This window comes from Paenibacillus turicensis (assembly GCF_017873435.1).
GTDB classification, from domain to species: domain Bacteria; phylum Bacillota; class Bacilli; order Paenibacillales; family Paenibacillaceae; genus Fontibacillus; species Fontibacillus turicensis.
Genome location: NZ_JAGGKG010000011.1, coordinates 1 through 57,671, shown reverse-complemented (window position 1 = coordinate 57,671; position 57,671 = coordinate 1). Strand labels below are relative to the sequence as shown.

General features: G+C 38.3%; 59 protein-coding genes and 1 riboswitch (1 of these 60 running past the window's edge). Of the genes, 42 read left to right on the top strand and 17 right to left on the bottom strand.

Annotation, left to right across the window (positions count from 1 at the left end; genetic code table 11):
* Positions 1 to 1,099, top strand: the 3' portion of a protein-coding gene (locus tag J2Z32_RS12605) for a M56 family metallopeptidase (RefSeq protein ID WP_210089523.1). Its footprint begins 401 nt before the window's first position; only the last 1,099 of its 1,500 coding nucleotides appear in the window; the start codon falls outside the window, past its left edge; the stop codon is at positions 1,097 to 1,099.
* Positions 1,100 to 1,186: 87 nt separating this feature from the next.
* A complete protein-coding gene (locus J2Z32_RS12600) occupies positions 1,187 to 1,795 on the top strand; it encodes a TlpA family protein disulfide reductase (protein WP_210089522.1) in 609 nt (202 codons plus the stop codon).
* A 106-nt stretch (positions 1,796 to 1,901) separates the two neighbouring features.
* Here the strand turns inward: J2Z32_RS12600 and cimA are convergent, their stop codons facing one another.
* Entirely contained in the window at positions 1,902 to 3,521 is a 1,620-nt protein-coding gene (gene cimA, locus J2Z32_RS12595; protein WP_210089521.1) for a citramalate synthase, read from the bottom strand.
* A gap of 227 nt (positions 3,522 to 3,748) precedes the next feature.
* On the opposite strand from cimA, the gene J2Z32_RS12590 reads away from it, so the two are divergent.
* From J2Z32_RS12590 to J2Z32_RS12580, 3 genes are all read left to right on the top strand, one after another.
* Complete coding sequence (locus J2Z32_RS12590; protein ID WP_210089520.1) at positions 3,749 to 5,035, top strand: DNA polymerase IV; 1,287 nt, start codon at positions 3,749 to 3,751, stop codon at positions 5,033 to 5,035.
* A 123-nt stretch (positions 5,036 to 5,158) separates the two neighbouring features.
* Positions 5,159 to 5,401 carry a ferredoxin gene (locus J2Z32_RS12585; protein ID WP_210089519.1) on the top strand — a complete coding sequence of 81 codons (243 nt, stop codon included), beginning with the start codon at positions 5,159 to 5,161 and terminating at the stop codon, positions 5,399 to 5,401.
* A gap of 170 nt (positions 5,402 to 5,571) precedes the next feature.
* Complete coding sequence (locus J2Z32_RS12580) at positions 5,572 to 7,047, top strand: L,D-transpeptidase family protein (protein WP_210089518.1); 1,476 nt, start codon at positions 5,572 to 5,574, stop codon at positions 7,045 to 7,047.
* Positions 7,048 to 7,067: 20 nt separating this feature from the next.
* Here J2Z32_RS12580 and J2Z32_RS22565 read toward each other — a convergent pair whose 3' ends face one another.
* Positions 7,068 to 7,202, bottom strand: coding sequence for a hypothetical protein (locus tag J2Z32_RS22565; RefSeq protein WP_280921143.1), 135 nt, complete (start codon positions 7,200 to 7,202; stop codon positions 7,068 to 7,070).
* A 221-nt stretch (positions 7,203 to 7,423) separates the two neighbouring features.
* On the opposite strand from J2Z32_RS22565, the gene J2Z32_RS12575 reads away from it, so the two are divergent.
* The 3 genes from J2Z32_RS12575 to J2Z32_RS12565 are packed head-to-tail and all read left to right on the top strand — an operon-like array spanning position 7,424 to position 9,802.
* Positions 7,424 to 8,527, top strand: coding sequence for a quinone-dependent dihydroorotate dehydrogenase (locus J2Z32_RS12575; protein WP_210089598.1), 1,104 nt, complete (start codon positions 7,424 to 7,426; stop codon positions 8,525 to 8,527).
* A 29-nt stretch (positions 8,528 to 8,556) separates the two neighbouring features.
* Positions 8,557 to 9,372 carry a GTP diphosphokinase gene (yjbM, locus tag J2Z32_RS12570; protein ID WP_210089597.1) on the top strand — a complete coding sequence of 272 codons (816 nt, stop codon included), beginning with the start codon at positions 8,557 to 8,559 and terminating at the stop codon, positions 9,370 to 9,372.
* Complete coding sequence (locus J2Z32_RS12565) at positions 9,362 to 9,802, top strand: DUF309 domain-containing protein (protein WP_210089517.1); 441 nt, start codon at positions 9,362 to 9,364, stop codon at positions 9,800 to 9,802. Before yjbM ends, J2Z32_RS12565 begins: the two co-directional genes overlap by 11 nt.
* A gap of 47 nt (positions 9,803 to 9,849) precedes the next feature.
* Here the strand turns inward: J2Z32_RS12565 and J2Z32_RS12560 are convergent, their stop codons facing one another.
* A complete protein-coding gene (locus J2Z32_RS12560) occupies positions 9,850 to 10,665 on the bottom strand; it encodes a TerC family protein (RefSeq protein ID WP_425343000.1) in 816 nt (271 codons plus the stop codon).
* 374 nt (positions 10,666 to 11,039) lie between these two features.
* Between J2Z32_RS12560 and J2Z32_RS12555 the strand changes: the two genes are divergently transcribed.
* From J2Z32_RS12555 to J2Z32_RS12545, 3 genes are read left to right on the top strand one after another with little or no spacing between them, the layout of a single operon-like run.
* Positions 11,040 to 12,578 carry an RsmF rRNA methyltransferase first C-terminal domain-containing protein gene (locus J2Z32_RS12555; RefSeq protein ID WP_210089515.1) on the top strand — a complete coding sequence of 513 codons (1,539 nt, stop codon included), beginning with the start codon at positions 11,040 to 11,042 and terminating at the stop codon, positions 12,576 to 12,578.
* Position 12,579: 1 nt separating this feature from the next.
* Entirely contained in the window at positions 12,580 to 13,329 is a 750-nt protein-coding gene (locus tag J2Z32_RS12550; RefSeq protein WP_210089596.1) for a pseudouridine synthase, read from the top strand.
* Positions 13,330 to 13,363: 34 nt separating this feature from the next.
* Complete coding sequence (locus J2Z32_RS12545; RefSeq protein WP_210089514.1) at positions 13,364 to 14,164, top strand: Cof-type HAD-IIB family hydrolase; 801 nt, start codon at positions 13,364 to 13,366, stop codon at positions 14,162 to 14,164.
* A gap of 121 nt (positions 14,165 to 14,285) precedes the next feature.
* Here J2Z32_RS12545 and J2Z32_RS12540 read toward each other — a convergent pair whose 3' ends face one another.
* The 3 genes from J2Z32_RS12540 to J2Z32_RS12530 all read right to left on the bottom strand — a co-directional run bounded on the left by J2Z32_RS12540 (position 14,286) and on the right by J2Z32_RS12530 (position 16,553).
* Positions 14,286 to 14,762, bottom strand: coding sequence for a hypothetical protein (locus tag J2Z32_RS12540; protein WP_210089513.1), 477 nt, complete (start codon positions 14,760 to 14,762; stop codon positions 14,286 to 14,288).
* Positions 14,763 to 14,912: 150 nt separating this feature from the next.
* Positions 14,913 to 15,005, bottom strand: coding sequence for a YjcZ family sporulation protein (locus J2Z32_RS12535; RefSeq protein ID WP_210089512.1), 93 nt, complete (start codon positions 15,003 to 15,005; stop codon positions 14,913 to 14,915).
* A 162-nt stretch (positions 15,006 to 15,167) separates the two neighbouring features.
* Positions 15,168 to 16,553 (bottom strand): RsmF rRNA methyltransferase first C-terminal domain-containing protein, encoded by a 1,386-nt coding sequence (locus tag J2Z32_RS12530; RefSeq protein WP_210089511.1) that lies wholly within the window; start codon positions 16,551 to 16,553, stop codon positions 15,168 to 15,170.
* 148 nt (positions 16,554 to 16,701) lie between these two features.
* On the opposite strand from J2Z32_RS12530, the gene J2Z32_RS12525 reads away from it, so the two are divergent.
* Positions 16,702 to 17,823 carry a glycosyltransferase family 4 protein gene (locus J2Z32_RS12525; RefSeq protein WP_210089510.1) on the top strand — a complete coding sequence of 374 codons (1,122 nt, stop codon included), beginning with the start codon at positions 16,702 to 16,704 and terminating at the stop codon, positions 17,821 to 17,823.
* 23 nt (positions 17,824 to 17,846) lie between these two features.
* Here J2Z32_RS12525 and J2Z32_RS12520 read toward each other — a convergent pair whose 3' ends face one another.
* On the bottom strand, positions 17,847 to 18,905 hold the full coding sequence (locus J2Z32_RS12520; protein WP_210089509.1) for a YkvI family membrane protein: 1,059 nt from the start codon (positions 18,903 to 18,905) through the stop codon (positions 17,847 to 17,849).
* A 231-nt stretch (positions 18,906 to 19,136) separates the two neighbouring features.
* Between J2Z32_RS12520 and J2Z32_RS12515 the strand changes: the two genes are divergently transcribed.
* The 4 genes from J2Z32_RS12515 to J2Z32_RS12500 all read left to right on the top strand — a co-directional run bounded on the left by J2Z32_RS12515 (position 19,137) and on the right by J2Z32_RS12500 (position 21,057).
* Positions 19,137 to 19,760, top strand: a complete 624-nt coding sequence (locus tag J2Z32_RS12515) for a DedA family protein (RefSeq protein ID WP_210089508.1) — start codon at positions 19,137 to 19,139, stop codon at positions 19,758 to 19,760.
* 18 nt (positions 19,761 to 19,778) lie between these two features.
* A complete protein-coding gene (locus J2Z32_RS12510; protein WP_210089507.1) occupies positions 19,779 to 20,348 on the top strand; it encodes a xanthine phosphoribosyltransferase in 570 nt (189 codons plus the stop codon).
* An 89-nt stretch (positions 20,349 to 20,437) separates the two neighbouring features.
* Positions 20,438 to 20,773: a hypothetical protein gene (locus J2Z32_RS12505; RefSeq protein ID WP_210089506.1), complete on the top strand. Its 336-nt coding sequence runs from the start codon at positions 20,438 to 20,440 to the stop codon at positions 20,771 to 20,773.
* A gap of 68 nt (positions 20,774 to 20,841) precedes the next feature.
* Entirely contained in the window at positions 20,842 to 21,057 is a 216-nt protein-coding gene (locus J2Z32_RS12500) for a hypothetical protein (RefSeq protein WP_210089505.1), read from the top strand.
* 65 nt (positions 21,058 to 21,122) lie between these two features.
* On the opposite strand, the gene J2Z32_RS12495 is transcribed toward J2Z32_RS12500, so the two are convergent.
* Both J2Z32_RS12495 and J2Z32_RS12490 read right to left on the bottom strand, forming a co-directional pair.
* On the bottom strand, positions 21,123 to 22,019 hold the full coding sequence (locus J2Z32_RS12495) for a methyl-accepting chemotaxis protein (RefSeq protein ID WP_245251427.1): 897 nt from the start codon (positions 22,017 to 22,019) through the stop codon (positions 21,123 to 21,125).
* A gap of 198 nt (positions 22,020 to 22,217) precedes the next feature.
* Positions 22,218 to 23,087: a cation diffusion facilitator family transporter gene (locus J2Z32_RS12490; protein ID WP_342453957.1), complete on the bottom strand. Its 870-nt coding sequence runs from the start codon at positions 23,085 to 23,087 to the stop codon at positions 22,218 to 22,220.
* A gap of 235 nt (positions 23,088 to 23,322) precedes the next feature.
* Here J2Z32_RS12490 and J2Z32_RS12485 point away from each other — a divergent pair, with 235 nt between their 5' ends.
* The 9 genes from J2Z32_RS12485 (at position 23,323) to J2Z32_RS12445 (ending at position 33,045) form a co-directional block, all read left to right on the top strand.
* Positions 23,323 to 25,179 (top strand): LTA synthase family protein, encoded by a 1,857-nt coding sequence (locus J2Z32_RS12485; protein WP_245251433.1) that lies wholly within the window; start codon positions 23,323 to 23,325, stop codon positions 25,177 to 25,179.
* A gap of 28 nt (positions 25,180 to 25,207) precedes the next feature.
* The gene (locus J2Z32_RS12480) at positions 25,208 to 25,681 is read left to right on the top strand and encodes a DUF6097 family protein (protein WP_210089501.1); all 474 of its coding nucleotides are present in this window, start codon (positions 25,208 to 25,210) and stop codon (positions 25,679 to 25,681) included.
* 259 nt (positions 25,682 to 25,940) lie between these two features.
* A complete protein-coding gene (locus J2Z32_RS12475) occupies positions 25,941 to 27,161 on the top strand; it encodes a GTP-binding protein (protein ID WP_210089500.1) in 1,221 nt (406 codons plus the stop codon).
* Positions 27,162 to 27,185: 24 nt separating this feature from the next.
* Positions 27,186 to 27,455: a 30S ribosomal protein S14 gene (gene rpsN / locus J2Z32_RS12470; protein ID WP_210089499.1), complete on the top strand. Its 270-nt coding sequence runs from the start codon at positions 27,186 to 27,188 to the stop codon at positions 27,453 to 27,455.
* Positions 27,456 to 27,516: 61 nt separating this feature from the next.
* Positions 27,517 to 27,637: riboswitch (guanidine-I (ykkC/yxkD leader) on the top strand.
* A gap of 155 nt (positions 27,638 to 27,792) precedes the next feature.
* Positions 27,793 to 28,134 (top strand): DMT family transporter, encoded by a 342-nt coding sequence (locus tag J2Z32_RS12465; protein ID WP_210089498.1) that lies wholly within the window; start codon positions 27,793 to 27,795, stop codon positions 28,132 to 28,134.
* Positions 28,131 to 28,445: a DMT family transporter gene (locus tag J2Z32_RS12460; RefSeq protein WP_210089497.1), complete on the top strand. Its 315-nt coding sequence runs from the start codon at positions 28,131 to 28,133 to the stop codon at positions 28,443 to 28,445. The genes J2Z32_RS12465 and J2Z32_RS12460 overlap by 4 nt, the downstream gene beginning before the upstream one ends.
* 134 nt (positions 28,446 to 28,579) lie before the next feature.
* Positions 28,580 to 29,119 carry an NADPH-dependent FMN reductase gene (locus J2Z32_RS12455; protein ID WP_210089496.1) on the top strand — a complete coding sequence of 180 codons (540 nt, stop codon included), beginning with the start codon at positions 28,580 to 28,582 and terminating at the stop codon, positions 29,117 to 29,119.
* 231 nt (positions 29,120 to 29,350) lie between these two features.
* Positions 29,351 to 31,804, top strand: a complete 2,454-nt coding sequence (locus tag J2Z32_RS12450; protein ID WP_210089495.1) for a heavy metal translocating P-type ATPase — start codon at positions 29,351 to 29,353, stop codon at positions 31,802 to 31,804.
* Positions 31,805 to 32,253: 449 nt separating this feature from the next.
* On the top strand, positions 32,254 to 33,045 hold the full coding sequence (locus J2Z32_RS12445; RefSeq protein WP_245251425.1) for a class I SAM-dependent methyltransferase: 792 nt from the start codon (positions 32,254 to 32,256) through the stop codon (positions 33,043 to 33,045).
* A 300-nt stretch (positions 33,046 to 33,345) separates the two neighbouring features.
* On the opposite strand, the gene J2Z32_RS12440 is transcribed toward J2Z32_RS12445, so the two are convergent.
* Positions 33,346 to 35,388: a CotH kinase family protein gene (locus tag J2Z32_RS12440; protein ID WP_210089494.1), complete on the bottom strand. Its 2,043-nt coding sequence runs from the start codon at positions 35,386 to 35,388 to the stop codon at positions 33,346 to 33,348.
* Positions 35,389 to 35,605: 217 nt separating this feature from the next.
* Between J2Z32_RS12440 and J2Z32_RS12435 the strand changes: the two genes are divergently transcribed.
* From J2Z32_RS12435 to J2Z32_RS12410, 6 genes are all read left to right on the top strand, one after another.
* A complete protein-coding gene (locus tag J2Z32_RS12435) occupies positions 35,606 to 36,526 on the top strand; it encodes a helix-turn-helix transcriptional regulator (RefSeq protein ID WP_210089493.1) in 921 nt (306 codons plus the stop codon).
* 92 nt (positions 36,527 to 36,618) lie between these two features.
* Positions 36,619 to 37,365, top strand: a complete 747-nt coding sequence (locus tag J2Z32_RS12430; protein ID WP_210089492.1) for a zinc ribbon domain-containing protein — start codon at positions 36,619 to 36,621, stop codon at positions 37,363 to 37,365.
* A 127-nt stretch (positions 37,366 to 37,492) separates the two neighbouring features.
* Positions 37,493 to 38,200, top strand: coding sequence for a winged helix-turn-helix domain-containing protein (locus tag J2Z32_RS12425; RefSeq protein WP_280921142.1), 708 nt, complete (start codon positions 37,493 to 37,495; stop codon positions 38,198 to 38,200).
* A complete protein-coding gene (locus tag J2Z32_RS12420; RefSeq protein WP_210089491.1) occupies positions 38,197 to 39,237 on the top strand; it encodes a sensor histidine kinase in 1,041 nt (346 codons plus the stop codon). Before J2Z32_RS12425 ends, J2Z32_RS12420 begins: the two co-directional genes overlap by 4 nt.
* A 98-nt stretch (positions 39,238 to 39,335) precedes the next feature.
* Positions 39,336 to 40,100: an ABC transporter ATP-binding protein gene (locus J2Z32_RS12415; RefSeq protein ID WP_210089490.1), complete on the top strand. Its 765-nt coding sequence runs from the start codon at positions 39,336 to 39,338 to the stop codon at positions 40,098 to 40,100.
* Positions 40,087 to 42,024 carry an FtsX-like permease family protein gene (locus J2Z32_RS12410; RefSeq protein ID WP_210089489.1) on the top strand — a complete coding sequence of 646 codons (1,938 nt, stop codon included), beginning with the start codon at positions 40,087 to 40,089 and terminating at the stop codon, positions 42,022 to 42,024. Before J2Z32_RS12415 ends, J2Z32_RS12410 begins: the two co-directional genes overlap by 14 nt.
* 235 nt (positions 42,025 to 42,259) lie before the next feature.
* Here the strand turns inward: J2Z32_RS12410 and J2Z32_RS12405 are convergent, their stop codons facing one another.
* Entirely contained in the window at positions 42,260 to 43,627 is a 1,368-nt protein-coding gene (locus J2Z32_RS12405; RefSeq protein WP_210089488.1) for a helix-turn-helix domain-containing protein, read from the bottom strand.
* Positions 43,628 to 44,086: 459 nt separating this feature from the next.
* Between J2Z32_RS12405 and J2Z32_RS12400 the strand changes: the two genes are divergently transcribed.
* Complete coding sequence (locus J2Z32_RS12400; protein ID WP_210089487.1) at positions 44,087 to 45,175, top strand: L-rhamnose/proton symporter RhaT; 1,089 nt, start codon at positions 44,087 to 44,089, stop codon at positions 45,173 to 45,175.
* A gap of 147 nt (positions 45,176 to 45,322) precedes the next feature.
* Here J2Z32_RS12400 and J2Z32_RS12395 read toward each other — a convergent pair whose 3' ends face one another.
* Entirely contained in the window at positions 45,323 to 45,901 is a 579-nt protein-coding gene (locus J2Z32_RS12395; protein WP_210089486.1) for a TetR/AcrR family transcriptional regulator, read from the bottom strand.
* A gap of 278 nt (positions 45,902 to 46,179) precedes the next feature.
* Here J2Z32_RS12395 and J2Z32_RS12390 point away from each other — a divergent pair, with 278 nt between their 5' ends.
* The 3 genes from J2Z32_RS12390 to cas6 all read left to right on the top strand — a co-directional run bounded on the left by J2Z32_RS12390 (position 46,180) and on the right by cas6 (position 49,877).
* Positions 46,180 to 47,874, top strand: coding sequence for an oleate hydratase (locus J2Z32_RS12390; protein WP_210089485.1), 1,695 nt, complete (start codon positions 46,180 to 46,182; stop codon positions 47,872 to 47,874).
* A 154-nt stretch (positions 47,875 to 48,028) separates the two neighbouring features.
* Positions 48,029 to 48,553 carry a general stress protein gene (locus J2Z32_RS12385; protein ID WP_210089484.1) on the top strand — a complete coding sequence of 175 codons (525 nt, stop codon included), beginning with the start codon at positions 48,029 to 48,031 and terminating at the stop codon, positions 48,551 to 48,553.
* Between the two features lie 445 nt (positions 48,554 to 48,998).
* Positions 48,999 to 49,877 (top strand): CRISPR system precrRNA processing endoribonuclease RAMP protein Cas6, encoded by an 879-nt coding sequence (cas6, locus tag J2Z32_RS12380; protein WP_245251423.1) that lies wholly within the window; start codon positions 48,999 to 49,001, stop codon positions 49,875 to 49,877.
* A gap of 321 nt (positions 49,878 to 50,198) precedes the next feature.
* Here the strand turns inward: cas6 and J2Z32_RS12375 are convergent, their stop codons facing one another.
* The gene (locus J2Z32_RS12375; RefSeq protein ID WP_210089483.1) at positions 50,199 to 51,992 is read right to left on the bottom strand and encodes a DUF4365 domain-containing protein; all 1,794 of its coding nucleotides are present in this window, start codon (positions 51,990 to 51,992) and stop codon (positions 50,199 to 50,201) included.
* A gap of 166 nt (positions 51,993 to 52,158) precedes the next feature.
* On the opposite strand from J2Z32_RS12375, the gene J2Z32_RS12370 reads away from it, so the two are divergent.
* The 6 genes from J2Z32_RS12370 to J2Z32_RS12350 all read left to right on the top strand — a co-directional run bounded on the left by J2Z32_RS12370 (position 52,159) and on the right by J2Z32_RS12350 (position 54,203).
* Entirely contained in the window at positions 52,159 to 52,371 is a 213-nt protein-coding gene (locus J2Z32_RS12370; RefSeq protein WP_210089482.1) for a hypothetical protein, read from the top strand.
* 2 nt (positions 52,372 to 52,373) lie between these two features.
* Positions 52,374 to 52,652 (top strand): hypothetical protein, encoded by a 279-nt coding sequence (locus tag J2Z32_RS12365; protein ID WP_210089481.1) that lies wholly within the window; start codon positions 52,374 to 52,376, stop codon positions 52,650 to 52,652.
* Between the two features lie 11 nt (positions 52,653 to 52,663).
* The gene (locus J2Z32_RS22400) at positions 52,664 to 53,140 is read left to right on the top strand and encodes a peptidoglycan recognition protein family protein (RefSeq protein WP_245251420.1); all 477 of its coding nucleotides are present in this window, start codon (positions 52,664 to 52,666) and stop codon (positions 53,138 to 53,140) included.
* Positions 53,092 to 53,550, top strand: coding sequence for a hypothetical protein (locus tag J2Z32_RS22395; RefSeq protein ID WP_245251437.1), 459 nt, complete (start codon positions 53,092 to 53,094; stop codon positions 53,548 to 53,550). Before J2Z32_RS22400 ends, J2Z32_RS22395 begins: the two co-directional genes overlap by 49 nt.
* A gap of 51 nt (positions 53,551 to 53,601) precedes the next feature.
* A complete protein-coding gene (locus J2Z32_RS12355; RefSeq protein ID WP_210089480.1) occupies positions 53,602 to 53,826 on the top strand; it encodes a hypothetical protein in 225 nt (74 codons plus the stop codon).
* A gap of 203 nt (positions 53,827 to 54,029) precedes the next feature.
* Positions 54,030 to 54,203, top strand: a complete 174-nt coding sequence (locus J2Z32_RS12350) for a stalk domain-containing protein (RefSeq protein WP_210089479.1) — start codon at positions 54,030 to 54,032, stop codon at positions 54,201 to 54,203.
* On the opposite strand, the gene J2Z32_RS12345 is transcribed toward J2Z32_RS12350, so the two are convergent.
* The 3 genes from J2Z32_RS12345 to J2Z32_RS12335 all read right to left on the bottom strand — a co-directional run bounded on the left by J2Z32_RS12345 (position 54,196) and on the right by J2Z32_RS12335 (position 56,896).
* Positions 54,196 to 54,744, bottom strand: a complete 549-nt coding sequence (locus J2Z32_RS12345; RefSeq protein ID WP_210089478.1) for a hypothetical protein — start codon at positions 54,742 to 54,744, stop codon at positions 54,196 to 54,198. The genes J2Z32_RS12350 and J2Z32_RS12345 overlap by 8 nt on opposite strands.
* Positions 54,719 to 55,639, bottom strand: coding sequence for a hypothetical protein (locus J2Z32_RS12340; RefSeq protein WP_210089477.1), 921 nt, complete (start codon positions 55,637 to 55,639; stop codon positions 54,719 to 54,721). Before J2Z32_RS12340 ends, J2Z32_RS12345 begins: the two co-directional genes overlap by 26 nt.
* A gap of 198 nt (positions 55,640 to 55,837) precedes the next feature.
* Positions 55,838 to 56,896, bottom strand: coding sequence for a fibronectin type III domain-containing protein (locus J2Z32_RS12335; RefSeq protein ID WP_210089476.1), 1,059 nt, complete (start codon positions 56,894 to 56,896; stop codon positions 55,838 to 55,840).
* Positions 56,897 to 57,128: 232 nt separating this feature from the next.
* Between J2Z32_RS12335 and J2Z32_RS12330 the strand changes: the two genes are divergently transcribed.
* Positions 57,129 to 57,461: a hypothetical protein gene (locus J2Z32_RS12330; protein WP_210089475.1), complete on the top strand. Its 333-nt coding sequence runs from the start codon at positions 57,129 to 57,131 to the stop codon at positions 57,459 to 57,461.
* A gap of 11 nt (positions 57,462 to 57,472) precedes the next feature.
* On the opposite strand, the gene J2Z32_RS12325 is transcribed toward J2Z32_RS12330, so the two are convergent.
* On the bottom strand, positions 57,473 to 57,671 hold a 199-nt coding region (locus J2Z32_RS12325; protein WP_210089474.1), incomplete at its 5' end, for a hypothetical protein.

Here is a 57,671-nt window from a genome sequence, read left to right as displayed (position 1 = left end):
CATATGGCTTATGGGTTTTAGTGTTGGTTTGATGAGAATGTGGCGACAACAACGTAAAAGTAAGAGAGTTTATGGTGGGGGAGTCATATGCCAGCATGGCGTAACACTGGAGTTGTTATTAGCTTGTAAACAACAGCTTCGATTAAAAAGGAATGTGAAGTTAAAGGTTTCTGGCACACTGTCTCCTGTTTTAATGGGGTGGCTTAAACCAACTATTTTGTTACCCTATGATTATTTGGATTTATATTCGATGGAGGAATTACGTTATATTTTGTTACATGAGCTCGAGCATGTAAAGCACAAAGATGTAATAAGACATCTTGTTTCGTGTTGGATTGAAATTGTATTTTGGTTTCAACCGTTGATCATGTGGGGAATGAGGCAATTAAGGAAAGACATTGAATTAAGTTGTGATGCTAGGGTGCTAAAGCAACTGAAGACGCAGGAGTGTAGTCATTACGGTCTGCTCCTTATTAAACAAGGACAATACAATGATAAGATGTACCATACATATGAGGCTGGGGTGTACTGGCGTCCTAAACAATCACAGCTAGCAGAGCGGGTAGAAGAGATTAGTAAACAGCTACACCAATCAAGTAAATATAATAAACGTAAAGGGATACGAAATGGTGTTTTCATTATCATTATGGCTCTATTGCTTTTGCCTATAAGTCCAACCTATGCAAATGTTAAACAATATTTTGATGCGACACCAACCTGTTATGTTTTTTGGCTCGAAAACGGGATCAATCCTAAAGCGTTGTCATCGATTGAAACGATGTCCTCACAAATAGCTGGCTTATCTGGTGATGATGATCACATTAAGCTACTAGTTAAACAAAACGTGGAATACAATTGGTTTATTAAGGGGTTAGTAGAGCTATGGCCAATTGCGATGCTACAGGCACAACAGCCAACAGTAATAGCTACACAAAACACGTTAAACCAGCTTGAACATAAAAGGCTTACACATGGACAAGTTGTATTTATGGTTCAGCATCATTATACAACGACAAAGCTTTCTAGCTTTGCAGGTGGGCAAATAAAAGTCGTTAACGTATCAGATTTAAAAGTACAAAAACAGGTAACGGTTTATTAGTGTGAATACTTTACTTCCATTTTGATCATAATTTTCAAATACGGGTATCTTGATAATTTGAAAATGAAATAAAGGAATGGTGCATAAATGAGAAGTAAACAAATCAGGAGCATATCCTCTTTTTTTATAAAGGTGGTTACTGTTTCAACTGTTTTCGTATTAATTTGTAGTCTAGGACTTAACGTTAGCTTGCCATGGGTCAAGGAACAACGTGCATATGCGGCTGACACTAATGTAGTCAAGGTGGGAGAAGCGGTACCAGCTTTTTCATTACAAGGGATAGATGGAAAACAATATAAAATTGGCGGCAAAGCGAAGCAAGGAAATGAAGGAGATGTTGCGCAAAAGCCGGTTTGGATTCATTTTTGGGCTTCATGGTGTGGACCGTGTCAATCTGAGGCACCAGATATTGAGGAGCTTACAGCAAAATATAAAGATAAGCTTGATGCGTATGGAATTAATGCAACCATGTATGATAACGAACAGGATGTTAAAGCATTTGTGGAGAAATATAAGCTTACGTTTCCTGTTTTGAAGGATGAGCAAGGGGATATTTTTAAATTGTTCCGTGGAGCGGCATTACCTACGCACGTTTTTATTGACGGAAATGGGATTGTAAAGGAAATTAAGATCGGTTCACTATCAAAGGAACAGCTACAGGCTAAGCTTGATACGATCGTTAACGATATCAAATAAAGTATATAGGGCGGAGTGGCAATAAATAAGCCTAACTCGTTATCCTTAGGGATATTTGAGTTAGGCTTTATCTTTTTAATCATTTACTTATTTACATGTTAGCCTTCTAATGATTAATAAGCCCTTGACTTACCGAGGAAACATCTTCTAGATTTTCACGTTTTGTTTGTCCAAGTAGGGCATAACGTAAGCTATCCACCAACGCTTCCCAACTGGCTTCAATAACGTTACTAGACACACCCACTGTATTCCATGAGGTAACGAAGTCCCTCGATTCAATTAGGACTCGTACTTTAGAAGCGGTAGCATCTTTATCATCTAATACACGTACTTTATAATCGGATAGATGAATGTCCTTAAGCCCAGGATAATACGTAATTAGCGCTTTGCGAAGCGCATTATCTAATGCGTTAACAGGTCCATTTCCTTCCGCAGCGGTGTACAGGCTATTTCCATCAATTTTTAGCTTTACAAAGGCTTCGGAGACAACAGGGTTGCCAGCCACCTTTTCCACAAGCATTTTAAACGATTCAAATGTAAATAGCTCTTTTAGCTCTCCATTTGCTTCACGAATTAGTAGCTCTAGGGAGGCGTCAGCACCTTCAAATTGATAACCTTGGTGCTCTAAATTTTTAATGTTTTTAATGAGATTTTGTGTGCCTTCTTGATCTTGGGATAACTCAATACCTAGCTGCTGAGCTTTGGACAAAATGTTGCTTTGCCCCGCTAGATCAGACACTAATATACGCTGTTTATTTCCGACGGTTTCAGGCTCAACATGTTCATACGTTCTAGCATCTCGTAAAATGGCGGAGACATGGATGCCTCCTTTATGGGCAAATGCAGCGTTTCCAACATACGGCTGGTTGATAGGCAACGATACATTGGCAACTTCGCTAATATATCTAGCTGTATTTGTAAGCTGAGCTAGCTGTTGTTCAGGAATAACCTCATAACCAAGCTTAAGCTGAAGGTTCGGTATGACAGAACATAAGTTGGTGTTTCCACAACGTTCGCCGTAGCCATTCATCGTGCCTTGAATTTGCTCCGCACCAGCACGAACTGCACTAATCGCATTTGCTACCGCCAATTCACAATCGTTGTGGGTATGGATGCTTAATTTTGCAGTTGTTGCTTGCCCTTTGAGGATGGCTGTAATGTCGTAAACCTCATGTGGCATTGTTCCACCATTGGTATCACACATCACAATATGACTTGCACCTGCTGCCTCTGCGGTTTTCATAACTGCGAGTGCGTATTCAGGATTACGTTTGTAGCCATCAAAAAAGTGTTCTGCATCAAACAAAACCTCAAGTCCATGTTGCTTCAAATAGGCGATAGAATCATGAATCATGGCTAGGTTTTCTTCGAGAGTCGTTTGGAGTGCTGTATGCACATGGAAATCCCACGCTTTGCCTACTAACGATGAAGCCTGAGCCCCTGACTGGATGATGCTGCTCAGATTAGAGTCTAGCTCCGCTTTACTATTTTTGCGTCTTGTATTTCCAAAGGCTGTAATCTTGGCAGACAGACCAAGTTCCTTTACTCGCTTGAAGAATTCAATATCCTTATTGTTGCTCCCAGGAATGCCACCTTCAATATAATGTACACCCAACTGATCTAGCTTCAGTGCAATTTTCAGCTTATCATCAGCTGACAAGCTGATTCCTTCACCTTGGGTTCCATCGCGTAGCGTTGTATCAAAGATGGATAATGCCGTTGACATGGTAGAAGAATCCCCCTTTTGGATGCATTATTATATAAATTTTTATTATTATATCATTTTGACGCTGTAATGTAACACAATCTTTTTTTAATCTTAAATTTAATCCCTATAAATTCTATATGATGTATGGTATTGCTTGCATAGAACCAAACATGTATTCTTATAAGAGGTTACTTTAAGGAGATATTTTCAGGGTTATAAATGAACTGAAAGGTGAGGGACCGGCGTTGAAAAAGGTAGAAGACTATTATCCGACTCGTGGCAGGGTGATACTTCATATTGATATGAATGCTTTTTATTGTTCTGTACACGAGGCCGAGGACCCAACTCAATATAAAGGGAAGCCAACCGCAGTTGCTGGTAGTGTGGAGCTACGTAGAGGTGTCATTGTTACTTGTTCATATACTGCCCGTAGCAAAGGTGTAGCGACAGGAATGACCGTAAGTCAAGGACTGCAAAAGTGTCCAGAGCTGATGGTCATTCAGCCTAATTTTCATTTATATCGTAAATATTCTAGAGCATTTATGGACATCGCTTATAGCTATACGCCACTTTTGCAAGCAATGTCGATTGATGAATGCTTTTTGGACATTACAGGTTCTAAGCAGTTTGGTACTCCCCTCGATATCGCAACTGAAATTCAAAAGCGTGTAGCCACAGAGCTACATTTACCTTGCTCCATCGGCATTGCCCCTAATAAACTACTGGCAAAAATGGCATCGGATATGAAAAAGCCAAATGGAATTACCGTCCTGAGGTTAAGAGATGTACCCAAATTACTATGGCATCGACCTTGTCGTGACTTGTTTGGGATTGGACGGAAAACCGCTGAGAAGTTGACGAAAATGTCTATTTTCACGATTGGTCAGCTTGCCGCAGCCGAAGAAAAGCTCTTAACAGAGCGATTTGGCATCAATGGGATCTGGATGAAGCGCGCGGCAAACGGTTTAGATGACTCACCTGTCATTGAGGAACGTGAAAAAAATAAATCAATTGGTCACACCACAACATTACCCCATAATATTTCACAGCTTGATGACATTAAGCGGGTACTGTTAAATGTTGCGGATCAAGTGGCACGTCGCTTACGCAGACAAAATTTAATGGCAGGTACAGTGCAAATTACAGTAAGAACGCCTGAAATGGTGACGTACACAAGATCACAAACCTTACCACATGTCACAGAAATGACAAAAGATATTTATACAGAAGCTTGTCGCTTGTATGAACGTCATTTTAATGACGATAAGCCGGTTAGATTGTTAGGCATTACTGTTCAAAATTTAGTGCCTAAGGATGAAGTTGCATTACAGCTAGACCTGTTTGACTACGCGAAGCAACCGCAGAAAGAGCAGTTGCTACAAACAATGGACAAGCTACGAGATAAATTCGGAGAGGATGCAATTATGACAGCAGGGATGCTTGGTGATGACCCTTCCGCTTTAATTCGTAACTATAAGGTGAGAGGTACATCGCTGCAACGAGATTTCCTTTTGAAAGAGGAAGAGGATTGATAATAATTATCAGTTGTAATTTTTTGGCATTTGGATTGAAATTGGTCTTTATTTATATTATATTGGGAAAGTACTTGTTTAATATTTAACACGGTTATACCGTTTAATTCAGGAGGAAGAGTAATGGCTAAATATACTTGGGTTGAAAAAGATACTTGCATCGCTTGTGGTGCATGTGGAGCAACGGCACCCGATATTTATGATTATGATGACGAAGGTTTGGCAGAAGTCATCTACAATAATGATGGTAACAAAGGGAACGTTGAAATTCCGGAAGACATGTATGAGGATTTGGAAGATGCATGTGACGGTTGTCCAACAGATTCCATTAAAATTGCGGACGAGCCATTTAACATGGAAGGCTAAGGCTTCTCCATTTTGAGCATAAACAAAGTCAATTTCTGCTTTTTGCGGGAGTTGGCTTTTTTTATTTTTAGTAAAACATTTAGAATGCACCTGTAAAATACCGATATATTAGGAGGGAATGGAAAATGATCGCATTGATTTCATCATTTTTAAATTTTTTGGAGGCATAGATGAAAAACTCAAATTATCTTAAAAAATATGTCGAGGAGCATCCTAAAAATAAAATGTCTTGGTATTTGCTTGGCAAGGAATACGAGGCATCCGGTCAAATAGGTAAAGCGCATTATTGCTATATGAAGGCAGGGGAGGTGTATGAAGCATTTGAATCTACCTCGATTCGTTCTGAGGTGTTAGATGATTATAAGGAAGGTATAGTTGAACAAACTAAACGCAAGGAATCCCAAAGTAAGCTCATTCGGAAGATCGGTTTGCTTTTATTATTTATTTTATTATTGTGGATGCCTTTTGCACATGCCCCAGGAAGTGACATTGTCATGTCAGACTGGGTGGACCAAGGTCAGTTAAGTCAGGATGGTGATTTAGCTGCAGATGTAACATTTTCAGAACAAGAAGAGACAGTGCAACCTACCAAACCTCAAGTATTGATAGAAGGTCCGCTATTTACCGCAAGAGGGTATACGGGAACCGCAAGTCAAAGGATGCAGTTCATTGGTAATTTATTAGATACAAGTGTGGATGGTCCAGAAGCTATTCATGTTTTGGGCATGGGGAAATCAGGGGATTATTGGGTTTGGTCAAAAAATATGCCTGTCGTATACGGAATCGAACAAGATAAGGAAACAGGGGTTACAACACTTCAATCGTATGATGAGCGCTACTGTAAATGCGATGTGCCAAATACAACCAAGCTACAAAAGCAAGCCAAAAAATGGATCAATCGTCAGGAGTCTTTAGCGGTATTAACGACTGCGATTATTTCGTATAAGGAGAGCAAGGGAGAATATCCGACTGATCTATCTGCTTTAACGCAGCCGTTCCCTGACAACTGGTTAGCCGGATCCGATGCGGTGATGGAGCAGGAGTTTGAACCGCTACTACATAAAATAATTGCTGTCGAGCAGAAGGGGAATGGGCAACAAGCACAGGCGGGCAAGGCTGAAAATCACCAAACATCAGCGCAAAGAAACGTTAGCACTCTGTCACAGGACCGACAGTTTGAGCCTGGGAATGGTCCTTATTTTACAAGACCTCTAGAAATTATCGTTGATAAAAAGCTACATCAATTAATGGTTGTGAGTGGTCAGGTTGTGCTCAGAAGCTACAAGGTTGGATTAGGTGGCGCAAAAACACCTGAAGGACAATTTCAAATTAGTGATAAGGTCATAAATCCAAATGGGCGAAGTGATGGAGAGTTTGGCAGTCGGGGAATGCAGTTATCTGACACCAATTATGCGATTCATGGTACAAACGAGCCTTCGAGCATGGGGAAGGACTTATCGTTAGGTTGTGTGCGTATGCTAAAAGAGGATATAGAGGAATTGTTTGATCTTGCCCCAAAAGGGACGAAGGTGACAATAACATCACAATCCTTAGCTTCTTTGCAAAATGTACCCGAGGATCGTTTTGTTCTTAGTAAGAGGCAAGATCAGACTAATCCTAACAAAGTATATCGTTGGTTAAACTAAATTAATTAAAGATCAAAAATTTAACTAAAGATCAAAAGCAGAGCAAATAAAATAACAAGAACACTAAAGATGGAGCTTACCCAAATAATTGCTTTTTTATTGACTTGTGTTTTTTTATGCTGTGAAATCGTAGGTGGAACTCGTTTTACGGACATAATGATGTGCTCCTCCCATTATTAAAGTTGTTATTTAAATAGGTTAAAGTAAAAGTTCTATATGTGCTGTATAAATTCCTTCTCATTCCTTCTATAATAACAACTGGATAATTGACCTAGTTTTTTGCACAATATTGCAGGTTGAACTTTTCTTTTAGTGCATAAAACGCTAAACTAAGAAGAAGAGTCAGCAAGTAGAGAAGAACGGAGTGAATGAAAGCGTGTTGTATCGTCATATTGGTAAACCTATATTTTTTAAATTAAGTCCTGAGACTGCACACCATCTTGTCATTGATGGTCTACATACAGCATCTAAAGTTCCTGGTGTTACTTCTTTACTGAAGGGAATGTATGGCGTTCCGCACACCGATGATATGGCTAGTGATTTATTTGGGATTCATTTTCCTTCCCCAATTGGTCTGGCTGCTGGTTTAGATAAAAATGCTGAAGCTGTAGCAGGCTTTTCCGCCATTGGATTTGGATTTATGGAGGTTGGAACGGTGACACCTAAGGGTCAACCAGGCAATGAGCTTCCACGTTTATTCCGTCTACCACCAGATGAAGCATTAATTAATCGCATGGGCTTTAACAATTTAGGCGCAGATAAAATGGCAGAGACCTTAGGCAAACTAAAACATAGAAGTATTCCGGTTGCAATAAACATTGGGAAAAACAAAGTGACACCTAATGAAGAGGCGCATTTAGACTATGCAAAGTGTGTATCAACGTTATATGATCATGCTGATTTTTTTGTGGTGAATATTAGTTCGCCCAATACACCGGATTTACGCAAGCTACAGCATGGTGATGAGTTGTCTCATCTATTAAGAGTAGTGAAGCAAGAAATTGCTACCCAAGCTACTAAACGTAATACAAAACCTAAAGCAGTACTAGTAAAAATAGCACCAGATATGACGGATGAGGAGCTAAGCTACACCATTCAGGTCATCAATCAAAGTGGTGTGTCAGGGGTTATCGCTACGAATACAACGATCTCACGTGAGGGGCTTAACCATCCATCAGCACAGGAGATGGGTGGACTGAGTGGAAAACCGCTAAAAGAAAGGTCTACTCAAATAATTTCATCCATATATAAGCAAACGGCGGGTAAATTACCGATTATCGGCTCAGGTGGGATATTTACTGCAGAGGATGCTTATGAAAAAATTCGTGCGGGTGCAAGCTTAGTTGAAATCTATACCGCTTTAATTTATGAAGGACCCGAAGTAAATCGTAAGCTTCATCGTGAATTGAGAAAATTATTACAAAGAGATGGCTTTTCTCATATTTCAGAAGCGGTGGGTGCAGACCACCATACTTTGTAGGGCTGTAATAGATAGGGGGCTTAAATATGTTGGACAATCGAGATTGGGATACGTTTTTGTTACCATATGAGCAGGCAGTGGAGGAGCTCAAGGTCAAGCTCAAAACGATGCGTTCCGAGCTTAAAAAACGTGAAGAGTATGCACCAATTGAATTTGTGACAGGGAGAGTTAAAAAAATCTCCAGCATTTTAGATAAAGCAAAACGTTTAGATGTACCCATGGATAAAATTGAAGAGGGCATTGAGGATATTGCAGGGATACGGATTATGTGCCAGTTCGTGGAGGATATTCGTAGAGTAGCAGAGTATATTCGTTTACGCAAGGATTTATCTGTTTTATATGAAAAAGATTATATTACCAATTACAAGGAAAGTGGCTACCGTAGCTTCCATATGATTATTGAGTACCCTGTGCAGACTGCATTTGGGCAAAAAAAGGTGCTTGCAGAAATTCAAATTCGTACCCTTGCGATGAATTTTTGGGCAACGATTGAACACTCATTAAATTATAAGTATCGGGAGAGCTTGCCTGGTGAAATGAGAGAGCGTTTAAAAAAAGCAGGCGAAGCCGCTTATGTGTTAGATAATGAGATGTCTAGCATACGTCAAGAAATTTTAGAAGCTCAAAAAAGCTTTGAAGATGATGCTAATGTGGTTTCCCATGTATTATCTGCGATTCATAAGTTGTACTTCCACCACCTCGTATCTGAAGCGATTGAAGCACAGTCAAAATTCAATCAATTTTGGGAAAATCATGATATGGCAGGGATTAGAGAATTACTAGATGATGTTAAGTCACTCATAAAATCCGTGAAAAAAGTTGATGAACCTGGCGATGAACTATAAGCCGCTATATGTGGCATACTTGGTTTATTTTAATCGAGATCGCGATTACTTTGAATGTCATGAAGTATTAGAGGAATTGTGGTTAGCTGAAAATTATGATCTTCGTTATAAAGGCTTGTTACAAATCGCTGTTGCTTTGTTTCATGTTCGTAATGGTAACATTCGTGGTGGGATTAAAATGTTTAAATCTGCATTGTCCTATTTAGCTCCTTATCCCAAGGAGCTATTGGGTATTAACCTAGATAAGCTAAAGCGAGAGATTGCAGACTATATTAACAAGCTATCTATACCAAGTGTGACTGACTTTTATGATCTAACCATTGATATCATTGACCCTGCTTTGGTGGCGGAGGTGGCTAGAGCTTCGATTGCGCTTCCGCCACATCTACCCCTTCGGACAACATATAAGCATAATAGAAAAAGTGAGTAAAGCATTAGGGATTCCTAGCTTTACTCACTTTTTCTATTATAGCTGTATTAAGAATGATGCGAAGCTTCTTGCTTTATAACTACAGGCTCTTCTTTTTTGGAGCTAAGCACCCAACCAAGTGCAGCAATCAAAATGAGAACTACATAAAAGCTAACCTTCCATGCGGTGCTATGTGCAAATGCTTCTGGTAACCAGCCAACAGCAGGATGAGCAAATGTAATAATTAAGAGCTTAACTCCAACCCAACCTACAATACAAAAAGCAGCAATTTCTAAACCTGGACGAGATTGAAGCAATTTTACGAAGAAGGATGCGGCGAATCTCATAATGACAAGCCCGATAAACCCACCAATAAAGACGACTAAAAATTGACCGCCATCCATGCCACCGATATGAGGTAAGCTCGTTTTTGGTAGGGCAACTGCAAGCGCAACCGCAGCAAGTATCGAATCAATTGCAAATGCAATGTCTGCAACCTCTACTTTAAAAACGGTCATCCAGAAGCTAGACTGCTTCCGACTCTTAGCATGTTCTTCCTCAACTAAGATCCCCGCAGCTTTACGTTTATTCTCAATCACTTTTTTAACAATATGATTCCCGGAAATATAGAGTAGGTATAATGCGCCAATCGCCTGTACCTGCCAAATATCTACTAGATATGAAATGATAAATAACGAGCCAAAGCGGAAAACAAACGCGCCCGCTAAGCCGTAAAATAATGCCTTTTTTCTTTCCTTGTCAGGTAAATGCTTAACCATAATCGCCAGTACTAACGCATTGTCTGCTGCGAGCAGCCCTTCAAGACCTACCAATACGAGTAGAACCCATCCGTATTCAAATAATAACCCTAATCCTGCGTCCAATGTAATCTCTCCCTTATCTTTATAGTCTGCTAGGTCCGTTAACACAAAAAAACCTTTACCATCAAGTAACCCAGTATTGGCATACGGGATATACTTCATGGTAAAGGTCTCGCTAACATGTAGTTCATGTCAATAAAACCGGAGAGTGATTGCTCTCGTAATGACGATTTTATTGTACAGCTACTCCCCTTTACAGGTGAATATTATGTTATTGGAATACTTGCTATATGAGAACAATAAAAGATTTTCTCCAGCTTGTCAATATGATGAATAAATATTTTTGAAAAAGGCTGTCCATGTTACAATAATAATATTGAAAATTTAATAGCGTAGCATTTGCATTTTGTTAAATGCTCCATAGAGAGGATTTTGTTATGTCGGTTTCACTACCAGATGAATTTTTAGCTCGAATGAAAGGATTGCTCAAAACCGATTATGAGTCCTTCCTCCTATCGTATGAACACTCCAAATATGTAGGTATACGAATCAATACACTAAAAGTTGATGTCGAGACGTTTAAGGAAATTTCCCCTTTTGAGTTAAAGCCAATTCCTTGGTGCCCAAGTGGGTTTTACGTTCATGAAGCGGACAAGCCTGGCAAGCATCCGTATTACCATGCTGGCTTGTATTACATTCAAGAGCCAAGTGCGATGGCGCCAGCAGAGGCGTTAGGAGTTCAGCCAGGAGATAAAGTACTTGATCTATGTGCAGCTCCAGGAGGTAAATCCACACAAATTGCCGCCAAGCTACAGGGACAAGGGATGTTAGTTAGCAATGATATCCACAGTGAACGAACTAAGGCATTGGCTAAAAATATAGAGCTTTATGGGGTCCGTAATGCCATTGTACTTAATGAATCTCCCGCTGATCTACGGCAAGCATTTCCCAACTTTTTTACTAAGATAATGATTGATGCGCCTTGCTCTGGCGAAGGCATGTTTCGTAAAGATGAAGGGATGTCAGCAGAGTGGAAAGCAGATTGGCGTAGCAAATATAGTGGAATGCAAAAGGAAATTTTGGTGCAGGCAGTTGAGATGCTTGCGGAATCTGGTACAATTGTATATTCAACCTGTACATTTGCACCTGAAGAAAACGAAGCTATTATGGCATGGTTTTTAAGCCAACATCCAGAATTCTCTGTTGTTCCATTACCGGCTAATCAGGGTTTTGCTGCAGGCCGTCCAGAATGGCTAGATGAATGTGACAATGTAAGCCATGAAGGGCAAATTGCTGAATCAATTAGAAGTCAATTAGTGAATTGTGGGAGATTATGGCCTCATTTAATTGAAGGCGAAGGACATTTTTTAACCATATTACAACGTAATCGATCTAATCAATCATCTGGTAGTGAGATAGACGCTCCGATAACTGGAGAGGAAGAAATTACTGTATACAAAAATAAGCATAGCCAGCATCCACAACATAAAGGTAAAAAACAGGACAAATCAAAAACAGGGGCTATACTGCAAGAAAGTGATGTGCTTGCATTGTGGCAGCATTTTGTGAGCGAAAATCTGTTGAGTCAACCGCAAGGTAACCCTATTTTGTTTGGGGGACATGTGTACATGTCGCCATTACTCCAAGTTAAATTAAATGGACTTCGCACCATACGTCCAGGCTGGTACGTAGGAACTGTTCATCATGGTCGCTTTTCTCCCGGTCATCCACTTGCGACCGCCCTTCGTTGTGACGAGGTGGTTCGTTATGTGGAGTTATCCTTTAACAATCAGGAGGTCATTTCCTATTTGAAGGGAGAAACGTTAACGATTTCGCAAGAACGTATTGTATGTAATAATAACTCCGCACCTAAAGGCTACGTATTAGTTACGATCAATGGTTTTTCTTTAGGTTTTGGCAAATGGTTAGATGGCATGTTAAAAAATGAATACCCAGCAGGCTGGAGGTGGACGTAAGATGGAGGGTCAGCGTAAAAAGCAGGCTCGAATTGATAAAGTATTAGGCAACCTTGGTATTGGCTCAAGATCAGAAATCAAAAAAATGGCGAAGCAAGGTCGAATTACGCTTAATGGTAAAGTCGTTAAGGATAGCGGGACGCAATGCGACCCGGAATGTGATCATATTCAAGTGGATGGTAGTGATATTGTATATCGTGAGTTTATATATTTAATGTTGCACAAGCCAGCAGGTGTAATTTCAGCGACGGAGGATAAGTTTGATAAGACCGTTTTAGACTTAATATCTCCACAGGACCAAGTGTTTTCTCCTTTCCCAGTAGGACGCTTAGATAAGGATACAGAGGGCTTATTATTGTTAACCAATGATGGACAACTTGCACATGACTTGTTATCTCCACGAAAGCATGTGCCTAAAATATATGAGGCAAAGGTTGTAGGTGCTTTGCATCCTGAGCATATTGAATTATTTAAGCTTGGCGTGACCCTAGATGATGGATATGTTACAATGCCTGCGGTTTTAACGATTTTAGAGCAGGGGGATGAGAACCAGCCTAGTCTAATTTCCTTAACGATCTCTGAGGGGAAATTTCACCAAGTAAAACGAATGTTTCAAGCGATTGGCTGTGAGGTTGTATATTTAAAGCGATTGGCTATGGGGAGCTTGAAGCTAGATGAGACATTGCCCAAAGGAAAATATAGAGAATTAACAGAAGACGAGCTTCAGCAGCTACGTGCTTCAAATCAATAAAGGGATAGGAATTGGATGGGAGGTATAAATAGAGATGAACTTTAAACTTGTAGCTATTGATGTGGATGGTACATTAATTACGGATGATCATGAATTGACAAAAGGAACGATTGAGGTCATTCAGCGGTTGTCCAATCAAGGTGTGGAAATCGTGTTATGTACGGGTAGAGCACCTAAAATGGCGATACCTCTAATGGAGGAAATAGGACTAGAGGGTTACGCCATAACACATAATGGTGCAACAACCATTGATGTGAAGTCTGGTGCAATTGTTCACGAATTTCCAATGAAAACAGAAAAGTTTTCAAAATATATTATGTATTGTCATGACAACGGTATACATTATGATATTAGTACAACAAATGAAGTATATGTAGAACAGTTAGCTGAATTAGAGGATTTTAAAAAGGAAATGTATGCGAAGTTTTTAATGCAGCCTAAGCAGCTTCCTTCATTTAACGATATAAAAGAACCGATCGTGAAAATGATGACTGCCGGCACGATTGAGCAAATGGATCAGCTAAGTAAGGACTGGTCAACATGGTCAGACGACTTCAATATTTTGCGTAGTGGTCAATTTTTTGTGGATATGATGGACAGAAATGCCTCCAAAGGAAATGCACTTAAAGCTTTAGCGGATTCTAGAGGGATTCCAGCAGAGCAGGTCATGGCGATCGGGAATTACTATAATGATATTGCCATGCTTACCTTTGCAGGTTTAGGTGTAGCCGTAGATAATGCTCCAGTTGAGGTGAAGGCAGCTGCAAAAGTGATTACGGCGACGAACAATGATGAGGGTGTTAAGCTAGCATTAGAGAAGTACTGCATGAGTTAAAATAGCATTAATGCCACTTCAATAATTATTATTATTTCAATTATTTTAATGAATTGATGGCAATGACAATAGCAATTAAATAGCGCTACTTATGTTCCGTTTATGGGACATAATTGTAGCGTTATTTTGTTTTTAACCTAATAGGGATATAAGTTTGCATTTGTGCCCAGCCTAAAGCGGTTATGACCTCTGGCGGCGTGATAATATGTCCCATTGCATAGTGATTTGGACGAATATCAAGCTCTAACGACTCTAACAAGTCAATGTACTGTAATGCTTCGTTGTACAGCCTTCCATTTTCTCCCTCGTCTCCATCCTTATAGGAGTACGTTAAATAATAACCACCCTCAAAATCAATAATATCGTTACCCCCATGGTCCATATCCTCGGTAAGTGCCCATATCCAAACTAATCCTTGTTGCTGTTCATCAAAATATAAAAAGTCTCTAGGTAAAAAGGAATCTCTAGCACTTGGTTTAATAGATGAAAAATAATCATTAAACTTACCTAAAATACCCGAAGGAGAAAAGTCGAAGTTACTGTCAACAGAAGAGGTAGCTGCTTTAAAAGCGGGCAATGAAACAATCCTGAATTCCAATGTATAACCTCCTTGAAAAACCAATATTTAGTATTTCACAAAAAGCTTATCATATTATGAATTAATGTTAAAGTTATAATTTAGTCAACAAAAAAAGAGCAAGTAGCTAACGCTACAACTGCTCTTTTTGTTTATAAACTATACGTCAAATTATACAAATGCACGAGAAACGATAACGAGTAAAATGAACAACACTAAAATCACGCCAGTGGAAGTGAAGCCGCCGCCAAAAATTTCACCCATGGTTAAATCCTCCCTTATGATTCGAAAATGTTGTTCCCGCTGACTAATCGGGATACCCTATTGTATGTGAGAGAGAATATTTGGTATGGTCAAATATCCCAAGAGCCATCAAAAATAGGCGAAGATAATTTGGGAGAGCTACTGAGAGCATGCTGGGGGCAGTTAGGCCTGCTGTTGCCGTAACCCTTTAGGTAAATGATTTTTAAGCTGTCCTTGACTTGCTTTTCCCCAGCCAAGAGGAAAGGCGTCATCCTCAGAGAATGCAATTGCAACAATACACCAGCCAGTAAGCTTGTCATCAACTGCAATGGTTTCACCATGAAGATATGAGGTCACTTGGCTTGCTCCAAGCACAAGGCAATGAGCTTCGCTTGCCTCACATACCTTCACTGCCATTGCTAGGGCGTGAGCAGGGATGAAGCGGTTTTTACGATATTCACCAAGCTGTAAGCCAGCTCTTGGCAGTTTAAGCTTGTTTAATTGCTTACTTGTTAGACTAAGGTCATTTGTCGTGGGTAAAAAATATAGATGTTCTCCAAAAAGAATAGGTCTACCTTGTGGTAAATGGAAGTGAGGAATTACTTCCTTGGCCCAAGCTGTATAAGCGTCCCATACTGTGGAGAGCTCTTTATTTTGTTTTTCCTTGGTTTTCAGTTGGGACGTCGCTTCATCCTCTTCAGGCTGTCCATTTTGCAGCAATGCGACATAGTGGCCCTCTCCTTGCTCCAGATGTGGCCACACTCTATGCTCCTTAATTAGCATCATATTAGGATAATGATCTAAAATTTGCCGAATCATCTCTTCATTTTCTTGCCTATTAAAAGTACATGTTGAATAAGCCAACATACCACCTCGTTTAAGCATTGAGATAGCATCTTGGATGATCCCCCATTGCCTTGCTGCACATTGCTGAACAGACTCAGGACTCCATTCCTTAATCGCCCCTTCATCCTTACGGAACATACCTTCACCAGAGCAGGGTGCATCAAGCATAATCCGATCAAACGTTGCTGGAAAGCGTGTTGCAAGCTCACTTGGGGCAGCACAGGTTACAATTGTATTTACAATTCCCATACGCTCTATATTTTCCGATAATATTTTTGCTCTTGAAGGGTGGATTTCATTACTAATTAAAACTCCACTTCCTTGCATTTTTGCTGCGATTTGTGTGGATTTACCGCCCGGTGCAGCTGCTAGATCTAGAATCGTTTCTCCTGGTTGAGGGTCAAGTAACTCAGCGGCTGTCATTGCTGAAGGCTCTTGAATATAATATAGTCCAGCGGCATGATAGGGGTGCTTACCTGGTCGTTGGTTGTAGTCATAATAATAACCATCCTCACACCATGGAATTTGCTTCAAATTCCAAGCTTGCTGGAGGAAGGAATGTTCTACAAGTTGGCTATTCATTTTTAAGCGGTTAAACCGCAGTCCATATGTTCTTGGCTCATCATAGCACTTTAAAAATTGTGCGAGTTGCTGATCCCCAAGCATCTGTCTCATTTGTGCTATAAATGCTGTTGGCAACATACCACGAATTGCTCCTCTCATCATAATTTTCCTTTAGCAGTGTATCATATTTTTTTCGATTTAAAAATTAGCTTTTTGAGTAGCACTTAGAGAACATGGATGTTGTCAGTCAGGTATGGCATAATGAAAATAGAAAGTCATTCACGTAAGAAGTTAAAGGAGAACGCTTATGAAATTGTTACAGGCGTTATTTTTCCCTCCAGAGCAGCCGGGAGGGGTATCATCTATGATCCCTTATTTACAGGATCGTTTTGGTCCACCACATTGGGAAATGGAGCTATTTTCTCTTCCTAAGCGAATACGCAACAAAGGCAATCATGATGTGAAATTTGAGACGTTTGATTGGCATGACTATGATTGCCCAATTGTAAAAAAGTATATTCAGACCTATAGAGATTATTATTGGTGGACGAAGCTGAGATTACACCATACTTATGATATTATTCATGCACATCATCCGATTGTTGGTCTTGTAATGAAAGAAATATATCCAGATACACCTGTCATCATTAGCATACATTCTAGTTATGAGCAGGAACTTATTTTAAATGGTAACATTAAGGAAAATGGACTGGAGCATCAGTTCCTAACTTTGATCTATAAAGAGCTAGAGCATCGTTGTGATGCGATTTATACAGCTTCTCATTCGTTTAAGCAATATTTAACTCCTTATGTTAAAAATGGAGATCAGATTGGTGTTATTCCTAATGGCTTTGATGAAAAAAGATTTAAGCCCATCCCACATGAAAATGAGGTCGCTCAGCTCGTAACAGTATGTAGACTTGTACCAGCTAAAGGCTTAGACACACTGCTCAAAGCTTGTGCGGAGTTAAAGAAAAAGGGATTGCCCTATGTGCTTCATATTATTGGTGATGGACCCATTCGCAAAGATTTAGAAGAAATGGCTCAGCAATTAGGTATTTATGATGAGACTATTTTTTATGGATACACACTGCATCCTGAAGAATTTGTTCCTTTTTTTGATATTTTTGTGTTGCCATCACGTGCCGAAGCCTTTGGTTCAGTGTTTGCCGAAGCCGCCCTATGCTGTCTAGCCTTAGTTGGTACAGAAGTGGGAGGTATTGCAGAGCAAATTAGTAATGGTGTAAATGGTTTATTGACCCCTGATGAGGATTATGAAGCCTTATCGACTGCATTAGAGTCATTAATTATTGATCCAGCATACCGATATGAATTAGCACGTAATGGTGCAGATCAAGCTAGAAATCAATACTCGCTTAATCGTGTTGTTCATTTGTTAAAGGAAATGTATTTAAAGTGGAAGTTGTAGTCAATCAAAAATTGTATATAATCTTATAAAGCTTTTGGAATTGCAGGGATTTTATTTGATTTATAAGCGATAAGTAAAACGGTCCACAAAGCGCTAAATAACCCGAAAATCGGATATAGCAAAGAGAGCAGTGAGCTAAATCCAAATTGGCTTGTGATATAACAAATCATTAAAATACAAATGGAAATTATTTTAGCGGAAACAGGGATGTATTGCTTGAGCTGTAAGGTTACACCGTAAATATCTGCAACAAACGTACTGAAAATTTCCATAAAGATAAGGATCACATAGATTAATTGAACGGCATGGCCAAGTTGTCTGGCAATATGGCCCATTGGTATTTCAAATTGCATGATGCCTGGCATTTGAGAGGACAATGCAAAATGTGCGGCAAGCAGCATAAAGCCGATGCCTAACCCACCTAAAATGCCACCCCATATAATAACCTTTCTATTCTCAATCATTCCTCCCATCGGTACGAGTACAGCTTGGGACATAGAGAGGTTAAATGAGGTGTAGAGAAGAGGCGCAGCCCAAATCGATAACATACTAAAATCACTTTCAAGTGTTATAAAGTTAGCGGATTGGGGAGAATAAATAGTGTTGATTATAATCACAAGCGAGATCGTTAGCATAAGTGGGACAACAACCGAATTTAATTGAATAATTCCTTTCATTCCACGGTGTAGCAAAAAAAATGTACTAATAATGGTGATCCATAAGCCTGTCTGATAATACAAGCCTAGATGTTCAGAAAAAACAGAGCCGGCACCTGCTAACATGACGCTGTTTACACCAATTAAGATGATGAGAGTAAAGAAGCTTAGGATTCTGCCGATGTGCACACCAAACAGTTGGCAATTCAAATCCTCATAGGATACTGCTTTTATTTTTTGTGCAAGTAGCATCATTTTTGTTCCAAGCCATATGAATAATATACTAGCTAACAAAATCGTGAACGTACCCCATTTTCCATATTGGGTGAAAAACTGCAAAACTTCTCTTCCCGTTGCAAATCCTGCGCCAACAACTGTACCAATATAAGTAAATGCAATTTGGACAACTTTTTGTGCATTTTTCATAGTTTTCCTCCCTAAAGATGTGCTATATATAGTAAAGGGTATGTTGGACGAGAATGGGACATGACTTAAACTTGTCCCAATTAAAATATATTTCGTAACCTTAACAAGAAATAAAACGTTTATATTTCATACTAGATGTCAGCTTATGCTCCATTATTATATTTATTAACTTTTGGCATTGGCATAGCTGAATTCAGCTTGAGAGCTTTTCCGGAAAGGTGGAATAAATGAATGGGTGTAATTATGTCCTATGTCGCACAATACGGCTATTTCGCCATGTTTGGTTTGCTTTCGTTAGGATTTTTGGGAGTTCCCATTCCCGATGAAACATTAGTAATGGCATTTGGCGGATTTACAGCAAAGGGACATTTTAGTTTTTGGCTTGCTTATTTAGTTACTGTATTAGGCAGCTTATGTGGGATGATGCTAAGCTATACGTTAGGTAAACTAATCGGAAAACCACTGTTACATAAGTATGGTAAGTGGATATGGATTACGCCAAGTCGCTTGGAAAAAACAGAACATTGGTTTGCCAAATATGGCAATTGGAGTGTGTTATTTGGCTACTTTATTCCTGGTATTCGTCAGGTTACCTCTTATTTATCAGGTGTATATCAGCTTAGCTTGCGTGTATACATAACCTATGCCACGTTAGGCTCGATTTTATGGTGTGGTACATTTATGTTTATTGGACGAGCCGTTGGACATCGTTGGCATAAGATTGTTCCGTATTTTTATGGACACAGGCGTTTATTTTATTTCTTATCCATTCTTTTTGTAGTGCTTATCGTTGCAGGTGTTGTATATTGGAAAAAGAGAAAACAAAGCTTAGCTGCTAAAAGTGCAATTTCATAAAATCAGGGAGGATCTAATATGGACAAGTTAAAAGAGAAAATTTTAGCGCATGGGGTTGTGGTTTCAGATCAAGTATTAAAATTAGATGCCCTATTAAATCATCAGGTTGATCCTCAGCTTACAATGGAGATGGGGAGGGAGTTTGCTTCTCGTTTTCGTGATACAGGGGTCACAAGAGTGGTAACTGTAGAATCATCGGGTATTCCAGTAGCTTTTGCCACAGCACTAGAATTAGGCGTACCACTTGTATTTGCTCGTCGCAAAAAAACACTATTGGCAGAGTCTAATATGCTGTGTGAACGCGTACCTTCCTTTACAAAGGGGATCGTGACAGATATTTTAATTTCGCGCGACTATATTTCAGAAGATGATAAAGTATTATTTATTGATGATATTATTGCAAATGGGGATGCAGCCCAAGGACTCATTAAAATTATTGAACGTTCAGGTGCGGAGCTAGTTGGTGCAGGGATTGTCGTTGAGAAGCAGTTCCAGTCAGGTGCAGGGCAGCTTCGTGAGCAAGGAATCAGATTGGAGACTTTAGTAGCGATTGCCTCACTTGAGGGTGGAAAAGTAACCTTTGGTTAAGTGAATGTGAAATTAAAATCAAATATTTAACTCTTTGCAGGCCATCTATTTTTCGTTATAATTAGGATGACTAGGAGGGAGGCATATTGATGGATAATAATAGTGTTGTAGGTAATCATGAATATTTCATAACGAAGTTGCTTGATGCAAAAATAACTTTTGAGCGTGCGCTTGATTGTAAACATACCGAATTTGATGATCTTTATCCCTATATGCTGGAGCATCCTCAGTTTTTCTGGTATAAGCGCTATGTGGCTTGGTCTCAGCTATTAACGATTGCACAAATGTGTGATGATTTATCTATTTCGTGGAGAGAGCAATTTAGCTCTCAGCAAGTCGGTTATATAGAAGAGCGTGTGATGTCTGCAAAGGTGCTTGATTTTTGGTTTGAGAAAAATGATAGTAAAGAACATGCTCAACGTTAATACATGTCATAGAGAACTCCGCTTGAGCTTATGGCGGGGTTCTTTTTTAATACGAGGAGGAACAAGCCATGATTTCTGATGAGCAGTTAAATGAATACCGTTTGTCGGGGGAGAAGGTAAGAGTGATGCGTGATTCACTACCTAGCAACGACGTGCGGGGGATTGTGGTAGCTTGGAATGAGGAGCAGGTTGTCATTCGTAGACCAAATAAAAATGTGATTAAGCTGGATCGCAACTACATCATTCAGCCAGCAAAATTACCACGGGAATTTCCTTTAACCTAATAAAGTTATGCTAAGATGGATAAAAGACCTATAAACCTATTTGAGTTAGGTTATAGGTCTTTCGTTTATACTGCAGAACCTGCAGCCCGAGCTTGCTCCTCTAGCTTTTGCGCATTTAATGCGATTTGACTGAAATCATCGATCGCTACATGTACCTGTTGCTGGCTAAGTTCGATATCTTTTTCGATTTGCGAAATGCCATGTGAAATTTTTTCAATTTCATGTGTAATAGCATCGGTACTTGTTTTAACCTCTGTAATTGAGTTTTGCACCATACCAGATAGCTTTTTCACCTCTTGAGCTACGACATCAAATCCTCTGCCATACTCCCCAGCATGTGCAGCTTCGATTGCAGCATTAAGTGCTAACAAGTGAGTTTGTTCAGCAATTTCCCGGATTGTCCCTACAATACTATGAATCATTTTAGCTTCCTCTTGAAGCGTATGTAGCGTCTCCATATTGGTGCTAGATACTTCAGACATTTTGTTAATGTTTTCTAATAACTCCCGATTGCGATTGACACCAGTGTCTGAGCGCTTACTTAATTCATCTGCCATCTCCTGTAGCTGGGTGACTACACTCGTAATATTGTTTTGACGAGCTGTTATATCTGTTGCGATTTTTGATACACCAAGAATGTGCTCATGATTGGCATCAAATACAGGCATATAGGTTGCTTCTAGCCAGATCGATTCCCCTGTAGCACTTACTCTTTCAATTTTATCTTGAAAGCTTTGCCCCGATAATAAACTCTCCCAAAACTTTTCATATTCAGAACTGTTTACAAATTTAGGGAAACATAAATCCTTGTGCTTGAGTGCATATAATTGTTCTTTCTCATAACCCAGAGTTTGCGCAAAAATATCATTCACATAAACAATTTTGCGATCAAGATCAAAACGAATTAAGGCTAAATTACTTTCCATTGCAGCAATAACTAGTTCATCTGTAACTACATCCATTACAATTCCTCCCATGTTTCTCTAGGCTGTCAGCGAACATCGATTTCTTTTTCAAATATGTGGAGTAAATGTGTGGCATTGATCAAGGATCGATATGGGTTGCATGCCTTTTATCTATTATACCTTGATATTCAATAGGAGATAGCACATTATTTATACAATTTTAGGGCAATTAGTCCTATAAAATTAGCTTGCGAATTACATCATGGGTTCAATATGAACTTGAACAAAAAAGATTTCATGTTTTTCTTTTAACTTATCTTCAATAATATCGGCGATTTCATGACCTTCAATGACGTTTAGCTCCCCAGATACAAAAATAGTGATGTCTAGATGAGTCTGGCTGCCATTACTTCTTCCTTTAATTTCTTTAATTTTTAACACACCTTGTACTTGCGAGATGGTCTGTTTAATATCCGCTAATTGTTTCTTATCAAAACCGTCGGTTAATTGATGTAAGGAGTCGCGTAAGATGTCCCAAGCTGTTTTGCAAATAATAAGACCTACGATAAATGCCGTAACAATATCTAGCCAAGGCATAGCTAGCTGTGCACCTAAAATTCCGATTGCTGCACCAATACTAACTAAGGCATCTGAGAAATTATCTTTAGCTGCGGCCATAAGCGCTTTACTACCAGTTTTAAGTGCTAACCGTTTATTATAATAATACACGCCGCCCATAACAACAGCACAAAATAAAGCCACCAATGCGACCCATGCTTCAGGGGTTTCATGCTTACCTGAAAGTAATATCTTACCTGCATTTAATAAAACCTCAATCCCCACCACTGCCATAATAAGTGAAGCGATAAATGCGGCTACAGTTTCTGCACGGAAATGGCCATAGGCATGATCTGCATCAGGGGGTTTACGGGATATTTTCAAACCAATTAATACAGCAATGGAGGCGATAATATCTGTTGCATTATTTAAACCGTCTGCCTGAAGGGCGTTGGACATAAATAAAATACCGATCGTTAATTTGAAGGCAGATAACGCAATATAAGCAAAAATACTGACCCATGCGCCACGTTCTCCCTCTTTCAACTTCTCATAAGCTTCGTTCACTTTCATTCTCCTCCATACCTTGCGTTCAAATGATATGGTTTATCGTACCAAATGAATTTAATGTGGGTCTAGAGAAACGTTGTGAGTCTAGAGAAATGTTGTGAGTCATAGTAAATATTCTAATCATGATAAAACATTGTTGCACATAGGAAAGATTTCGAATCAGTTTGCTTTGAATCTACTAAAAAGGGTAAACTATGTAAAGAATTAAATTGGAGCGATGATTGTGAAGCAAATGAAACAAAACAAACAACTAAATCAATTGAGTGATATGAATAATATGAAAAAATATACGCAAGTAAAGTCACTATTATTAGTTCTGCTTCTACTGTTGTGTGGTGGGTTTATACTAAACTTTTTGATGCAGCTATTTTCCTTTAAGCTGGAGTTTGGAGCTACATGGGAGTGGGTATATAAGCATATCGGGTTATATCTATGTGGAAGCTTATTCTTCTTATGCTTGTTGCTAGCGTTTGCGGCGATTATACCTAATATATATATTAGTACAGTAGTGGTGTCTTTCATCGTTTTGATCATAGGTTTTGCAAATTATAAGAAGCAGACCACGACAGGTGAACCTTTGTATCCGTGGGACTTCATGCAGCTTAAAAATGCGAAGGAAATGACAACCATAACGCAAGGGATGATTTCACCCATCGCCATTGGCGGGACAGTCGTATTGCTGGGGATTATTGGTTATGCCATCTATAAGTTGCCGACAATACGCATTCGTATATGGTTACGTGCAGTGACACTTGTGATAGCTACATCGCTATTGGGTAGCTTTATTTGGGTTGTAAGCGCACGTCCAGAAGCAATTGCCTCACTCAAATATAACAATATATTTTGGAATCAGAAGGTGAATTACAGTCAAAATGGTTTTTTGTTCGCCTTTACAGGCAATCTCAAGCACAATCTCATGGAGAAGCCAACTGGATACAGTAAGGAAACAATTGAAGCCATTGCAAAAAAATATAGTGAGTTACCAGCGTCACAAAGCTCTAACTCTCTACCTATGGAGGCTAACATTGTCTACATTATGAATGAGGCTTTTTTTGATCCAACTAGGCTAGAGAGCTTGGAATTTAGTGAAGATCCGCTAAAATTTATTCACGATGCTTACCCTAATAAGCGTACAGGTTATTTGCTTTCCCCTGAATTTGGTGGAAATACAGCTAATGTTGAGTTCGAGGCTTTGACGGGGCTGTCGATGAATTTTTTAAATGGTGGGTCGATCCCATATCAGCAGCGTTTAGTTAAAATGAATGCTTTTCCTTCAATAGTAAGTATATTAAAGGAGAGAGGGTACGATGCATTAGCGATTCATCCCTTTGACAAAACCTTTTATCAACGAAATAAGGTTTATCCAATGTTAGGTTTTGATGAATTTATAAGTGAAACTGAAATGAAAAATAATGATCGAATCACACCTAATGGTTATATTTCCGATATGGCAGCGATGAAGGAGGTATTACAGGAGCTTCACTCTGCTAGTAAACCAACCTTTATCCATTTAGTTACGATGCAAAATCACTTTCCTTTTACGAAAGGTTTAAATGGGGACAACTCAATTACGGTAAAAGGGATGGATTCGAAGTTTAAGGATGAAATCGAGACATATGTGCATAGCGCCGCATTGACGGATGAGGCGATGTCTTATTTAGCGAAGGAACTACAGAAAATAGAGCGCCCAACGCTGGTTGTCTTTTGGGGAGATCATTTGCCTGCCTTATCTAATGACATCTATGTGCAAGCGGGTTGGGAAAATAAAGTCAGAATGAAGCACGAAACGACCTTAATGTATATTGCTAATTTTGATATTGGTGAAGAAGAGATCGGTACGCTTAGTCCAGCTTTTCTTGGGCCTAAAGTGTTTAATTTGGCTCAGCAGCCTCTTCCAACCTTCTACAAGCTATTAGATAAGGTGAACTCGGAAATAAGTGGTCTTAGCAACAATGTTATGATTAGTTCCAATGGAGGGGAAATTACCCAGATTACGGATGGTCAAGAAGAACTATTGCAGGACTACAAAATGATACAATATGATATTCTTGAAGGCGAAAATTACGCGGCTGAGCTGTTATTTAAATAATATTTTGTAATAGAAAGGAAGCGTAGCAGTGAATAGTTTTTATCAGGTTGGTTCTGCGATTGCAGGCAGTCAGTTTGTGCTGGAGGAATTACAGAAAACACACGCATTTATAAATAAGCATAGATTACCCGTCCCTATTGAAGAAAACGATTTACACAAGCAAATGATTGGGCTAGAGCGTTATGCAGGAAGTAACCATTTTGAAAAAGCTTTAGTTAAGTATAAGGGAATAAATCAATTATTGTTGACGCTAAGTGTCGTGGTGCTTCTTGTTGTGTTTGGTATAGCTGGAGTGGAATATATGTCACCAGAGCTAGGGGTATGGAAACAGATAATGGATTTTATGTTTAAACATTTTACGTTATCTATGATGATTGTAGGTGGTATATTTGCCATTGTCATTGTATTAGCTGTTGTTCGGGCGATTTATGCTAAAAATATATATGGTAAGGCATTAAATAAAGCTTGGGCATCCATTTATAATTATGTGGAGCGGTCTTAATAGTCTTGATAGAAACTTTAACTACATTGTTGACATACAGCTTAAACCTTTATTTAAATGTGAATTAAATATGAATTAACCTTCTGATCTTGGGACAGGATTGTCCTCTCGTTGGAAGGTTTTTTGTTGTTAGTTAGAAGATAGAGTTGGGACAAGGTTGACACAGTTTAAAGCAACATGTACAATTGTTAAATCGTAATAATTACTATTAAGAAAATCTAATCAGAGAATCCTTTACAGAAACGGAGATGGCTAAGCTATGGAGCAGCAGGCAGTTAAAAAAATCCCGATTACCGTGTTAAGTGGTTATTTAGGATCTGGGAAAACAACATTATTAAATCATATTTTACAAAATCGTGAGGGCCTGAAGGTAGCTGTCATTGTAAATGATATGAGCGAGGTGAATGTGGATGCGAACCTTGTTAAATCGGGCAATACCTTGTCTAGAACAGAGGAGAAGCTAGTTGAGATGTCTAACGGCTGCATCTGCTGTACACTTCGGGATGACTTGCTGCGAGAGGTTCAGAAGCTTGCTAACGAGGGGAGATTTGATTATATTCTCATCGAGTCCTCAGGCATTAGTGAACCCGTACCTGTCGCACAGACGTTTACGTATGCTAACCCTGATTTAGATATAGATTTAACCGCATTAGCTCAGCTTGATACGATGGTCACTGTCGTAGATGCACATCGTTTCTGGAAAGACTTTGCATCGGGAGAAAGCTTGTTGGATCGAAATGAAGCTGTGAGTGAGAGCGATCATCGAGATATTGTAGATCTACTGATTGATCAGATTGAAACGTGTGATGTATTAATTTTAAATAAATGTGATTTGGTAGAGGAGCATGAGCTGCTGAAATTAGAAGGGATCATTTCCAAGCTACAGCCTACAGCAAAGCTCATTCGAGCAACAAATGGTGCCGTTGACCCCAATGAAATTCTAAATACAGGCAGATTCGATTTTGATAAAACTAGTACCTCTTCAGGGTGGATTGCAGAGTTAAGCAAGGAGGAGCATACGCCAGAGACAGAGGAATATGGGATTGGCTCATTTGTCTATCGTCAGCGTAGACCTTTTCATCCTACAAGGTTATATCAGTATTTAAATGATTTACCAGCACAAATTGTACGGGCAAAAGGTTTGATGTGGATTGCAGCGCGTGGAGACATGGCAGCTACCTTTAGTCAAGCTGGACCATCAATTCAATTTGGACCTGCGGGATATTGGGTCGCAGCTATGCCAATGGAGCAGCAACAAGCTTTATTAGCAAGTGAACCAGAGCTTGCCGCACGTTGGGACGAGACCTGTGGTGATCGGCTTACAGAGGTTGTCATCATTGGAATTGAGATGGATCGATCGCAAATTGTGAAGGCGCTTGATGATTGTTTACTTACGGATGAGGAGATGCAGCAGGATTGGAATGAATTTCATAATCCATTACCTTGGTTAGGCGAGGAGTATTTTGCTAGTCAGACATAAAAAAATATGAAGGGAGAAAGAATAATGGCTAAAAAATCAAAGGTTGTAAAGGAATTAAAGCGTCAAGCCTTAGTTACAAAGTATTCAGAAAAACGTAGACAGCTTAAGGAACAAGGAGATTATGAAGCATTACGGAAGCTTCCTCGTGACTCTTCTCCAACTCGATTGCACAACCGTTGCGCTGTAAGTGGTAGACCAAGAGGGTATATTAGCAAGTATAAGATATCTCGTATTGTCTTCCGTGAAATGGCACATCAAGGACAAATTCCTGGCGTTAAAAAAGCAAGCTGGTAAATAATTGCTAGTTACCTACTAGTAATCAGTAATAAAAAACAGTATAATGAGCAATAAGTTTTAGTTTGTTGCCTAGAGTTCCGCAAGGGGATGTTCATGACAACGGAATTTTCCTTGGTCTGGTTCAAGAGGGAACACATAACTAATAGGTTATGACACGGAGGGATAAAAGCCCGGGAGGATAAGCTGATAAGACACAGCTTGCCTTTCGGGTTTTTATCTTTTTTAGCGTTAATGGCGTGTTTAGACTTATTAAGGCGTGTTAAGTATTATAAGTGACTAAAGCATCTTAAAAAGTTTTTGAGGTATCTATATTAGAGAAAAAGGAGAGAGAAATTTGAACAAGACATGGGCATCTGTTGTGATAGCGGCTTTGTTTGAGGTAGGCTGGGTGATCGGCCTAAAGCATGCTACGAGTGTAGTCGAATGGATGGGGACTGCGATTGCGATTGTAGTTAGTTTTTATTTATTAATTGCTTCATCTAAGGTATTACCTGTAGGGACAGTATACGCTGTTTTTGTTGGCTTAGGGACAGCAGGCACAGTCATTGCGGACATTATATTGTTTAATGCCCCCATTCAACCGATAAAGTTAGGTCTTATCGCTGTATTGTTAGTTGGAGTTATTGGTCTAAAGCTAGTAAGTAAGCCTTCAACAGAGGAGGTTGATGTAAAGTGAGTTTTGTATATGTGGTGATCGCAGGATTATTTGAAATGTTAGGTGTTTTGAGCATGAACAAGGTAAACAAGGATCGAAGCTGGAGGTCATACCTCCTTTTAATAGGTGCATTTAGCTTGAGCTTTTTATTTTTATCCTTTGCTATGAAATCAATGCCCATGGGAACGGCGTATGCAATCTGGACAGGGATTGGTGCGGCTGGGGGAACGATTTTAGGGATGGTATTTTATGGTGAGCCAAAAAATGTATTAAGAATTGTATGTATTGCCATGATATTAGGGGCTGCAATTGGTTTAAAGCTAGTCGAATAAAGTTGGATTAATTTAATTTTTAACAAACTAAATAATTTTAAATAACTTTATAAAAGTAACTTGATTAATAAAAATAAGTGTGTTAGTATAAGTTCATGGAAAACGAAACACAACCATTTGAGGAGGAAAATACCATGTCTAAATTAAATATCGGAATTATTTTAGGAAGCACTCGTGAAGGAAGATTAAGCCCACAGGTTGGGGAATGGGTTAAAAAAATTGCGGATGAGCGTAATGATGCTAACTATGAAATCGTGGATATTGCAGAATATAAATTGCCATTACTTGGTGAAGCAGATGCTACTGAGCAAGCTACAAAATGGAATGAAAAGCTGAATACTTTAGACGGATTTGTATTTATCGTTCAAGAATATAACCATAGTATTTCCGCTTCTTTAAAAAATGCATTAGACTATGCGCGTGAAGCTTGGAATAATAAATCCGCAGGGATTGTAAGTTATGGTTCTGTAGGTGGCGCACGTGCGGCTGAACATTTACGTGGTATTTTAGGTGAATTGTCTGTTGCGGATGTTCGTGTTCACCCTGCATTATCTCTATTCACTGATTTTGATAGCAATGGTAAATTTACACCTGCTGATCTTCACCTAACGAACTTGAATGGAATGTTAGATCAAGTGTTGGCTTGGGGCGGCGCTCTAAAAACGTTGCGTTAATACTTAAAAAAAGTTCATAGTATTGAGATATTACCCTCTTTATGGGATGTGGTTCTAGGCCTATGGCTTAGTAAGAGCCCCCGTAAAGGGGGTTTTAATTTTACACTTTACATACCCCTAGGGGGTATAATATAATGGATGAAGAAGGAATGGGGAATACTGTTATATTATTCACTAATTTATACCCCCTAGGGGTATTTTTAAAACTAATATTAGAAAAGGGGTCTAGCGATGAGTACGCCAAAAGCTGAGGCTTGTGAGCAAACCACCCTCCAAATTACAGGGATGACTTGTGCAGCATGTGCAACTCGAATTGAAAAGGGGTTAAAAAAAATAGATGGTGTTACAGATGCAAATGTAAATTTAGCACTAGAAAAAGCAACGGTTACTTTTGATCCTAAGCTAACCAATGTATCAGAGATGGAAGGGAAAGTTGTTCAGCTTGGGTACGATACAGTGAAGGAAGCCGTTGAGTTGCAAATTACAGGGATGACTTGTGCAGCATGTGCAACGAGAATCGAAAAGGGATTAAATAAATTGTCAGGTGTCACAGGCGCAAATGTGAATTTGGCACTTGAGACAGCTCATGTTGAGTATAACCCTGCCATGGTTGATGTCCGAGATATCCAAAACAAAGTAACGCAGCTTGGTTATAAGGCAGAGCCTAAGGAAGAGGTGATGGATGCTGGACAACGTAGACAAAAGGAAATTACAAAGCAAAAACGTAAGTTTTTCATTTCTGCTATTTTAGCTTTGCCATTATTATGGTCAATGGTATCTCATTTTTCGTTTATGTCTTGGATTTGGTTGCCTGATTTATTTATGAATCCTTGGTTCCAGCTTGCGCTTGCCACTCCTGTGCAATTTTATATTGGTGGTCATTTTTATGTAGGGGCTTATAAAGCATTAGTGAATAAAAGCGCAAATATGGATGTGCTGATTGCACTTGGAACGTCTGCCGCTTATTTTTATAGTCTCTATTTAACAGTAGAATGGGCAAGCAATGGGGCAGGGCATCATGGCCCAGATATGTATTATGAAACAAGTGCTGTATTAATCACATTAGTATTATTAGGGAAATTGTTTGAAATGCTAGCAAAAGGACGTACCTCTGAGGCGATTAAGACGTTGATGGGGCTTCAAGCGAAAACAGCACTTGTTGTTAGGGATGGAGTAGAGCAAAGTGTTCCGATTGAGGAAGTAGTTGTTGGGGACATTGTTATAGTAAGGCCAGGGGACAAAATTGCTGTAGATGGTGAAATCATAGAAGGTCGCACTTCTGTAGATGAGTCCATGCTGACAGGAGAAAGTCTACCTGTTGAAAAGCAAACAGGGGATACCGTCATTGGAGCTACGCTCAATAAAAATGGAGTCATCCGTATCGCAGCAACTAAAGTGGGTAAAGATACTGCACTTGCGCAAATTATTAAGGTGGTAGAGGAAGCACAAGGCTCAAAAGCACCAATTCAGCGTATTGCTGATGTGATCTCTGGTATTTTTGTGCCAATCGTTGTTGGAATTGCTATTGTTGCATTTTTAATTTGGTATTTCTTTGTTTCACCTGGTGAGTTTGCCCAAGCGCTTGAAATTGGGATCGCAGTGTTAGTTATCGCTTGTCCTTGTGCGTTAGGCTTAGCGACGCCAACCTCCATCATGGCAGGTTCTGGGCGTGCGGCTGAGTTTGGAATCCTCTTTAAGGGAGGAGAGCATTTGGAAACCACGCATCTAATAAATACCGTTGTGCTTGATAAAACAGGCACAGTGACCAAAGGAAAACCTGAGTTAACAGATATTATTGTTCAAGGTATCGATGAGCAGTCGTTTTTAAGCATAGTTGGCACCGCTGAAAAAAACTCAGAGCATCCATTAGCTGAAGCGATTGTCTCTGGCATTATAAATAAAGGGATTGAGTTAGGTAATACCGATGAATTTGAAGCGATTCCGGGCTTTGGTATTTCAGCGGTTGTAAATGGGCAAAAGGTGCTTGCCGGCACACGTAAGCTGATGACAAAATATAATATTTCCTTTGAAGATGCTTTGCCACAGATGGAGCAGCTTGAGGAATCAGGAAAAACTGCAATGCTAATTGCCATTGACGATAAGTATGCAGGCTTAGTGGCTGTTGCGGATACGATTAAGGAAACATCGAAGGAAGCGGTTGAACGCCTGAAGAAAATGGGAATCGAAGTTGTTATGATTACAGGAGATAACGGACGCACAGCTGCTGCAATTGCAAAGGAAGCGGGGATCGACCATGTGTTAGCAGAAGTGTTGCCTGAAGGGAAAGCAGAAGAGGTGAAGAAGCTGCAAGCACAAGGCAAAAAGGTAGCAATGGTTGGAGATGGAATTAACGATGCACCTGCTCTTGCTATTGCAGATATCGGAATGGCCGTAGGCACAGGTACTGATGTAGCGATGGAAACGGCGGATGTTACCTTAATGCGTGGCGATCTAAACAGCATTCCGGATGCGATTTATATGAGTCGTAAAACGATGAAAAATATTAATCAAAACTTCTTTTGGGCGCTTGGTTATAACAGCATTGGTATTCCTGTAGCGGCCTTAGGCTTGCTAGCACCATGGGTGGCTGGCGCGGCAATGGCACTTAGCTCCGTCTCTGTTGTGCTAAATGCATTACGATTGCAAAGAATTAAACTAGGTAAGAATGGAGCATCTAAGCTTTAAACCGAAATTTTAAACCTCTTTTTTATTTAAATCTACGATACGTGTTCTTGTGTCAGATTTAGATATAAAAAGAGGTTTTCCTTTAAAATCAAACCATAGGCAATTGGAATTGAGATTCCACAGTTTTGAAGTGATAGTTATCGTTGATTTTTAAAAAAATGTTTGCTAGCATGACTAATATATAGCTTTGGAGGTGAGTTCGTCATGAACCATATGCGAATTAACTACTCGGTGCAGTTGATTTAATCTGATAGCAGATTGCACACGAGAGGATTGATATTTGTTATCAGTAAATCCCATCAATTTCATAATTTCATGATTTTTTTTAATTTGATTAATTTGAGATTGATTCAACTGCACCGATTTCTATTGTGAGCTAAATGGCTTATTACTGCACTACTGCAGGTTTGTAGCTGCAGAGGCAGACATAGAAAAGGAGTAGTTTAAATATGAACGAAGTAAAATTAATGCAATTATTGGAATTAAAGCAAAAATGGAAGCAAGCAGAGGCCCAAGCCTTCAGTGGTTGGGATTTCTCATATATTGCAGGACAAATGATAAGCGATCCCTTACCATGGGATTACAGAGATATTGTAACTCAATATTTAAAGTCAGATTATGAGCTATTGGATATGGGGACTGGTGGTGGTGAATTTTTGCTAACACTTGATCATCCTTATCATTTAACTAGTGTGACAGAGGCTTATCCGCCTAATATAGAAATTTGCAAAAATAAACTTGTTCCACTAGGAATTACTGTGCAAGCGATAACGGATGACCACGATTTAGGATTTACGGATGAATGCTTTGATATGATCATTAATCGTCATGAGGCGTTTGATCCTAAAGAATTGTATCGCCTCTTACGTCCAAATGGGTATTTCATTACGCAACAGGTTGGTGGGCTAAATAATGAGGATTTGTCTCGTAAAGTTGGGATCATCACTCCAGAAGGTGACTCTGAACATAATTATTCAGAGCATCATCTAGAAAACAATCTAGACTTACTTCGTAAGGCTGGGTTTAAAGTGTTAGTTTCTAAGGAATGTTATCCGAAGGTTACTTTTACAAGTGTTGAAGCTTTTGTTTATTTTGCAAAAATTATTGAGTGGGAGTTTCCTCGTTTTTCAGTGGAGTCCTGTTTCAAGCAATTATGTGAGCTACAAAATGAGCTTGAAGAAACCGGTTGTATTCTTGGAACGGAACATCGATTCATGATTGTGGCACAGAAGGGAATCTAAATAAAGAGCCAATATAATAGTACAAAAGGATGTTAAAATAAGTAGAAAGCCTATAGCCCCGACTTCTCAAGTCAGGCTGTAGGCTTGTTTTATGTAAGCTTGTTTTATGTAAGCTTGATATGGTAGCTGTAGTGACAATGTCCATCATAAATATTCTGATTCTCAGTTCAATATTCTTCATAAGAACAGTACAATCAGGGAGGTACAAAAGAAAGTCCATCTATGGGTGGACTTGTGAGATATTTCCCTCCATAGGTGGACTTCTATTGTTGGTGCTCTGAACTTAGCCATTCCAATTTGTTATTTGGACACTAGGCTTACAGTTCCGTTATTTTGGTTCCAGTCCACCGTTAGTCCCAGACCCTCCGAGATGAATCGAACAGGCACCAGTGTACGGTTGTTCTGGATAACACTCGCTGTATCCATTTGTAGCTTTTCACCATTTACGGTTGCTGTATTGCTTCCAATCTGGAGTACAAAGGTCTGCTCGCCCAGAACAGCTGTCACTGTTTTCGCTGTTTTATCCCACTTCACGTCTGCGCCCAGTGCCTCCAAGATTGCGTTCACAGGAACCATTATACGACCATCTTGTAGCAGGGGATTCTGATCCGGGAATGTAATGTTTTTGCCATCCAGTGAGACAGTGATGGTTTGTTCTGTAGCTCCAGCAGAACTGTCTGAGCTTCCCTCATTGTCAGATGTAGCGGGCAAAGGTGTCACTTCACGGCCCAGCTGTTCCTGCAGATTAGCAAGGCGGTTAAGGGCAAAGGTTGTTAATGAACCCGATGCCATGGAGCCCATATTCATTCCCCCGCCGCCGAAGTTACCTCCCGGACGAGTTGGCATATTATCGTTGCTGGAAGCTGCACCAGACGTATTATCCCCCGTAGTTGTCCCTGATTGAGCTGGAGGAGTCATCCCATCCGGCGGAGTGCTGCCTTCGAAGCCCTCTGGCGGTGTCATGCCTTCCATACCTCCCGGTGGAGTCATACCCCCGAAACCTTCTGGTGGTGTTCCCATTCCGCCTGCTGCACCTGTGGTTGTAGAATAAGCAATGTTGGATTCAAATTGCTCCACTGTGTAAAACTTGGTCGGGTCTGCTTCAATATATGGATGAATCTCATCTGCTAGGCTTGTAATGCGATCCTGAATACCTTCCATATAGTCGGTCAACTTATTGACATAAGCCAGATATTTCGCTTTGTATTCCGGCACAGCAAGTAAATTATTAATCATTGGGACCTGATCCATACTGATGCCCAGCACAGGCTCGTCTACCGATACATTTGTTGCATTAATATTCACTGCTGTAGTTGTTGTGCTGGTTACAGCAGATCCTGTAGTCGTAGAAGCTGCGGCTTGATTACGGCCCCTGCCTCCACCACCGGAATAACCGTTAAAGGACATATTGAAATCCCAAGGTACAACGGTAAATTTACCGTTGGCATCGCTGTACAGCATGTAGTTGTGCCCTTTATCTCCGTTGTAGCTGTCGTAATTGCCCAATACAACGTTACCAGCAATATATTGTAGAGCTGAATCAACATCCAGCACGCTTTCAATGTCTCCTTTTTCACCTGTTGGCATATCGTTTAAGGTTTTAATGAATTTTTTGAGTTTGGTCTTATCCTTGTCCGTTCCCAGGTCCTTGGTGATCGTGCTGTAATCGCTGCCTTCTTCGTATTGAAGATAACTTTTTTCATCTGTGTCATAGAGGACGCCATCTTTATAGCTCTCACCGTAATTGCGCTCAAGATAACTGTCGTCTATTGCTTCCACCCCTGTGTAGAAACCAACCAGTTCCCCGTTGACATACAAATTGACGTAATTGGTCATAGGCACATCCATGCCAATACTGCGTAGCGCTTCATAATGGAGCACCTCTCGCATATAAGATGGATCGGAATAATTGTTATTCAGTACCATCTTGTCCAGCCCAAGCAGTGTTTGTGTTTTATCATATTTATCGAATTTTAGCCTGAAGCTGTAGCGGTCAGAATCCTTCATAGAAGCAACCGATCGGAGTGTCATGTTTCCTTTGGTGGAGAAACCAACATTGCTGAGCTTGTTGCCATCCACTTCAACACTCACATTTTTGTAATCCTTATCCATCGGGCTTTCTAGCATGCTCTTCCAATCTGCTTCGTCAATCGTAATTTTCACATCAATCACGTTATCTGTCTGAAAGAGCGACTTATAAGCCTGTGTGACACCTGTGCTTTTTGCTGTTGTAGATATCTCTGCGGCCCATGCCACATTCGGGCTCATAACTAGCCCATAAGAAGAGCCTACCAACGTTACGGACAATGCCGTGACTGCAACTTTTCGTAATAAATGATTCAAATGGTGAATCCTCCTTTTGGTTTTCTAGTAAGCACTGTGGCTTGTAAAACCATGATAGAGGATAAACCTTTAGTGAATCTTAAATTAAATCCCACTTCAAATGTTCTATGTAGATGCTGGTTCTCCGCTTTTTCAACAAGCCTCCTTTTTATATGAAAAATTTTTACGCAACTTAAGTTATACTACTTATATAAAGTTATGAAATGCGGTGGGTTATTTGAAGATAGAGCGTCTGTTGTCGATCATTATTACTTTGCTTAATCGGAAACGTGTACAGGCGAAGGAGTTAGCAGATTCATATGGGGTATCCATTCGTACAATTTATCGGGATATTGATACGATCAGCTTGGCAGGTATTCCTATTGTAACGTATCAGGGTACAGGTGGCGGAATCGGTTTAATTGAAGGATACCATTTAGAGCAAGGCTTGTTGTCAGAGGAAGAGATGAAGGATATTGTCATTGGTTTACAAAGTATATCTACAGTATTGGATGAGAATCGGACAAGCCAGTTGCTTCAGAGATTCCGTCGCCTAAATCGTAATGGGGAACAGGCTTCCTTTGTTATAGATTATTCCGGGTGGAAGGAAGATACGAAGGAAAGTGATGCCCGAAATTTTATAAAGTCTGTAATGGATAACTCCTACATGTTGTCATTTCAATATTGTAATGTAGATGGGGTTAAAAGTGAACGTGTAGTTGAGCCACATACGTTGGTGCTAAAGGGTCAACGCTGGTATTTGTATGCTTATTGCAGTGATCGTCAAGCTTTCCGTTTATTTAAACTATCTAGAATGGAACAGATAAGTAAAATAGAGCAGCATTTTGAACCAAGGGATATTTCAAAAGAGGTGCTTCCGTGGAAGCCTGAGTTTATTCAGCCCAAAGAATCTGTTCCTCCGATATTACTTCAATTTAACAAACGTGCTAAACATATAGCGGAGGAATGGTTCGGACATGAAGCATTGCAGCTACAGAGTGATACAGGGACATATCTTGTCCATGTTCCTTATCATGAAAATGACTGGTTGTATCGTTTTATTTTAGGCTTAGGTGCGGACGTCGTTGTGGTGGAGCCACTCCATTTAAGATATAAAATTCGAGAGTTGGCATTAGAAATTGCAGGTCATTATTTATAAAGAAGATTAAATTAGTTAAGCTAACCTGACACTTTGTTGTCAGCTTACCCTTGCTATACTGTCCCTATCATAAAAGAAAGGGATGGATCAAGATGGAACAATTTTGTCAGAGCTGTGGGATGCCATTACAAGACGAGCATATATTAGGTACAGAAGCAAATGGTACGAAATCGGAGGAATATTGTAGTTATTGCTATCAAGATGGTAAGTTTACTGCGCCTAATATGACGATGGAGGAAATGATTCAAATTGGGGTGTCTGCCCTACAAAGAGATGGAATGAAGGAACAGCAGGCGAGAGGGATGTTAAGTGGTTTTTTGCCTAATTTGAAGCGGTGGCGCAGTGAGAGTGAGGCGTTATCCCCTTTACCATTCAAGCAGTGTGAGCAACCTTCACTAAGGTTAGTAGGTATTTCAGCACGCACAACGAATGAAAAGGAAATGAAGGGAGAGGGCTGTATCGCCAAGCTGTGGGAGCAGTTCTGGGGCGAAGGGATTCCTCATCGTATACCAAGCTATGAAAGTCACCATCCTGTATACGGATGTTATATGGATTATGAGCAAGGGGCAGCAGGAGAGTATACAATTTTTATTGGTGTAAAGGTGGATCCAGCAGTAGAGTTACTGGCAGGATCTGACCTCAAAGAAGCGGTAATTCCAGCGGCTACTTATGCGGTTTTCCAAGCAGGAGAAGAGCACGGCTCTGTTGCTTATGCTTGGCAGCTTATTTGGAAATGGGCGGAGTTGGGACAAGGACAAGGTAAACGGACGTATACTGGTGACTTCGAGGTTTATGAGCAGGGGAAACCTACACTTATTTACATCGCGGTGCAACAATAAATTATAATTCAACAATGAATAGCCCGAACTACTTTCTGTAAGCTCTGAAAAGAGTTTTGAGAGTGGCTCGGGCTTTTTGTTATGATATACTTTGCAAAGAAGGTTAGCTGTAAGAAGTCCAATAGAAATGAGTGAAGCAAATTTGTTTAAAATTATGCTAATTGAAGATGATACAAGTCTATTTAATGAGACAAAGGATCGCCTTGCTGGATGGTCATATGACGTATATGGGGTGCAAAACTTCGGAAATGTGCTTCAGGAATTTATTGAAATTGCCCCAAATCTGGTCGTTATTGATATTCAATTACCACAGTTTGATGGCTTTCATTGGTGTAGACTAATTCGCTCTCATTCCAAAGTGCCGATTATATTTTTGTCTTCTCGTGATCATCCTTCAGATATGGTGATGGGCATGCAGCTTGGTGCGGATGATTTTATTCAGAAGCCATTTCATTTTGAGGTGCTGATTGCTAAAATCCAAGCGACTTTACGCAGAGTATATAACTATAACGCAGACGGTTGGATGGAACTCAAAAGCTGGAATCAAGCAACAGTGGAATATGTGAAAAATACAGTGAGTAATGAGTATGGTGTCGCTACCTTGACGAAAAATGAAATGTATATTCTCAAAATATTAATTGAAAACAAAAATAAAATCGTTAGTCGCGAAGAGCTGATTACTTCACTATGGGATCAAGCTCATTTTGTGAGCGATAATACGTTAACTGTTAATGTGAACCGTCTACGAAAAAAGCTGGAGCCACTCCACCTTGATGAATATATTGAAACAAAGGTTGGACAAGGCTATATTGCGCTTGAAGAGGTGTCCTCATGATTTTGAAGTATTTAATTGAGCGACGAAGCTGGATTTTGTTGTTGTTTGGTTTGCAGGGAATCAGTCTATTGATTGCCTATGTCGATCAAGCACTTTCTTTTTCCTCACTTCTTTATATGGTGGGGTTAAACGTTCTTATTATCGTTTGTTTTTTATTTGTGAATTATTTGAAAGAAACAAGGTATTATAAAAGCCTCTTAACCTGGGATCATACGTATGAGCTAGGGGAAATAGAGGGAAATGCCACTCCTTTTGAACAAATCGTGCACCATGCACTCCAGGAGCAAACGCTACGATACAAACAACAAATACATACAAATGTAGCTTTATTAGAGCAGGAAAAGGATGAATTGTTAGCTTGGATTCATGAGGTGAAGACACCACTCACTGCGATGAGTCTGATGCTAGATCGTGTGGACGATATTTCGTTAAAAAATGAGCTTAGTTACGAGTGGCTTCGTATCCATCATTTACTTGATCAGCAGCTCCACCAAAAGCGCATTCCTTTTATGAAAAATGATTTAGTCATGGGGCTTGTGCAATTAGAGGATGTTTTTCACCTGGAAATTCAAGGCTTACGTTCATGGTGTATAGCCAGAGGGATTGGTTTCGAGCTTGATTTTGAAGTACAGCAGGTAGTTACAGATGAAAAGTGGTTAGGCTTTATTGTGAGACAACTGCTAACAAATGCGGTGAAATATAGTACTGCTTCAGATATTGTGATTCGGAGTTACAAGGATAGGGAAAAGGATAAAGAGATGAATAAGGGGGAGAATGAGGAATCTGTTAAATTAAGTATTTCAGATCAAGGGCGAGGCATATTAGAAAAGGATATACCACGTATTTTTGATAAAGGCTTTACCTCCTCCAATGGACGGCAACAGGGGGATGCGAGTGGCGTGGGACTTTATTTAACAAAACAAGTGGCAGCTGCGTTAAACATTCAAGTGGATGTATCCTCGGTTTGGGGTGAAGGCTCTACCTTTACACTTACCTTCTCCCAAAGAAACAAGTTTCTGAAAGTGAATGGCATGTGACAATAATGTCATGTGCTTTTTTGTTTTGTATGACGAAACGAAGGAAAATAGCAGTGGTTTTTCGTTATGATGTAAGCATAAAGGAGTGATTGTCCGTTATGTTGATGTTAGAGGCTCAAAAAATTTATAAGGAATACGGAAACAAGTTTAACAAGCAAGAGGTATTAAAGGGTATTGATTTAAGTGTAATGCAAGGCGAGTTTGTAGGCATTATGGGTCCCTCTGGCTCAGGCAAAACAACGTTGCTCAATGTGTTATCTTCGATTGATCATGTTAGCTCAGGCTCCATTCAAATTGAAGGGAAGGAATTCACGAGCTTGAAGGAAAAACAGCTTGCAGAATTCCGCAAAAAGCATCTTGGCTTTTTATTTCAGGATTATAATTTGCTAGATACGTTAACCGTGAAGGAAAATATCTTGTTGCCCTTGTCGATCACAAAGCTATCTAAAAAGGAAGCGCTACGTAGGTTTACACGGATTGCCACCCAACTTAGTATTTATGAAATTAAAGATAAATATCCGGCTGAAATTTCAGGTGGGCAAAAGCAACGTACCTCTGCCGCGAGAGCTTTTATTCACAACCCTAGCATTATTTTTGCAGATGAACCTACAGGCGCTTTGGATTCCAAGTCTGCTTCAGATATGCTTGATAAGCTATCAGAAATGAACAAGGAATATCAGGCAACGATCGTGATGGTTACGCATGATGCTGTAGCAGCCAGCTACTGTAGTCGGGTTATTTTTATTAAGGATGGTCAAATATATACGCAAATTAACAAGGGAGAAGAGTCACGAAGTACATTTTTTAACGATATCATTAAGGTTCAGACCGTTTTAGGTGGTGTTCACAATGAATCTGAGTGATCTGATCACCCGCAATCTGAAAAAAAATACGAAAAACTATTATTTGTATGTTTTTGCGCTTATTTTTAGTGTTGCTTTGTATTTTTCCTTTGTCACACTTCGTTTTAATCCTGAGATGGACGAGGTGTCAGGTTCGATTAAAGGTGCCGCTGCGATGAATGCCTCTTCAGTCTTACTGATCGGGATTGTAGTGGTTTTCCTCCTATACGCAAACATGATTTTTATAAAACGGCGGAATAAGGAAATTGGTTTATTGCAGTTAATAGGCTTAACTAAGGGTCGGGTTTTTGCTATTTTGAGTATTGAAAACCTAGTCATTTATTCGGGCTCGTTACTCATTGGAATTATGTTTGGCTTTGTGTTTTCTAAACTAATGACAATGATTTTATTCAAAATTATTCAAGTCAAGCAAACGGTGGAGCTAGAGTTTTCATTTGCAGCTTTAGAGGAAACATTGTATGTATTTGTGGGAATTTATCTCCTCATTATGCTGATGAATTATGTTTTTATTAAGAAGCAAAGCATCTTATCTCTGTTTCAGGTCTCCTCTAAAGCGCAGGCTGTGGTGAAAGAGATGAAGGCTTGGGAAATGGGTTTTGGAGCAATTGGTTTATTGATGATTGGTGGCGGTTATTACTTATCGACAAACATGTTCGCAGAGCATATTAGTAGTATGCAAAGTCTTCTATTTACGATGCTACTTATTCTAGGTTTAGTTATCATTGGAACCTTTATATTTTACAAGTATTCTATCCGCTTTATTTTGAATTTGATTCGAATGAAAAAACAAGGTTATTTGTCTATACGTGAAGTATTGTCCTTGACCTCAGTTATGTTCCGAATGAAGTCCAATACATTACTTTTAACCGTGGTGACTACGGTTTCGGCTCTAGCTATTGGGCTATTATCCCTCAGCTATATCTCCTATTATTCTGCTGAGGCTGTGGCAAAAGCTTCTGTGCCTAATGAATTTTCATTTCGCAATAGCCAGTCTAGAGACCAATTTATACACAAGCTAGATGAGAAGAAAATCCCCTATAAAGAGGTTTTTCGGGAGGGGATTCGAATAAATCTAGATGTTAGCAAGATTGTAGATGGGCGAAGTGTTTTGGCAAATGATGGTGTATTACCGACGGTTTTAATTAGTAATAAGACGATTGATGGTATGGTTTTAGCTAAAGATGAGATTATGCTAACGGGGAGAAGTGATGCGGCACAACGTGTTTTCCCAATTAAAAGTCAAGGTGAAATTAAGGTCATTGGAAGTCAAGGTTCAAGTGTTCTTAAGATGGTGGATTTAAAAAGAAGAACGATAATGCCCAATTATTATACAAGGGGCGCATATGCTGCGGTCGTAAGTGAGGAAACCTACCAGTATATTGTCAAGGAATTAAAGCCCAAAGTAGATGGTAAAGAGGAACGATTACAATATTATGGGATTGATATTACAGATAAAGTAAAGCGGGATGAAGGCAATCAAATTTTTAATTCGCTTGGATTGTCAATCCCTGACTATTCCCAGGAAGAAATAAAGACTGCACAACGCTTGAATATGGGGATGCTGATGTTTATTGTAGGTTTTCTTGGTCTTATTTTCTTAATTTCTTCTGGTTGTATATTATATTTTAAACAGATGGATGAGGGAGAAGAGGAGAAGGCTAGCTATACCATTTTACGTAAGCTTGGCTATACGGAGGAGGACTTATTGCAAGGGATTGTGAGAAAGCAGATGTTTAACTTTGGGATTCCACTTGTCATTGGGCTTTGCCATAGTTATTATGCGATTAAATCGGGGTGGTTTTTCTTTGGAACGGAGCTAAATATCCCGATAATCATTGTAATGGTGTTATATACGGTTCTGTATTCCGTATTTGGGGTGTTGTCCGTGCAATATTATAAAAGATTAATTAGGGCGTCGTTATAACTAAAAAACAGATAGTTATTCTCATTTATCATGGGAATACTATCTGTTCATGAATTAAATATTCATTAGATCTGTAATCATACTATAAAAATACAAAATTAATTTAAATCACTAGCTTCCTGAACCATGACTATGTAGTTTCATAGTACTTGCAGCTATGCTAGTTTGATTCTCTGATGAATCAGAGGTATTGCTAAAAAAAATAGTAACTACTGCAAGTACAATTAAAATAGATTTAACCCACTTTAATTTCATTGATTTTTAACACCTCCATAACTAAAGATTTGTATCTATGCTCTGCTTGTAGTGAGGCATTAGTACGATATTGCTCGAATAAGCACATCGCTTTTACAATAGTATTTTCATTATTAATTTTAATTGCAGATGCCAAACTTTCTAATAGGAAATGTATTCCTTTAATTAATTTATCTTTTTTAAAATAATATAATGCTAACTCTCTAGAGAAATCAGTGTATCGATCTAATGTTAGATAATTGTTTATTCCTTCAAATCTATTTTTTTGCTTCTTTAGACTTAAGTAATCTTTGAAGCGTTCTAGTATACTGTCTATATTAAAATCGTATTTATTGGCTGCCGTTATGATGTAGTATAAACCAACAAAAATTTCATATTCTCTTGCCCCGATATACTCAACATAGTCATTTAAAATTTCTACCCGTCCAGCCATGAGCTGATACAAATAACGATTAGCCTCTGCCCATTCTGAAAATTGTGTTATCACAACCTCTTCTTCTGCCAAAGGATGGACTACCCAATCAATATTTTCATACATATCTACATACTTTAATGCTTTTTCGTAGTCACCTAGCTGATAATAAACATCACCTTGTATGAGATAAGCATACAATATGTAAAATAGAAGTGGTTTTATTGTTGTGCGTTTTTGAGTACTTCTTCCAAACATTTTATAATACTTTGTTGCTTTATCTAATAATGTAGCCGCATGATGTCCTGCTCTCTTCCATCTGCGCAAAGAAAGGTGAATATTTATGACTTCATTAATTGCATCTAATTGATATTCTTCTTCCAAACGTTCCACATAAGGCTCAAAACTAGTGACAACAATTAAGTTATTAACTTGATCTTCAGTTAGTTTTAACATAAACAGACGATACTGGCATAAAGCTAAACGTTCTGAATGTTGAGCACGTTCACTTTCCGAAATACATTCGTATATTATAATTGCGGCTTCTTTTTTATCCTCTAGTCTCAACTCTTCAGCCATATCAAATAATAATGGGATATAGTTTAAATTATCTAGCATATTTTTAACAATTTTTTCGACATAATTTAATTTATCTAGTTCAGCACACCGGCGTAAAAGTGGCCCTAACCTTCGCCAATCGGGACTTTCTTGTTCAAAACATTCCTTTACATAAATATCATAAATATATCCAGCATCACATTGAATTACTTTTATGATCTGATCTAAATATTGCACTGCAATTGGACGTTTTCCATTAATAATATTACTTATCGTTCCAACGTTCATTCCAGTTAATTCTGCAAATTGATTCATAGACACTTGATTATTTGTTAAGAATTCTTGTATATATGTACGAACGGTAGTAGTAGAATTCAAAAGGATCACCCCTTTACAATAAACTCACTATTTTTTCTAACAATAATTTTTATATTATAGAACAGCGGTCTATTAGTCAACTTTTACCAAAAAACGATATTATTAGAATAATGCAAAACTAATGTATTAAAACTAGGAGAATATTAGATTTATATATTTGGTGCGAACCCCAAGCTCACATGAATTCCCGGGTCCTCCGCACCACGCGCCCTACAAGGGATTGTGGCTTTTTTGGCTTTTTTTTGATATGATAAAAGCGCTTTAAAAGTTCCTTCGCACTTTTGTGCCTTAAATCCCTTGTCCCATAAGGGATGAAAAGTGGCGCTGTCGCACTCTATGTGAGTGCGTGGATTGAAATATCGGTCATTGAGCTTGGTGAGGATGGGTCAATCGTCGCACTCTATGTGAGTGCGTGGATTGAATTTAAATAGATTTTTCATTACTAGGGAGAGTGAAACCTTGCTTTATGGTTTTTTGATCTTATTGTTGGGCTGCTTATGCCAAGGTAGCTTTGGATTAGGGATGAAAAAATATCAGCCTTTTTCGTGGGAAGCGTTTTGGACTTTGTTTTCTGTGGTTGGTATTTTGATCATTCCGATTGCTTGGACTTGGCTTGAAGCACCACAATTTTTGACGTACATAATGGAAACAAAGCTAGAGGTATTAGTATTAGCTTCTTTTTGTGGTTTTTTATGGGGCATTAGTGCGATTTTGTTTGGTAAAGCGGTAGATAGTATTGGTGTATCATTGACCTATGGCATAAACATGGGGATTTCTGCATCCCTAGGCTCGCTGATTCCATTAATCCTGTTCGGTGAGATTCCAGTCGCAAGTTCGTTTATAACATTGTTACTTGGCATGGTTGTGATGTTAGGTGGAGTTGGGATTATTACAAAAGCAGGCTTGGATAAAGAAAAATTAATTAATCAGGATGATGATCTGCTGAGACAGCAAGAGCGTGATCAACTTGATCAAGCTAAGATTCAGATGAAGGAGCAAGTTCAAGTGAATTCCGAAGGAAATGCAATGAGAAAAGGGTTATCTCAGGGCATCCTCATGGCTTCTTTAGCGGGGCTTGGTTCTGCGGCGATGAATATTGGATTTAGTTATGCAAATCAGACGTTAGCGATCGCAACCTCGCATGGGGTAAATGCAGTAAATGCTAGTTTAATTCCATGGGTGATCACATTGTCGGGTGGATTTGTCGCTAATTTTGCTTATTCTTTTATGAAATTAATCAAAAATCGAAGCTACCGGGACTATGTTGCAGTGGGGGCAGGGAAAGCGTATGGCAAGGCGCTGGCAACGTCTTTGATCTGGTTTCTGGCACTGGGCTTTTATGCAAAAGCTTCCGTCATGTTAGGCCCACTTGGTGCAAGTGTAGGTTGGCTTACCTTTAATGGTCTGGCGTTAATTGTTAGTAATGTATGGGGACTGCTTGATGGAGAATGGAAAGGGTACGATAAACCAAAACGTTTGCTTCTAATTGGAAATGCCTTCTTAATTATTTCTTGGATTATCGTTGGTATCGCTAATTCCCTTGCATAATGGGTTAACTCTTAAAGCCTGATTACTAAATTTACGGATATAAGTTCGACTGAGTCATTAATAGATCAATGATAATCTAGTTAAGATTAGATTTAGGTATTTAGAATCAGGCTTTAAATGATGTTAATTAGAGTTAATTTAATGATGTTAACTACTCACTTTATACTTTTCTATGGCACCTACAATATTACCATCCATCAGTTTGCTAACTTTACGTACAATTTCGATTGGATCTGTGTTGGCGCCTGACTTTAACCAATGAATCACTTGCTCTAGCACAGCCAATGAATAAAAATCTGCAATAATTTTACGATCCTCTTTACTTACATGACAAGCTGTGCATTCATCAGCTAATTCATTCACAATGCTTATCATCATATGATAAATGACACCATACAAAAAGTTATCAAGATGCTCTCGTCCTAATGAATTAAAGGTGTTGAGGCATATTGTTTTGTTGGTCTGTGTGTAATTAAGTACACTCAAAAAACCTTGCTCCCATTGGGAAAAGCTCCGATATTGCTCTAATCCCTCGATCACTTCAATCTGGTATACCCATCCTAACAGCTCGTATATGTCTTGAAAATGGTTATAAAAAGTATGTCTCGTTACTCCACAATCCGCAGTTAGCTCCTGAATTGTTATTTTATGAAGGGGTTTTGTGAGCATGAGCTTTTTTAACGATCTCGCCAGAGCATTTTTTGTTACGTGAGCATAGCTTGCCATAAGTTACCTCCTAAACCATTTATACTTAGTTCTAGTTTAACAGCCAAATGAAGCTTCCTCAAATATTGCTACGTTATCTTCCTAATTCAACCTATCATTTGGATAAAAATCAATGATCATTATTACGCATTACACAATATCGGAATTATGTGTAATTTTGATACAATCTTATTTATATGTTCATGGCTTCTGCTCTAAGAAGTGGATATAGTGAAATTAATTACTAGATATTGTCCTTTGTTAAATCACTATTTCATTTCAGAGAGGAAGAAAGACAAATGGGAAACTATCAAAGAATTAATCCAGTTGTACAAGAAGGCATCTCTTCAAAAAAAGCTTATTTAGTTGGTGGTGGTATCGCCTCATTAGCTGCCGCAGCATTTCTAATTCGTGATGCTCATATGCCAGCGGGAAATATTCATATTCTTGAACAATCAGACATTTACGGTGGGTCAATGGATGGTGCAGGTAACGCGAAGGATGGTTATAGCGCTCGTGGTGGACGTGAAATTGAAGAGCATTTTGAATGCTTTATGGACTTATTTGGTTTCATTCCTTCTTTAACAAATCCACATCGGACAGTGTTGGATGAATTTAGAGAGCTAAACTTAGAGGAACCAATTGAATCTCATTGCAGATTAGTTGAAAAAGCAGGGAAAACGGCAGATTTCTCTACCTTAGGCTTATCCACCTCTCATGCTTTACAGCTAGGGAAATTAGCGATGTTAACAGAAGAAAAGCTAGGGGCAACGACGATTGAGCAATTTTTTGATCCAACATTCCTTGAAACGAATTTCTGGTACTTCTGGCGTTCGATGTTTGCTTTTGAAAATTGGCAAAGTGTTGTAGAAGTGAAGCGTTATATGGAGCGTTTTATGCATCTTATTTCTGGCATGAACCAGCTTAAAGGCATTTTACACACAGAATACAACCAATATGATTCTTTAATTCTCCCGTTGTTGAAATGGCTAGAGGAGCAAGGCGTGCATTTTGACCTTGGGCATGAGGTTGTGGACTTTGATTTTGACTTTAGCAATGGTGAAACGACTGCAACAGCAATCCATTTAAAAGTGAATGGGAAGCCATCTACAATTAAAACAACGAAAAATGATATCGTAATGTTTACAAATGGTTCGATGACTCAAAACTCTACTAGAGGTGACATGGATCATCCAGCGATCATTAATGACTCTGTAACAGATCGTGGATGCTGGAGCGTATGGGAAAAAATCGCACCTAGATCGTCTCAATTTGGTAATCCAGAAGTATTTTGCGGAGATATTGATAAAACAAAATGGTTATCCTTTACGATCACTTTAACGGACGACAAAATTTTATTCCCATATTTACTCGATTGGACAGGAGATTTACCAGGTATGGGTGGGGTTGTAACGATTAAGGATTCAAGCTGGATGATGTCTTGGACAGCTCCAAAGCAACCACACTTTATTAATCAGCCAGATAACGTCAAAGTATTGTGGGCGTATGGCTTGTTAGTAGATGAAGAAGGGGATTACATTAAGAAAAAAATGAGCGATTGCACAGGGCAAGAATTGTTTGAGGAATTGCTTTATCATATGGGACTTAAAGAGTCCATTCCAGATATTTTAAAAACAACAACTAACGTTATCCCTTGCATGATGCCGTATATTACATCTCAATTTATGCCTCGTGTATTAGGAGATCGCCCAAATGTAGTACCAGAAGGTAGCACAAACTTTGCCTTCCTTGGTCAATTTGCAGAAGCACCTGACGATTGTGTATTTACGGTAGAATATTCTGTTCGTACTGCGATGATGGCCGTATATTCTTTACTTCACCTTGAAAAAGAAGTGATCCCAGTTCATCCAAGTAAATTTGACGTTCGTGTGTTGTTAACAGCGGTGAGAACTTGTCTTGGTAAAAAAGATTTACCACTGGATAAAACACTTGGGGAAATTATTGGGGGAACGGTGTTGTCGAAGCTGCTGTAGATTGATAGAAAGTTGTAGGTTAATAGTAATAGTAATAAGAGAAAATGAAATTGCGCCTGATCATGTTGCAAGTTAATATGGTTGGGCTTTTTATTTTATATATTTTGCTTCCCCTTGTTTGTTAAATATAATGTATACGAGGGGGATAGTTAAATTGAAGATTAAGCTTGAAAAGAGATTAGCTTATTTATACAGTGGAGAATTGGTATCACTCATTATGTTTATACCCGTTAGTTTTGGACTAAACTATGGATTCCCAAATTTGATGTTATACTCATTGTTTTCGTTTTGGACTTCTTTTTTATTGTTGGAGTTTATTTTGCTACAAGGAACGATATATTGGAGGGAAAAGCTTAAAAGATTAAGGAATAACGATACACTTGCAACGCCATTGAAGTTAATTAGACAGCTCACTTTGTGTAAGAGGATAAATATAATTATTATTGGGGCTGGAATATTTGCTTTTGTACTTGATTTCATCAGATGGCATTCGGCATTACCCTCTGGAGGACTCTTATTGGCGATTGGGATATATGTCTTTGCTCTATTAGAATTTATTAATTACTATTACATACAGCTTTCCTATGACAACAGGGCTGATATCAGAAATTTATTAAAAAACCGAAGATTAAAGCGTGCTTGTATAAATAAGGAGATTAAGCGGTGTTTGGGAAAGTGAAAATAAAAATAGAATGAGTTTACTTGAAGCCTTGGTGCGAACCCCAAGCTCACATGAAAAAACCGGGTTCTCCGCACCTCGCGTCCCACAAGGGTTTGTGGCGTTTTGGACATTTTTTTGCTATAATTAAAGCGCTTTAAAAACTCCTTCGCACTTTTGCGCCTGAAAAGCCTTGCTGTGCAAGGGCTGGGAAGGGGCGCTGTCGCACTCTATGTGAGTGCGTGGATTGAAATCACTGAATGATCTGTAATTTGGATGGTCTTGAACTCGTCGCACTCTGTGTGAGTGCGTGGATTGAAATTCTATGGTAAAGGAATACTATTGTTTGGTTTGGGGTCACACTCTGTGTGAGTGCGTGAATTGAAATATGCTAATGCACACGTCAGATATCTTTTTTTGTGTCGCACTGTATTTGAGTGCATGAATTAAAAATCAGGAGAAAATTATGAATAAATCCCCGTTTTCTTTAACTTATTTACCTTTACTCATACGATTGCAATGTCAGCAAACTACTCGTTTGCCTCTTTTTTTAGGCTCAACGATGCATGGAATCATGGGCTGGACGCTAAAGAAATACAGTCCTGAAGCATACTCTTTTTTGTTTGAAAATAAGCGTGTGGGTGGGGGCAAGCAAGATATAGTTAATCCGTATTTTATTGAGCCGCCAAGGTCAAAGTCCCATTTTGAGAAAGGGGAGCTGTTAAGCTTTACATTTGTGCTTGTTGGTAATGGTATTCATTATGCAGAAGCAGTAATAAATGCTTTATTTCAGAGTAAAACATTTGGGATAGGTGCGCAACGAGCTCCATTTATCCTTAAGGACATTTTACATGGCTCTCAATTTGGAGATGTATACAGCGAAGAAGGATTTAATAACATGGCATTGATGCCTGAAAACATTGATTCTCTGTCTAGACATGAACATGCGACTTGGTGTTCGTTACATCTTTTAACCCCACTTCGAATTAGACGTAATGGGAAGCTAGTTGAAGATATTACTTTTCCGACTATAATTCGCAATATTACAAAAAGAATTGGAATGCTAACAGAACGTTATGGAGGTCATATTAACACTGAGCTTGCTACCACTAGCTGTGAATTAGCACAATCAATAGATAGGACGGTTTCAGCTTTACACTTGGGTCAAATGCATCGTTTTTCTAATCGTAAAAATGAATCTATGGATTGGAGCGGAATGCTTGGAGCCTTGCAATTTTCAGGTGAACTGTCTACCTTTATACCATGGCTAAAAGCTGCACAAGTTTTACATATAGGGAGAAACTCTACCTTTGGCTGTGGAAAAATAAATTTGATATTTTTGTAGTAAATAGATTTGAAATTTAATGAGAAATTTAAAATTAATATATTTTGGTGCGAACCCCAGGTTCACATGAAAACCCCAGGTCCTCCGCACCTCGCGTCCCACAAGGGTTTGTGGCTTTTTGAGCGTTTTTTGCTATAATTAAAGCGCTTTAAAAGTTCCTTCGCACTTTTGCGCCTAAAAACCCTTGTCCTGTAAGGGCTGAAAAGTGGCGCTGTCGCACTCTATGTGAGTGCGTGGTCGGGGGCGAAATCAGCATGGAGAGATTGGGCTGAGGCTACCAACTAATCAAGCCACATAGATTTTCTACGTGGCTTGATATTTTTAGTTAATTAAGTTCCGGTATAGTGTTAGAATAGGCATTGTTTCATACCTAGTTTTTAAATCAATATCAAATCTGGTATAAGCTCTGTTAGCTTCAATTTTACTTTCTAATAATACATTTGTACAAAAATGAATCTCCATAAATTCGTTTGCATTAAAACAGTCTTTAATATTTATAAGTATATCTATTTCTTCATCATTTAAACTACCATGTAATCTTTTAGATATTTGCAGTCGATTAACATAGATTATTACAGAATCTTTATCTATATTTTTGTTTTTTGCAGACATTCTATACTTAGAAAAAATATAGTCTGCTAGGTGAAGTAGCTCCTTTTTATGTGATTTATCATATGCAGCAATACACTTTAAACAAAAATGAATTGTGGTATTAAAAGCTAGTTCATTAAAATATGGGTTAAAATTATCGAATGATGTCTGAATCTTATTAAAATTAACATTTACTCCATTTGCAAGGGAGTCAATATTTAATAATGTATAAATACTGTGATTGCATTCGTCTTTTTCTTGATATGAAAGAATAGAAACGCTTTTTGTTATATCCTCATTAAATGGATTTGTGAATTTACTATTGTTATATAGAAATACAATTGTTTGATCCCCAATTACCGCGTTGATAAAGCCATTTCCCTCTGGTAACTTCATCTTTAATTTTGGGAAATCTACATTTTTTGAGGCTCCTATAAGAAGCTCAAAACCATTAATTAAGGATAAACCTTCCTTAGATTCATTGAATATAATCTCTTTATTTATTCCAAAAAACAGGAAGGCTTGTTCTAATTCTTCTATAAATTCAAGTTGCGTTTCCATATCTTTACGGAAGGATAATAAGTCGTCTTCAGCGAAACGAATTGCCGAAATCTCATTGTCTAGTATTTTAATTGATTTTTTTTCAATAAAGCCTATTAGTAATGGAATAATCTTTATCTGTGATAATAAAGAGTGAAAACTTATTAAAGTGATATTTACTTTATTTTCAAAAAATGTAAGATTTAATACATGTTCAATAGTAATTGTGATAGTATTTTGTTCTATATTTACATAAGTATTAAAAGTGTAGGGATTGTGATCAATTTCAATAATGATTGTTGAATCTCTTGATAATGTTGTAATACGTGCTTTATTAAGTGGAACCTGTAGTTTATTTATAACACCATAAACAAAAAAATCATGTTTAAAAATTTCCGATAGGTTACTAAGTGTAGGTTGAATAGTTAAGCTTCTCATATTATATGTGTTAAAGGAGTTATTAAGAAAGGGTCTTTCCTCAATCAAAGATAAAGGTTGATGTTTTTGTTCCTTTAAAAATAATCGACAAATTCTATCAATATTAGTGTTATCTATTGAACGCAATTCAATTTGAGTAGATTTACTTTTTTTAGAGTTACAGCTCCTAATCATATATGAAAGATCTAATGGCAATAATTGTCTATAATATATTTTTTCTTGGCGATTCTGATCAATTTCAACAACAAAAAATATAACTCCACTGTTCTTATAATAGTTTTTTAAATGAGATATTGAGACTCGAAACTGTCGCTCTTGACCAGAAAACGTATTGACTGTTGTTCCTTTAACCTGTACTGGAACAGATCCATAGTAGGATTCAGTTTTTTCGGAATCATCAGTGAATACTTCAATTTTACCGTCAAATGAGATTCCTTTGTCTCCTTCAGGAATTTCTGCTCTTAGCATGTAAGGTTCAGTGTTTACTGCATTTCTAATAGCTTGAACAGCAATGCGTTCAATTGTAGCATTTGATAACTTAGCCATAGAACCTCCTATAATCAAGACTTTCTACTCATAATTATATGATAAGGCATAATTAGATAAAAGAGTTAATCCGTAGTAACTATGTATCATATCTAATATAAGATATAAACAAGAAAAGCTTCTCCTTTACAGGGGAGGCTTCATTTTATTTTAAAGGACTGATGATATGGCAGTAATAAAGCCAACGATACAAGCAAGTATTGACCTCTCGAATCCAGTTGATGAATTAGCACAAGTAATTGCATATGTGATTAGTTCGTCTGTTCCCGAGCTACGGAAGTCCATTCTTGAAGGTCTGGATTTAGAAATTGGGAATGCTTTAGCTTCATTGGAACAAGCGGAGGAAGGTTTACGAAAAGTTATTGAAGGGGGGCGATGAAATTGGAGTTTTCCGTAATCCTAGCAGTGATTACTGCGTTAAGTGGTATGGCTCTTGGCTGGATGGGCAGAACACGCACCATTAGACAAGACGCAGCACAGGATGCTGGTACAGTCACAGCATTACAAACTGACCTTGAATATATTCGACGTGGTGTTGATGATATACGTTTAGATCAGCGAGTGCAAGCGCAAAGACTGGATGCCTTAAGCGAACGTGTAACGCGAGTAGAAGAATCAACAAAGCAATCACATAAGCGACTTGATCGCTTAGATGAGTAGGAAGGTTTGACTTGGACAAAACAAAATATAAAATTGAACGCCGTTATATTACAAAGCGTTCTAATACAAGACCAGGCACTCGGTTAAAAACGAGCAGCCCGGTCTTTTTTGTTGCTCACGATACAGGTAATCCAGGAGCTTCAGCCTTAAATCATTTTAACTACTTTGACAAGTTGGTGGGCAGATCAGCATCAGCTCATGTCTTCATTGATGACAAAATGATCTTAGAAATCATTCCTACAGGTACAGGCAGTGAATATGCTGAAAAAGCATGGCACGTACTTTACAATGTGACAACAGATAATGAACGCTTTGGCTACGACAGTAATGACGCAGCATTAGGAATTGAGCTATGTTATGGCTCTAACAAAAACAACAGCATTGATTTCCATGAAGCATACAAACGTTTTGTGTGGTACTTGGCGTACTGCTGTGATGAATGGGGGAAGAACCCCTTTGTACACACATTCCTTCCCACAAACAGTTAGATCCAGCCTGCAAGCGCGATGTCGATCAGGCATTGGCTCTCTATGGCAAGACATTAAAAGACCTACTTAATGATGTGGCAGCGGAACTTAAAGCAGTACCGCAAGTAACATTAGATTTTGTACCACTTGATAAGAGTATAGTTGAGTCGCTGATCAAGGACTATATTTCTCCTGCTTGGTTTGCATATGCAGGTGATCAGGAGGGACAGACTCACTTCCACAACTTAGCCAACAATTTACGCCTAAATGCAGGTCTGCCTGTAAATGGTGTTGTATCACCATTAGCTAAGCTTCACAAGAGTAATGCACAAGGCATCATTTATCGTTGGTTGTCTCCTGCTTGGTTTAAAGCGAAAGAGGCTGGCAAAAACGATGTAGCCAAACAATTAAATGCTACAGCTATGCATTGAGACGAGCTGCTGGATTACCAATAGAATAACTAAATTGAGAGGATGATTTGTATGAATAAAAAAAGATGGCGGAACTATGCACTATGGGTGAGTATCGTGTCACAAGGATTAATATTAGTACAACTAATCGGCGGAGTTACAGGCATGTTTACACTGACGGATATCATGCGTGAGGACATCTTAACAATTGCAAATACGTTTCTCGGATTATTTTGCTCGGAATTGTTAGCAATCCTACTAAGCCAGATAGTGGCGGGTACAACTTATGATATATAACTAATATCCTCAGTATGAATTGCTTAATTGTGACCAAACATTCTCCTATAGAATACTATATATTATAGTTAAATGTCAGCAAGAAACCATCCTTGCTGACATTTAGGGGAATAATCATATCAATAAAGTGTTAACTTAAAGTTGCTTTATTGAAGTAATATATACATTGCATTATAAAATAATCTTAAAAAGGTGGGGAATTCATGATAGAAGTTAGTATAATTTTAGATAATAAAGAGCAGCTTAAAGGCCTTATCGATCCAAATACAGGAGTGGCTTATATACCACTTAGAAGTTTTTGTGAGTATATGGGTTTGAAAGTTATCTGGGATGGTGAGAAAAGAATAGTCAGTGTAGATACAAATTTTTTCAACTAATGTATAGTGATATTTTTCTTGATTTCACTAAATCCTCAAGTAGATAACCATAAGAGATATCGCCGTTATATTTTGTTCCAATATATCGAATTGATCTATTTTCATTTTTGATTAAACACATTGCTTCCAAATGGATTAAATTGATCCACCAAACGGAAACCATATAGTATTTATTTCCGAAACAAAAAGACAGTAATCTAAAAATTTCAGTTTTATTTAGTTTTAGTTGTCGCTCATGGGAATCGACATTACCAGTTGTAAATTGTCTGATCACACCTAAACCTATCTGAAATTTCCCGATAGTAATGTTTGATAAAGTTTTTCTGATACCTATTACTCTAAGTAATATATTTTTAAATAATGATAAGTATTCTATTAAACGAAACCAATTTGGTCTAAAAGTTGTTTCTATAGAATAGATAGACATGACTATATCTATAGGAATATTGTATTCTCTGGAAAAATTCATTATTATTTGTTCATTTCTTTTTGAAGGAGATTTATTTAGTAGATTTTTAATTAAAATAGTGTAACGGTTCATAGTCCTCCCAATAATAACTTTGTTTTTCTGATACTTCTCTTTCTAAATAACCTTTCATTTTATCAACTAAATAAGTATAACTGTAGGTGGATTTATAATCCGTTGTTTCAGAGAATTTTAAACGTATCTCTTCCTGCTCTTTTACTAATCCAAGTATACCTCCTATATCTTTTAAATGCTCTTGTAACATGTCAATAACAAATTTATTGTACTCAGATAGCGTTTCAAAATCTTTATTCAGCGCAATTGCAGTAACTTCCGTTACAGATTTTTGAATTTCCCAATTAATTATTCTTTTAATATTTAGAGTGTCAATTTCACCAGGTTTTATACCTTTTCGAGGCTCTTCTTTAGCTTTTGGAAAAATATTCTTGTATTTTCGTGTTGAAAAAAGCTGCATCGCAATAGTAGCGGAGGTGCCAATAATAGACCAAATGAAATTGGTTAGTATATCAGAACTTAGCGAATCATCCCTGATTATTTTGAAAAAGTAAGAAAATAATCCACCTGAAAAACCTAATAATCCGTATGTAATTACTAGTAGTAAATAAAATATGCGAGCTTTTCCTATTTTTTTTCGAAGTTTGGGATCCAAGAGTTTTGGTTGAAAGAACGCTGTTGATACTGAGAAGAATGAACCTAATAATGGGGCAATAAGACTAAAAATAATTTTGTCTGAAAAAAACAAATTTATCATTAAACCAATTATAAATGGAGCAATAAACATTAAAAAGTATGATTTTATTTTCATAGTCGGATCTTCAGCTTGGACAATGAGATTAAATAGACCAACCTTTCCATTAGGAGTTTTTAAAAATAAAGACATAAGAAAAGAGGTGATGATTGATCCGAGAAGTATTAAGGTTATATCATTGATACTTAATATGAATGACAAATGTTTCCCTCCGTTGCAACTATAGTTATAACAGTATAACAAATAATTACAAATTATACATTTAAATTTTATGAATATTTGTAAAATATTACACAATAATAATTTTCATTTTTATTATGTATAGAAATTAAATATTGAGGAGTTCTTTTATTAATTAACTTTATGTGGATTTACTAAAAAAAGCCGCCTAAGCGACTCTTACTTACTCAACGTATACTCATCTACTTCAAATGAAAGTATATTCTTAAATATTATATAATTCACACGTTTAGTGAATGGCCCTTTGTTATTGTTATGCTTATCAATTCCGTATCTTGCAGGACCAGTTCCATTTTCCTTAGCATCATACCAGTTAATGAAGTCATTTACTTCACTAATGGAAAGATCGAATTCTTTCTCTAATCCAGTTGTCATTGTTACAGTTAAGATAGCGCGATCACCGCCTGGCTCTGGTTGCGGATCTGGATCGGTTGCCTTTGCTTGTGGAGTTGCTGAAGCTTCATTAGATACTATTGTTTCTACTCCATTTACAACGGCTGTAACTTGAAAGTAATATTTTGTTCCGTTAGTTAATTGAGAAATTAAAAAGTTAGAGTATGAATCTTTAGATGCTGTTAAAACACTTGTATACTTATTAGGCTCTGTTCCATATTGTATTTTGTATGAATCAGCATTTTCGATAGAATTCCAATTAAGTTTTACAGAAGAATCCAAGCTAGTTGCAGATAAATTGATTTCTTCTTTTATTCCTAATGTTATCTCAGAGATTGCTATCCATGAACTAGATGCAGTAACTTCAAGTTTTATGCCATTATATAATCCATGATTAACTTTAAAAGGATTTAAAATATTTGCACTTTCAGTAACTGGGCTTGCACTTACAGTATCGCTAATTACCTTCCATTCCTGATCCACTAATCCATAAATTTTATATGTTTGAGCAGCTGCTGGTCTAACACTTGTAGCAACCTGGATAAAATCTAATTCTATTGCTGTTGGAAATTCCAACTCTAAACTACCAACATATTTTCCTGAGTTCCAGTAAGTATCAAGTGATTTGTCAATCGCTCTGTCGGCAGTATAAGGCGGATAGGTAGTATTACCTTTAGCAACAGTTCCTTCGGGTGGAGAAAATCCTAACATTCCATCAATTGTATTTTCCTTCACAATAGTATTTTTCACTTCAGATGCATTGGCATTAAGATTTGGGATGCAAATAAGTAACAAAAACAATAAAAGTGCAACTTTCTTTTTCATAAGTTTTATTCCTCCATATATTAAGTAATGAGTTTCAAACATACTACTAAGGTAATGAACTGTCTAAACAATAATGACTATATCTGCAATTAAAAGATGAAAACCAGAAAAAATGTTTACAGCATATGCCAAATGAACTATACTTAAAGTAAGTCCGAAAGTATCGGTAAATGACCTCATTGGCTAATGCCAGTGGGGTTAATTTCATTTATTATATATATGGGGTGTAGTCATGGGTGATTTTTCTTTTGAAGGGGTTTTATTTTTAGCTGTAAGTCTAGTTGTTTCTTATTTTCTATATATGGAAATAAGAATTCTAATATATTACTATAAGGATGATAAAGAAGAACGAGAAGACCCAATGATGCGTTGTTATAGTTGTGAGGCAGTAATCTCCAAAATGGCCCGGTATTGCCCTGAGTGTGGTCATGACTATGGAGAGAGCCACTGGGAAGTATATTCAACTAGAGCAATAATTCGTAATATAGTAATTCTAACGATTATTTCCTGTGTGGCTCTTTTATTTTCAATATCCTACTTTTATGAAATAATCCCCAACTCCTAATTAGTGGGGATTTACTCATTTACTTTTTTAAGTTTTTGATCAACGTAATAGACGATATTTGTAATAACGGCGCTTGACGAAAAAATTGAACGGGAAAAAACCACAGAAGCATAATGGGACTGACCCCGTAACGTGAGACAAATTAAAACACCTTCAAGAAAATGAAACCATGTCGTAAGATATGGATATAACTTGGAGGTGTTTTTTGCA

Coding starts and splice junctions, on each gene's coding strand:
- J2Z32_RS12585 (WP_210089519.1), top strand. CDS start 5,159: ATGGCTAAATATACTTGGGTTGAAAAAGATACTTGCATCGCTTGTGGT.
- J2Z32_RS12555 (WP_210089515.1), top strand. CDS start 11,040: ATGTCGGTTTCACTACCAGATGAATTTTTAGCTCGAATGAAAGGATTG.
- J2Z32_RS12350 (WP_210089479.1), top strand. CDS start 54,030: ATGATAGAAGTTAGTATAATTTTAGATAATAAAGAGCAGCTTAAAGGC.
- J2Z32_RS12445 (WP_245251425.1), top strand. CDS start 32,254: ATGAACGAAGTAAAATTAATGCAATTATTGGAATTAAAGCAAAAATGG.
- J2Z32_RS12455 (WP_210089496.1), top strand. CDS start 28,580: ATGTCTAAATTAAATATCGGAATTATTTTAGGAAGCACTCGTGAAGGA.
- J2Z32_RS22565 (WP_280921143.1), bottom strand. CDS start 7,202: ATGTCCGTAAAACGAGTTCCACCTACGATTTCACAGCATAAAAAAACA.
- J2Z32_RS12475 (WP_210089500.1), top strand. CDS start 25,941: ATGGAGCAGCAGGCAGTTAAAAAAATCCCGATTACCGTGTTAAGTGGT.
- J2Z32_RS22395 (WP_245251437.1), top strand. CDS start 53,092: ATGGGGGAAGAACCCCTTTGTACACACATTCCTTCCCACAAACAGTTA.
- J2Z32_RS12550 (WP_210089596.1), top strand. CDS start 12,580: ATGGAGGGTCAGCGTAAAAAGCAGGCTCGAATTGATAAAGTATTAGGC.
- J2Z32_RS12580 (WP_210089518.1), top strand. CDS start 5,572: ATGAAAAACTCAAATTATCTTAAAAAATATGTCGAGGAGCATCCTAAA.
- cas6 (WP_245251423.1), top strand. CDS start 48,999: ATGAATAAATCCCCGTTTTCTTTAACTTATTTACCTTTACTCATACGA.
- J2Z32_RS12355 (WP_210089480.1), top strand. CDS start 53,602: ATGAATAAAAAAAGATGGCGGAACTATGCACTATGGGTGAGTATCGTG.
- J2Z32_RS12495 (WP_245251427.1), bottom strand. CDS start 22,019: ATGGATGTAGTTACAGATGAACTAGTTATTGCTGCAATGGAAAGTAAT.
- J2Z32_RS12345 (WP_210089478.1), bottom strand. CDS start 54,744: ATGAACCGTTACACTATTTTAATTAAAAATCTACTAAATAAATCTCCT.
- J2Z32_RS12410 (WP_210089489.1), top strand. CDS start 40,087: ATGAATCTGAGTGATCTGATCACCCGCAATCTGAAAAAAAATACGAAA.
- J2Z32_RS12505 (WP_210089506.1), top strand. CDS start 20,438: ATGGATAATAATAGTGTTGTAGGTAATCATGAATATTTCATAACGAAG.
- J2Z32_RS12395 (WP_210089486.1), bottom strand. CDS start 45,901: ATGGCAAGCTATGCTCACGTAACAAAAAATGCTCTGGCGAGATCGTTA.
- J2Z32_RS12375 (WP_210089483.1), bottom strand. CDS start 51,992: ATGGCTAAGTTATCAAATGCTACAATTGAACGCATTGCTGTTCAAGCT.
- rpsN (WP_210089499.1), top strand. CDS start 27,186: ATGGCTAAAAAATCAAAGGTTGTAAAGGAATTAAAGCGTCAAGCCTTA.
- J2Z32_RS12330 (WP_210089475.1), top strand. CDS start 57,129: ATGGGTGATTTTTCTTTTGAAGGGGTTTTATTTTTAGCTGTAAGTCTA.
- J2Z32_RS12565 (WP_210089517.1), top strand. CDS start 9,362: ATGAACTATAAGCCGCTATATGTGGCATACTTGGTTTATTTTAATCGA.
- J2Z32_RS12430 (WP_210089492.1), top strand. CDS start 36,619: ATGGAACAATTTTGTCAGAGCTGTGGGATGCCATTACAAGACGAGCAT.
- J2Z32_RS12420 (WP_210089491.1), top strand. CDS start 38,197: ATGATTTTGAAGTATTTAATTGAGCGACGAAGCTGGATTTTGTTGTTG.
- J2Z32_RS12600 (WP_210089522.1), top strand. CDS start 1,187: ATGAGAAGTAAACAAATCAGGAGCATATCCTCTTTTTTTATAAAGGTG.
- J2Z32_RS12530 (WP_210089511.1), bottom strand. CDS start 16,553: ATGAGAGGAGCAATTCGTGGTATGTTGCCAACAGCATTTATAGCACAA.
- J2Z32_RS12335 (WP_210089476.1), bottom strand. CDS start 56,896: ATGAAAAAGAAAGTTGCACTTTTATTGTTTTTGTTACTTATTTGCATC.
- J2Z32_RS12545 (WP_210089514.1), top strand. CDS start 13,364: ATGAACTTTAAACTTGTAGCTATTGATGTGGATGGTACATTAATTACG.
- J2Z32_RS12525 (WP_210089510.1), top strand. CDS start 16,702: ATGAAATTGTTACAGGCGTTATTTTTCCCTCCAGAGCAGCCGGGAGGG.
- J2Z32_RS12500 (WP_210089505.1), top strand. CDS start 20,842: ATGATTTCTGATGAGCAGTTAAATGAATACCGTTTGTCGGGGGAGAAG.
- J2Z32_RS12390 (WP_210089485.1), top strand. CDS start 46,180: ATGGGAAACTATCAAAGAATTAATCCAGTTGTACAAGAAGGCATCTCT.
- J2Z32_RS12485 (WP_245251433.1), top strand. CDS start 23,323: ATGAAACAAAACAAACAACTAAATCAATTGAGTGATATGAATAATATG.
- J2Z32_RS12370 (WP_210089482.1), top strand. CDS start 52,159: ATGGCAGTAATAAAGCCAACGATACAAGCAAGTATTGACCTCTCGAAT.
- J2Z32_RS12510 (WP_210089507.1), top strand. CDS start 19,779: ATGGACAAGTTAAAAGAGAAAATTTTAGCGCATGGGGTTGTGGTTTCA.
- J2Z32_RS12515 (WP_210089508.1), top strand. CDS start 19,137: ATGGGTGTAATTATGTCCTATGTCGCACAATACGGCTATTTCGCCATG.
- J2Z32_RS12415 (WP_210089490.1), top strand. CDS start 39,336: ATGTTGATGTTAGAGGCTCAAAAAATTTATAAGGAATACGGAAACAAG.
- J2Z32_RS12425 (WP_280921142.1), top strand. CDS start 37,493: ATGAGTGAAGCAAATTTGTTTAAAATTATGCTAATTGAAGATGATACA.
- J2Z32_RS12520 (WP_210089509.1), bottom strand. CDS start 18,905: ATGAAAAATGCACAAAAAGTTGTCCAAATTGCATTTACTTATATTGGT.
- J2Z32_RS12450 (WP_210089495.1), top strand. CDS start 29,351: ATGAGTACGCCAAAAGCTGAGGCTTGTGAGCAAACCACCCTCCAAATT.
- cimA (WP_210089521.1), bottom strand. CDS start 3,521: ATGTCAACGGCATTATCCATCTTTGATACAACGCTACGCGATGGAACC.
- J2Z32_RS12535 (WP_210089512.1), bottom strand. CDS start 15,005: ATGGGTGAAATTTTTGGCGGCGGCTTCACTTCCACTGGCGTGATTTTA.